This window comes from Acidocella facilis ATCC 35904, from assembly GCF_000687875.1.
Taxonomy (GTDB): domain Bacteria; phylum Pseudomonadota; class Alphaproteobacteria; order Acetobacterales; family Acetobacteraceae; genus Acidocella; species Acidocella facilis.
The window spans coordinates 1-57,671 of the sequence record NZ_JHYG01000011.1; the positions used below are offsets into that span (position 1 = coordinate 1).

Sequence of the window (57,671 nt, forward strand, 5' to 3'; positions counted from 1 at the left end):
AAAATCCGGCGTATCCGCCAGGGTTTTGAATAGCGCTTCCCAAACGCCCGCATGAGACCAACGCCGGAACCGCGCATGTACCGCCGTCCATTTGCCAAACATCTCCGGCAAATCTCGCCAACGCGCCGCATTGCCAGCCATCCATAAGATCGCATCAACAAAAAGTCGGTTGTCCACCCCGCTTCGGCCAGGGGTGCCAACACGGCCAGGCAAGTGACCCTCAATGCGGTTCCATTGTTCGTCCGTCAGTGTCCGTCTGCTCAAGGCAAGAACCCTCCTCAAGCCTTGAATCAGAAATCACAAACAAAGGGAATCTATGAATGCAGACACGACCTAGTACATCGCGTGGCGCGGCGGGCTGACGCGCCGGGGCGGCGGCGCGTCGCGCAGCAAGGCGGCGATGCGTGCCGCATCCATCGGCTTGTGGAACAGGTAGCCCTGCGCCTGGGTGCAGCCATAGCTGCGCAGGATTTCCGCCTGCTCGGCGGTTTCCACCCCTTCGGCGGTCACCGCCATGTTCATATTCTCCGCCAGCCCGATGATCGCCAGGATGATCGAGCTGTCGGCCTTCTCGGTCGCGGTTTCACCGGGCCGGCCGGGGCCAGGGTGCGGGTTGCCGAGATCGCGCACGAAGGAGCCGTCGATCTTCAGCTTGCTGAACGGAAAGCGGCGCAGATAGGAGAGTGAGGAATAGCCGGTGCCGAAATCGTCCAGCGCGATGCGCACGCCATGCTCATGCAGCTGGCAGAGCGCCTGCTCGGTCGGGCTACCAACTTCCAGGATCGTGCTTTCCACCACCTCCAGCTCCAGCCGTTCAGGGGGCAGCTCATGTTCGGCCAGCACGTCGAGAATGCTCTGGACGAGGCGCTGCGCCCCGCTGGGCGAGGGGGAGAGATTGACCGCGACACTGATATGGGCCGGCCAGGTGGCGACGGCGGCGCAGGCCTGGCGCAGCACGAAGTCGCCGATTTCCTCGATCAGCCCGAACTCTTCGGCAATCGGGATGAAACGCCCGGGCGGAATTTCGCCTTGCTCGGCATGCTGCCAGCGCACCAGCGCCTCGGCGCTGATGATCTGGCCGCTATTGAGATCCACGATCGGCTGATAGGCGACGCTCAGCTCCTGGCGCGCCAGCGCCTGGCGCAGCGCGATATGCAGCGCCCGCTTGGCGCGGATCATGTCGTCCATGCCCTGGTCGAAGATGCGCACGATGCCCCGCCCGTCGGACTTGGCGCGGTAGAGTGCCAGATCGGCGCTTTTCATCAGCGCGGTCGGGTTGTCGCCGTCGCGCGGGGCATTGGCGATGCCGATGGAGACGCCGATCTGCAGCGCCTGCCCGTCGAAATGGAACGGGCGCATGATCCGCTCGATGATGCGGTTGGCGATCGACTGCGCCTCGTTTTCGTCGCTGGTCATCACCAATATGGCGAATTCATCGCCGCCGAGCCGGGCCGCGATGTCGAAATCCCGGATGCAGCCGCGCAGCCGCTCGGCCACCGCCACCAGCACCGCATCGCCGGTGGCGTGGCCCAGCGAATCATTGATCATCTTGAAGTTATCGAGATCGAGGCAGAGCAGCGCGAAGCCGGAATTGGCGGCATTCTCGCAGCATTGGTGCAACACCTCGGAGAACAGCATGCGGTTGGCGAGCTTGGTCAGGCTGTCATGCCGGGCGAGGAAGGAGATATGCTCCTGCTGGCGGCGCTGGCCGGTAATGTCCGAGCCGACGCCATGATAGCCGCCAAAGCGCCCATGCTTATCCAGAATCGGCTTGCCGGTGAGCGACCAGTAGCGCAGCTCGTTCTCGATCATCACCGGGATCACCAGGTCGCGGAAGGGCGAGCGCTCGGCGATGGCGCGCCGCAGCCGCTCGACCGACGATCCGGGCGGGGCGTCGCGCAAGGCGCCCTCGCCCAGGATCGCCTCGGGGAACGGCCCGGTCAGAGCCTCGGCCGGCCGGCGCGCCACCTGAACCAGGCGGTGGCTCACCTGCTGCAGCTCCATCTGGGCGTTGGTCTCCCAGAGCCAGTCGGAGGCGCTTTCCTCGAAATCGCGCAGCAGCAGGCGGATGACCTCGGTATTCTCCTCCAGCCGGATGGCGCTGATGGCGCGTTCATTCGTGCGGCGATTGAGGAAAAAAATGCAGAAGCCGGTGAGGGCGACGAAGGCCAGCAGATCCACCACCGCGAATATATTGGCGTGGTGAGAGGCGATCATGGTGGCGGTGACGCCGATGGAGACCGGCAGCCAGTAAGCGAAGGCGCAGAGTGCCGGCGAGACCACCACCGGGGTGGCAAGGCAGCCGGTCATGATCGCGTAAAGCAGGCAAAGCTGCCAGGGCCCGGCCTCGCGCACCACCACCAGCAGCAGCGCCGACCAGAAACAGCCCAGCAGGAACAACAGGCGCGCCATCCGGCCGATATAGGCGTCGGCACTCATCTGGGTCGGCTGCTCGCGTTGCAGCCAGGCGCGGGCATTGAACAGAATGGCGATATAGCAAAAGCCCGCGCCGAGGATCGCGGCGCTGCGGCCCACGAGCCAAGGCGCATGCAGGAAATCGAAGAAAATCAGCGCGATGGTGTTGAGCCCCAGCACCGCGATGGCGCTGATCACATAGCTGAAATCCTTGGCCTGATCGAGCATGAGCCGCTCGCGCAGGTCCTCGGGGAGTTGCGTGCCCAGGATATAATTAACAGCCGCCATGCCATTGCGCGCGAACTGTCGAAAAAATGCGGGTGGCAAGAATGTTTTTGGAAAAACTTCGGTCGAGTCGCTCATCTCCGGAAAAACGCTCGCCTTTCATGCGACGCAAAAAACACGAATTGACACGTCGGACGCCCACAACTTTACGTACAGTCTTTTTTTAGAAAACGCTATCTTTAATTGATGGTTTGCAAAGGGCAGAATTTTTACGCCAGAGTAATTTATGGCTGCGCCGCGAGGTTGTAAATTGCCAATCTACCCGGCAATTCCTCACGTTTTCGTGGGTGTTCGCTGTCAGAAATACTAACGTCGCCTGTCCGGAATTTAAGATATCGGGTAGAAAGCGCACTCTGTTCATTCGTCGGGACATCGCATGGTCTGCGTGCAAAAGATGGCGTGCCAAAACGACGTCCAGGAGCGCGCGCGACGCCCCAATCATGCGGCGGCGAGGGGGCGGCACGATGTTGCCAACGAGATTGTGAACGCAGCTCCGCCGCGCGTTAACGGTTTTTTGTCGCCCCTGCGCCCAGCCTCGGGTCAAAGAGAAGGCTGGATGCCAGACTTGCCCCTGACCGACGCCGGATCCCGCCGATGATCGCGGCCCTGCTCACCTTCTTTGCCGGCACAGGCTGTTTCGCGGCTTTCGTCTGGGGGGTGCGGTGGCATTTCGAGTCGGCGGGCGGGATGCGGCGCGGCATGCGGGGCGTCAGCTTGTTGAGCCTGCTGGGGCTGGCGATCTTCTGGTGGCGGCTCTGGGCCTGCCCCTTATTCGCCTGGTCGGTCGCGCTGGGGCTGTTCGCCGCCGCGCTGGCGCTGTTCCGCGCCGCGGTGCGGGCCAGCCGCGGCGCCCGGCTGCATCTGGCATTCGATCCGCAGGCGCCGCATTGCCTGGTGCGGCACGGGCCATATCGCCGCGTCCGCCATCCGTTCTACCTGGCCTATATGCTGTTCTGGCTGGGCACGGCGCTGGCGGCGCGGGGGCTGGCGGGGTGGGTCGTGCCGGTTCTGCTCAGCGCGCTCTATGTCATCGCGGCGCGGCGCGAGGAGCGCCGGTTTGGCGACTCCGCGCTGGCGGACGCCTACGCCGCCTATCGCATGCGCGCCGGCATGTTCTGGCCGCTATGGCGAGGCTGAGCCGCGCGGCGCCCATGCAAAAAGCCCGGCAAGCTGCCGGGCTTTTTGCCGTCTCGAAAAGAACCGAGGGGGATTAGCCCTGGCGCGCCTTCATGCGCGGGTTCTTCTTGTTGATCACGTAAACCCGGCCATGGCGGCGGACAACGCGGCAGTTCTTGTCGCGAAGCTTCGCGGACTTGAGGGAATTGCGGATCTTCATCAGAGGTCTCGGCTAAAAAATTGAAACAAGTTGGGGGCGCCCTATGCCAAGCCAGCGCCGCTCTGTCAACCGCAAGACCGCCGCGCATCGCGGCCGCCGCCGGAGGCTCGACGAAAAATCTGGAAAATGCCGGCTATTCCTGGTTTCATCAAAAGGTCATTCGCCTTCCGGGCGCTCTCCCTGTTGATAGGGGGTTTAAGGGTGGTCCGCCCCGCCCCGAGTCTCAGGAGCTTATGCGCTATGAAGATCAGTTTCGTCGTTCCGGCCTATAATGAGCAAGCCCTGCTGGGCCGCTCGCTGCTGGCGATCCGCGAGGAAATCGCGCGCGCCGGCCTGAAATTGGGCGAGGAGGCGGAGATCATCGTCGTCAACAATGCCAGCACCGACGATACCCGCGCGGTGGCGCTGGCGGTGGAGGGGGTGCGGGTGGTGGACGAGCCGCGCAAGGGGCTGGTGCAGGCGCGCTGGAGCGGGTTCGAGAATTCCACCGGCGAACTGATCGCCAATATCGACGCCGATACCGTGATCCCGGAAGGCTGGCTCGCGGAAGTGCTGCGCCAGTTTGGCCGCTCCGCGGCGCTGGTCGGGCTCTCCGGCCCGTATGTGTATTACGGCGTGCCGCGCAAGGTGAATGTCGTCGTCGCCTGCTATTACCGGCTGGCCTGGCTGGCCTATGTGTTCAATCATTACGTGCTGAATATCGGCGCCATGCTCCAGGGTGGCAATTTCGTGGTCAAGCGCGAGGCGATGCTGAAGCTCGGCAACCCGGATCTGCGCTTCTCCTTCTATGGCGAGGATACCGACATGGCCAACCGCCTCTCCAAGGTCGGCACGGTGAAATTCACCTTCCGCCTGCCGGCGCAATCCTCCGGCCGCCGCCTGGTCGGGGAGGGGGTGTTCACCATCGGGCTGCGCTATACGATGAATTTCTTATGGGCGACCTTCCGCAAGAAGCCCTTCACCGAGGAGTGGCAGGATATCCGCGAGGCCTGAGACGAAAAACGCCCGCAAGGGCGTTTTTTTGGCCCCGGGCGGGTTCAGCGCGGGTTCAGCTCTCCTGAAAGGCCGGGGCGGCGCGTTTCGCCGGCACGGAATCGAGCAGCGGCTGCGGGGCGGCCAGGAAGCGGCGGCAGGTGAGGAACCAGACAGCGAAAAGCAGGTTTTCCAGCCTTGTACGCCGGCGCAGGCGCGGGCAGCGCAAGGCGCTGAGGCGCTGGGCCAGCCCGCCATGCAGCCCGGCGCGCAGCACCGCCAGATCCTGCCGGGCCATCGGCGTCAGCTTCGCCTCCTGCTTGGCCAGCGCATCGGCATGGCGCTGCATCATGGTCATGAACACAACCGGGCCGCGCCGCAGCGCCCCCAGCGCGCGCTGGGGCAGCGGCTGCGCCCGGCCGATCAGATTGCTCTTATGCAGCCGGTAGAGCACTTGCGGGCGCTCATCGAACAGAATCCGCCCGCCACAGGCGGAGACGACGATATAGCTCCACCAATCATGCACCGTGCCGTTCGGTTCGCTGGCGGTGGCGACCAGGGCGGCGGCGGCGGCGTTGAGCACCAGCGTGTTGCCGTTGGCGATATTCTGGGTCAGGCAGGCGGGAAAGCCCGGCGTGCCGGTATGTGAGGCGGAGAGGCTGGCGTTGCGCAGCGATTCATCCACCCGGTATTGGCGGGCGCAATAAAGTGCTGGGACATCCTCCGCCTGGGACAGGATTTCCAGCGCGCACTGCAGCTTCTCGGGCAGCCAGACATCATCCTGGTCGGCAAAGGCCAGCGCCATCGCGCCGAGATTTTCCCGCAGCAAGGTGAGGAAGCTGGAAAACGCCCCGAGATGCGGGCCGGAAGAGGGCGATTCCACACAGCGCTCGGCCCCCACCCGCGCCGCGAAGGCCCGCATGATGGCGACGGTCTCGTCGGTTGAGCCATCATCGCGCCAATGCAGCACCCAATGCTCATGGGTCTGCGAGAGGAAGCTGTTCAGCTGTGCGGGCAGATACGCCGCCCCGTTGAAGGTGGAGAGCAGAATGGCGACACCCGCATTGCGGAACGCGCTCGCCGGAGCATTAACCGAAGCAGGGGTCATGTCTCAAGCTTTCCTTCCATTCCCGCGAATGGGTGACGTGGCGGCGGCGGTCAACGAGAGTCAGACGCTGCGCCTGATTGTTAGTATACGTATTTATGCGCCGGCAACGCAACGCCTCTTTGCATACTCAGCGTGTGTTTCAAAATCGTTTCGATCCTAGCGTGTATTCAGCAGCGCCTCAAGCGGCCGGGGGTGAGGCCTTATGTTGAGTTTGGCAAGCCGTTTCATGGGTTTATCTGGACGCTGACGCGTCCGGATAAACCCATCTCGCTGTACTCATGTTTTGGCGAGCAATTTCATGCGTTTAGGGGGACGCTGCCGCGTCAACCTAAACGCATATTGCTCTAACCCTCCGGCGCCAGCAGGTCCGTGACCACACCGGGCAGGGTGGCGCGCCAGTCCGGCAGTCGGACCCCGAACACGGCCTCCAGCTTGGTGTTATCCAGCCGGGAATCGGGCGGGCGGCGGGTGGGTGTCGGCCAGTCGGCGGTGGCGATGGGCTGCACCTGCGGCGGCTGATAGCCCTGCTTGGCGGCTTCCCCGAAAATCGCGCTGGCGAAGCCGTGCCAGCTGGTCTCGCCATGGCCGGTGGCATGGTAGATGCCGCGATAGGCCGGCTGCCAGCCGGTGGCTTCGATCTTGTCGGCGATCGCCAGAATCGCATCCGCCAGATCGGCGGCGGCGGTCGGGGTGCCGCGCTGGTCGGCGACGACACGCAGCACCGGCATCTTGCGCCCGGCATTGATCATGGTACGGGCGAAATTCTTGCCATGGGCGGAATAGACCCAGGCGGTGCGCAGAATGATCGCCTTGGCGTCGGTGGCGAGGATCGCCTCCTCGCCGTCGCGCTTGGTGGCGCCATATACGCCGGTCGGGCCGGTCGGGTCGGTCTCGACATAGGGTGCGCCCTTGTCGCCATCGAAGACGTAATCGGTGGAGACATGGATGAAGGGGATATCGGCCTTGGCGCAGAGCTGCGCCAGCGCCAGCGGGCCGGTATGGTTGCCGGCGCGGGCCGCCTCCTGGTCGGTCTCGGCCTTGTCCACCGCGGTATAGGCGGCGGCGTTGATGACCAGGCTGGGCCTGGCCGCATCGAACGCCGCCGCGATGGTCGCGGGCTGCTCGAAATCGAATTCAGGCCGCTTCACCGCCATGAACGGGATGCCACGCGCGGCGAGGCGCCTGGCCAGCGCATCGCCCAACTGCCCGGAGGCGCCGGTGACCAGGATCATGCGTAGGTGAACCAGGTGTCGTTGGGATTGAAGGCGGGCGCGACCTTGTCCTTGTCGGAGAGCACGACGCCCTCGGCCGGCACCGGCCAGTCGATCGCCAGGGTCGGGTCATTCCAGATCACCGCGCGCTCGGAGGCTTTGTCGTAATCGCCGGTGACCTTGTAGATCACCTCGGTATTCTCAACCAGCGTGACGAAACCGTGCAGGAAGCCGCCGGGCACCCAGATCTGGGTCCAGTTCTCGGCCGAGATCTCCGCCCCCACCCATTTGCCATAGGTCGGCGAGCCCTGGCGGATATCCACCGCCACATCCCAGATGGCGCCGCGAATGACGCGCACCAGCTTGCCCTGCACGAAGGGCGAAGCCTGGCAATGCAGCCCGCGCAGCGTGCCCTTCTGGGCGGAGAAGCTCTGATTGTCCTGGACGAAATGTTCGTCGAAGCCCTGGGCCTTGAGTTTGGCCGAACTCCAGGTCTCAGAGAAAAAACCCCGATTATCGCCGAATTTCGGCGGGGTGATCAGCTTGACCTCGGGAATGGCGAGCGATTCGATCTTCATCAGTGATGCACCCCGTCGGCGATGTTCAGGAGAATGCGGCCAAGCTCGGTCTTGTGGATCTTCTTGGCCTGCACGCGCAGCTGCTCGGCATTGATGAAGCCCATGCGGAAAGCGACCTCCTCCGGGCTGCCGACCAGATTGCCCTGGCGGTCTTGGATGGTCTGCACGAAGGTGGCGGCCTGCAGCAGGCTGTCGGGCGTGCCGGCATCCAGCCAGGCGGTGCCACGGCCGAGCCGGTCCACCTTCAGCGTGCCTTCCTGCAGGTACATGTTGTTGAGATCGGTGATCTCCAGCTCGCCCCGGGCGGAGGGCTTCACCTTCTTGGCCAGCTCAGTGACGCGGTGATCGTAGAAATACAGCCCCGTCACCGCCCAGTTGGATTCAGGCTGGCTCGGTTTTTCGACGATATTGATCGCCTTGCCATCGGAATCGAAGCTGACGACGCCGTAGCGCTCCGGATCGCGGACCTGATAGGCGAACACCGTCGCCCCTTCCGGCCGGGCGCCGGCGGCGCGCAGCAAGGTGGAGAGATGGTCGCCATGGATGAGGTTGTCGCCCAGCGCCAGGGCGCAGGCCTCGCCATCGATCCATTTTTCGCCGATCAGGAAGGCCTGGGCCAGACCATCGGGGCTCGGCTGCTCGGCATAGGCGATGCGGATGCCAAGATGCGCGCCATCATGGAACAGGCGCTGGAATTGCGGCAGGTCCTGCGGGGTGGAGATGATCAGCACCTCCTGGATGCCCGCCAGCATCAGCGTGCAGAGCGGGTAATAGATCATCGGCTTGTCGAACACCGGCAGCAGCTGCTTGGAGCTGGCCTGGGTGATCGGATGCAGCCGCGTGCCGGAGCCGCCGGCGAGGATGATGCCCTTTTTGATCATGGGAAATGCCTAATGAGAGAGGAAAAGGGCAGGATCAGGCGGCGGCGCCGAGGCGCTTGCCGGAATATTTTTTGGCGCGGATGCCTTCCCACCAGGGGCGGTTATCCAGATACCAGCCGATGGTGGCTTCCAACCCGCGCTCGAAATCATGCGCGGCTTTCCAGTTCAGCGCCGTCTCGGCGCTGCTCGGGTCGATCTCGTAGCGGTTATCATGGCCGGGGCGGTCGGTGACATAGGTGATCAGCCGCTCGCGCGCCCCGTTCGGGCTCGGCAGCTTCTTGTCCAGCACCGCGCAGATCGCCTTCACCACGTCGAGATTCTTGCGCGGCTGGCGCGCGCCGATGCAGTAGGTCTCGCCCGGCGTGCCGGTGGTGACGACCTTCAGCAGCGCCTCGGCATGGTCATCCACGAACAGCCAGTCGCGGGTGTTCAAGCCAGCGCCGTATACCGGCAGCGGCTTCTCCTCGATGGCGTTCAGCGTGACCAGCGGGATCAGCTTCTCCGGGAACTGCCATTTGCCGTAATTATTGGTGGTGTTGGAGACGATCACCGGCAGGCCGTAAGTGTGCATCCAGGCGCGGGCCAGATGGTCCGAAGCGGCCTTGGAGGAGGAATAGGGGCTGCGCGGGTCGTAAGGGGTGTGCTCGTTGAAGGGCGGGTCGTTATCTTCCAGCGCGCCGAACACCTCGTCGGTGGAGATGTGATGGAAGCGGAAGCGCTCCTTCTTCTCGCCGGAAAGTGTGGCGAAATATTCACGCGCCGCTTCCAGCATCACGAAGGTGCCAGTGACATTGGTCTCCACGAAGGCGGCCGGGCCGTCGATGGAGCGGTCCACATGGCTCTCGGCGGCCAGATGCATCACCGCGTCCGGCTGGTGCGCGGCGAAGGCGGCGCGGATGCCGGCGGCGTCGCAGATATCCTGTCTCAGCAGCAGATGATTCGGATTGCTTCCCGCATCCTCCAGCGCATCTTCCGAGGCGGCGTAGGTCATCTTGTCGATATTGACGATCTCGTGCCCTTCCTGGCGGATCGCCCGGCGCACGACGGCGGAGCCGATGAAGCCACAACCGCCGGTCAACAGGATTTTCATACGCACTCCAATCGTTTCATGATCAACCGCAAGCAGTACAATCAGACCTTCTTGCGTCTGGCAACAGGCGCCGCCGGTTTCTTTTTCGCACGTGCGAACTGCCCGGCGAGCTGGGTGCGATAAGCCGCCTGCGCCGCCAGCACGCCCGGCGGCAGCTGCAGCCGGGCTGCCGCCAGCGCATGCAGCCGCTCGATTTCCGCCAGATGCGCGGCATGATCCAGCCTCGCGGTGACGCTGCTTTGGTGCCGGCGGTGGGTATTCAACGGCGTGGCGATGAAGGCGACGCGCCCGGCCTGGCCGGCCAGCAGCTCCAGATAGAGCCGCCAATCCCCGGCCAGGGTCCAGCCTTCCAGATCCGGCACCGCCTCCAGCGCCCGCAACAGCGCCTCACGCCGCCACAAAACCGCGCTGACATTGGGAATGAAGTTACGCAAGCTTAAGAATTTCGCCGCGAATTCTCCAGCTTTCCAGCTGCCCGATGCCGCCAGCCCGCGCTCGCCGGACTGGAAATAATAGCCCTGATAGCTGGACATGGTTTCCTGCCCGGCTTCATCCACGGCGCGGCTGTCGGTGAAGGCCAGCAGCGTGTCCTCATCGCGCGCCAGCGCCTCGGCCAGCTGCGCCAGGAAGCTTGGATGCGCGGCATCATCCGCCTCGCAGAGCCAGACATAATCGCCTTGCGCCGCCTGCGCCGCCTTGCGCCATTGCGCGAAGACCGAGCCGGAATTGGCTTCATTGGCGATCACCCGCATCTCCCGCCCGGCCGCCGTGGCGCAGTCGCGCGCCACCGCCAGGCTGTCATCGCGCGAGGCATCGTCCAGCAGCAGGATCTCCTGCACCGGGTAGGTCTGTTCGAAGATGCTGGTGAGACGCTCGGGCAGATGCCGGGCGTAATTATAGTTCAGCACCACGGCGCTGATGCGCTTGAGCCCCGGCGCGGCCAGGGCGAGCAGCCTGTCCACATAGGCCGGAAAATCGAACCGGCGCGCCGCCATTTGCGCCAGGCGCGGGCGCAGCGCGGCCAGCGCCTTATGGTCGAGCAGGCCCTCCAGCCCGGCCTGATAATCCTCCAGATCCCCGGCCGCGGCGACATAACCAGCCGCCTCCGCGCGCAGCAGCTCCGGAATGCCGCCGCTCTCATCGAAGGCGACACAGGGCACCCCGCAGGCCAGCGCCTCCATCACCACCGTCGGCAGCGGGTCCTCGCGCGAGGTCAGCGCCAGCACGTCGGCGGCGGCGAAATAGCCGGCCACCTTGTCGGTGAAGGGGATATGGGTGAAGCGGCCTTGCGCCTGCAGCGCCGCCATCTCGGGTTCGAGATAGGTCTTCAGCTTGAACTCGATATCGCCGACCCAGATGAAGCGGACATCCGCGCGCTTTGCCGCCAGCCTGCGGGCCAGCTGCAGGAACAGATCGAAGCCTTTGCGGATATGCGCGAAGCCGGCCCCCAGGATCAGGAAATCCCGCGCGCCCAGCCCCAGTGCGGCGCGCATCTCGGCGCGGGCCTGCGGGTCGGGGCGCAGGCTCTGGTAATTGCCTTGCGCCAGCACCGCCTCGTTGGTGCCATCCAGCCCGATCGCGGCGCGGACTTTATCCGCGACGAAGGTGGAGGAGAACACCAGATGCGCCGCCGCCGCGCCGCCGAGCCGCGCCTGGATTTCCAGATTATATTCCTTCAGCAGCTGCGGCAGTTCGTGGATCAGCAGCACGCTCTCGATATTGCGGGCCGCCGCCCAGGGCACCACCCGCGCCGCGGCGGCGGAATTGACGATGGCATGGCGCAGCCCCAAGCGCCGATACTGGTCCAGATGATGGCCGATAATGGTCTTGTCATAGGCGACCGTCACCTCCGCCACCTCGTAATAGCGCGCCAGCAGCGGGCCGACGCCCAGCAGCAGCAGATGCACCTTCAGCCCCCATTGGCGCTTCAGCTGGCCGGCGATGTGCAGCAGCAGCAATTGCGCGCCATGCGCCTGCGCATCATGCCCGACCAGCAGGATGCCGGCGGCAAGGTCGCCCGCCTCGCGCTCGACGATGGCGCGCGCCGTGGCGTTCAGAAAGGCCGCGCCGGCATGGATGTCCGGCTCCAGAAACGCGCCCTCTGCCCACTCATTCCAGGCATTCACGCAGATCAGCTTTTCGCCGTAGAAAGAATGATCGGCGGCGTAGGAGATCAGCTTCTCCAGCCAGTCCTGGTACAGAGCCGGGGTGGCGTTATGCAGCGCCAGCCCTTTGCCCTCGCGGCGCGGGTCATTATCCCAGCCGGGCACGATGGTCTTGATCAGCGGATAATCCGGCACCGGCAGCGCCAGCGAGGTGCGGGCCAGATCCGCGTAATCATGCACGGTGGCGATGAAATCCGGATCCAGCAGGTCGAGTTTTTCATTGATCCGGGCGGTGGCCTGGCTGAGCTTGTGCGGCGGAAACTCCACCGCCCCGTCCAGCCCGTACGGTGTGGGGTCGTAATCATCGCCCAGGCTCTGGGCCATGATCAGCAGCGGGCGCTCGCCGTGATGGGCCTCGAAAAGCCGGCGCCAACGGCGGATGCGCGCCACCGCATCCGGGATCAGATTGGCGCGGTAGATCATCAAAAGCGGCCGGCCCTCGATGCGGATATGGCGCGGATCGGCGAAGAGCCGCGCGAAGCTCGCCACCAGCGCCTCGTCATCCTCCTCCAGATATTCCTGCGCGATCAGCACCTCGCGCTCCATCCCGTCCCAGCGCCGGGTCCAGTTCTCGTTCGCCCACATCGCGCAGAAGGAAAAATCCAGCGACGGGTCTGAGAGAAACTGCTCCAGCGGCTTTTCCAGCAGCCGGTGGCGGTTGAACCAGTAATAATAGAACACGAAGCCCGACAGCCCGGCGGCCTTGGCCATCTCCACCTGGCGCTTCAGCGTCGCCGGGTCATCCAGCGAATAATGGCCGAGATCGCGCGGCACGCGCGGCTGCACATGGCCGACGAAACGCGGCATGGCGCGGCCGAGATTGGTCCAGTCGGTAAAGCCCTTACCCCACCAGCTGTCATTCTCCGCCACACGGTGGAATTGCGGCAGGTAGAAGGCCAGCAGCCTGGCTTTGCGCGCGGCATGGGCGGGGGCCGGGCTGAATTCCTCGAAAAACGGGGCAGGGCGGGTGGCGCGGCGGATGGCGGCGGGGATCAGCCCTTCCTGCTCCGGGCGCCGGGGCAGGAAAATGCCGCTTTCCTGGTTGGCCAGATAATGCAGCAGCGGGTTCTGCCCTTGCAGATATTTCCCATAGCGGCCGAGATAGAATTTGATGTCGAATTCCGGTGAGGGGTCGCGCTCCTCCGCCACGCCGAAGGCCAGGAAATGCTCGAACGGGTCGGCCCCGCCTTCCGCCACGTCGCGATTCTGGTCGAGATACCAGGCGCCGTCGAAGACCGGCAGCGGGTTGACCTGGCCCAGCGTGCGCCGGCGCAGGAAATGGTTGAGGCAGGAGGTCTCCAGCGTCAGCTCATAGGTGCGGCGATACCAGGCGGTGAAGAAATAGGGGCAGGGGTCGCGCCCCTCGGCCTCGCCGGCGGAGATGTAATGCAGCAGCGGGTTGCCGCCATTCGCGGCGACATCCGGGTAGCGCTCCAGATACCAGTGCGGATGAAAATACGGGTTGGGCCGCGCCCCGGCGCGCCAGCCTTGCGTGCAGAAATGCGCCAACCCATCGCCGCCCTGCGCCGCCACCTCGGGATGCGCCGCCAGATACCAGTCGGACAGGAACAGGCCACTCTGGCGGATGATGTCGATTTCAACCTGCGATGGTGCGTCCACGGTCTGCCCTCTGTCTGCGGCATATCATGCCCGGGGGGCAAAATCCTGTCGATGCCCGGGCCGGCCAGGGGTCAGCTATTCTCCCCGGCCAGCCAGCGCAACACCTCTGCTGGCGGGGCGGGGGTGCGGAAGAGATAGCCCTGCACCAGATCGCAGCCGATCTGCTTGAGCAGCGCATGGTCCTGCGGCGTTTCCACCCCTTCCGCCACCACCCGCAGCCCCAGCGTGCGGCCAAGCTGCAGGATGGAGGTGACCAGCACCTGGTTGTCGCGCGAGCTGGCGATATCCTTCACGAAGGAGCGGTCGATCTTGATCTTGTTCACATAAGGCTGGCGCAGCGTTGCCAGGGTGGAATAGCCGACACCGAAATCATCGATGCTGATCTGCACCCCCGCCTCCGCCAGCCGCAGCAGCTTGGTTTGCACAGAGGCGAGGTCCAGCAGGGATTCCTCGGTGATCTCGACCTCCAGCATGGCGGCCGGGCAGGTCATCCGGGCCAGTTCCGCCAGCAGGATCTCGTCCACCGGCAGCCGGGCGATCTCGCGCGGGGAAATATTCATCGCCACCCGCACATGGGCGAGGCCACGCGCGCGCAGCGCCGCGATCATCTGGCAGACATCATCGAGCACGAAGCGCAGCAGCTGCTCGGCCAGCCCGGTCTTGGCGGCGACGGCGATCAGCTCGTCCGGCGCGATGAAGCCGTGCTGGGGATGCTGCCAGCGCAGCAGCCCCTCGAAGCCGACCAGCGTGTAGCCATCCGCCCGGAATACCGGCTGATACCAGACCTCGGCCCATTTCTCGCTCAAGGCCCGGCGCAGATCTCGCTCAATGTCGCGGCGCATCGCCAGGCGTTGGCGCAGCCGCTCATCGAAGGCCTGCAGCTGGTTGCGCCCCTTCGCCTTGGCCGCGCGCAGCGCCTCGTCAGCGCCGGAGAGCAGGGCGGTGACGCTTTCCTCCCGGCCGGCATGGAACCCGACGCAGGCGCCGAGCAGGCCCGCATCGAAGCTGAAAAAGGGCGGCGCCAGCGCCTCGATCAATTCCCGGCCGAGCTGCTCGGGGGGCGGGGTGGTCGAGCAGATGGGGTAGAACAGCGCGAACTCATCGCCACCCATGCGGCCGAGGATGCAATCCGGCCCCAGCGGCAGCGCCAGCCGGCGCGCGGCTTCCACCAGCACCCGGTCGCCGGCATGGTGGCCGAAGGCCTCATTGATCGGCTTGAACCCGTCCAGATCGATGAACATCAGGCAGCACGGGCCGTCAGCCTCGCCCAGCGCGGCCTCCGCCTGGCGCATGAAGCCCGGCCGGTTGAGCAGGCCGGTCAGATCGTCATGGGTGGCGCGGTAGCTCATCTGCTCGGCCACCACCATCGAGGCGCTGTTGGTCTCCTCCATCGAGCTGGCCAGCTGGACCGCCTGGTTTTTCAGGAAGCTGGTCTCCTGGAACTCCGCCTGTGCCCGGCGGGCAGAGCGCAGCAGCGCCGCCAGATAGAGCAGCACCGTCGCGGCCAGGCAGGCCGAGCCGAAATTATCCAGCCAGATCAGGCAGGCGGAGACCGAGAGCAGCGGCGGTACGACGAAGCAGATCGGCACCCGCGCATAAGGGCCGCCATGGGTGACGGCGCCCGCGGTGATGCCGCAGGTGATGGTGAGATAAAACACTGTTTGCGGATTGGTGCAGTAATCGCTGAGCACCGGCAGGGTGGCCCAGACCAGGCCAGACAGCAGCGCGGTGAGGCTCAGCCAGCGAAAGCTGCTCCGGCGCACCGGCAGCGGCGGCGCGGTGTCGGGCAACCAGCTCTGCACGAAGCGGATGATGTTGATTGCCAGCGCGGCGATGAACCAGACCAGCCCGGCGCGGCCATGCGCATAATAGACCGCCATAAGTAACGCGACGGCGGAGACGCCGCTATTGATCGGCATGATCTCCATGATGTTGCGGCGGATGGACACCAGCTGGTCGCGCAAAATCAATTGATCGAGCACTGAATCGTCACCGGTCGCGGGGGTGTTAGGCGATCTATACATCAGCCTGAGTTAAAATCTTTCAGTATAAGCGATTTGAGGATTTTTGTTAGTTAGAATGAAAATGAGCCGGCCTGTCAATGAAGAGCGCTACGCCCTTTAGCGCCTGTCAGGTCGCTGGACTCCGCGTCAGATTTTTTTGGTTCGACACCGAGGATGTCGGTGTCAGCGCTGGCGGGAACGTAAAAAAAGCGCCCGGAGGCGCCTTTTTTTTCGTTTTGGGTCTTATGCCGCGTCGTCGCTGCGGCGCTCGGCTTTCTTGCGGTCATGCGGGTTGAGGTAGCGCTTGCGGATGCGCACCGCCGACGGCGTCACTTCCACCAGCTCATCGTCCTGAATGTAGGCGATCGCCTGTTCCAGGCTCATGCGGCGCGGCGGGGTGAGCAGCAGCGCCTCATCCTTGCCAGCGGCGCGGATGTTGGTGAGCTTCTTTTCCTTGATCGGGTTCACGTCCAGATCATTCTCGCGCGAATGCTCGCCGAGGATCATGCCGACATAAACCTTGTCGCCCGGGTTCACGAACAGCACGCCGCGATCCTGCAAGGAGAACAGCGAATACTGCACGGCCTCGCCATCCTCGGAGGAGATCAGCGCGCCATTGCGGCGGCCTTCGATCTTGCCTTTCCAGGGGCCGTAGCCGGCGAACAGGCGGTTCATCACGCCGGTGCCGCGCGTGTCGGTCAGGAACTCGCCATGATAGCCGATCAGGCCGCGCGACGGGATCTTGAAGGTCAAACGCTGCTTGTCGCCGCCGGAGGGGCGCAGGTCGGTCATCTCACCCTTGCGGCGGGACATCTTCTCGACCACCGCGCCGGAATAGGGCTCATCGACGTCGATCAGCACTTCCTCATACGGCTCCTCGCGCTCGCCGGTCTCCTCGTTGATGCGGGTCAGCACGCGCGGGCGGCCGATGGTCAGCTCGAAGCCTTCGCGGCGCATGGTCTCGATCAGCACGCCCAGCTGAAGCTCGCCACGGCCGGAAACCTCGAACGCGTCGGTCTCGGTGGAGATGGCGACCTGAATGGCGACATTGCCTTCGGTCTCGGCCATCAACCGGTCACGGATCTGGCGGGAGGTGACCTTCTTGCCCTCGCGGCCACCCAGCGGGCCGTCATTGATGCGGAAGGTCATGGACAAAGTCGGCGGGTCGATCGGGGTGGCGGGCAGCGGGGCCGAAACCTCAGGCGCGCAGATCGTGTACGGGATGGTGGTGTCGGAGAGACCCGCAACGGCGACGATGTCACCCGCGCCAACCTCATCCACCGGCACGCGCTCCAGCCCACGGAAGGAGAGCAGCTTGGTCAGACGGCCGGTCTCGACCACCTTGCCGTCCAGATCCAGCACCTTCACCGGCATGTTGATGGAGGCCTTGCCCTGCTCGACGCGCCCGGTCAGCACGCGGCCGAGGAAGGTGTCGGATTCCAGAATGGTGGCGACCATCGCGAACGGCGCCTCGGTGTCCAGCGCCGGGGCCGGGACGTGGCTCAGGATCAGGTCGAAGAGCGGCGTCAGGCTCTCGCGCGGGTCGTTCAGATCCTTCACCGCCCAGCCCTGACGGCCGGAGGCGAACAGCATCGGGAAGTCCAGCTGCTCCTCATTCGCGTCCAAAGAGGCGAACAGGTCGAACATCTCGTTATGCACATCGTCCGGGCGGGCATCGCCACGGTCGATCTTGTTGACGACGACGATCGGCTTCAGGCCGCGCTTCAGAGCCTTGCCGAGCACGAACTTGGTCTGCGGCAGCACGCCCTCGGCGGCGTCCACCAGGATCACGGCGCCATCCACCATGGACAGGATGCGCTCCACCTCGCCGCCGAAATCGGCGTGGCCAGGGGTGTCGACGATGTTGATGCGCACATCGTTCCAGACCACCGAGGCAACCTTGGCCAGAATGGTGATGCCGCGCTCTTTTTCGAGGTCGTTGCGGTCGAGCGCGCGCTCGGCCACGGCCTGGTGGGCGGCGAAGGCGCCGGACTGCTTCAGCAGCTGGTCGGTAAGGGTGGTCTTGCCATGGTCAACGTGTGCGATGATGGCAATATTGCGAATTTTCGGCGCGGACATCGAGACTACCTTCGAAATGAGCAAACCGGCCGGGCCGGGGCGCGTGATGTCGCCTCGGTCTGGCCGGGATGCTCGGACTGATTTGTGCCCCGCATAGCGATATTGCGCCGCAAAAGCGAGGGCTAAAACGTCCCGCCTGCAACATGGGCGCCTTGCGGCAGGCCGGAGGCCCGGAAAAAGGAGCAAAAGTTTTTAAGGGTTTGGGAACTTTTTTCAAAAAGTTCCCAAGAACGTTGGGGTGGTGGCAACGTCGCTGCCGCCACCCCGAAGGTTTTCGCCGCCTTTTTTGAAAAAAAGCAGCACCCAAAAAACTTTATAAGTTTTTCAGAGCCTTGTCCCTTTAGTTGGTCACCATCGGCTTCTGGTTCGGCGCGGTGGGGGCCATCTGCGGGTTGGCCGTGGTCGGCGCGGTCACCGCGTTCTGCGGCGCCTGGCCGTTGATCAGCTGATGCGACGCGCCATCGGTCTGCGGCACGGAGGGCGCGTTGGCGTCGCTCGGCTGCGAGCTGGTCGGGGTCTGCACCGCATGCTGCGCGCCCTGATTATAATTGAAATTCTGGCTTTCATCGCGGTTGGGCACCAGCGTGTTGCTGGAGGCCCCGCCCGGCGCCATCCCGGCCTGCGGGCTCATCTGGCCGTGATGCTTATGGGCCGCGTGCATGGCGGCATCCGTGGCGCTCATCGCACCCTGCGTGTCATGCGCGCGCAGCGCCTTGCGGGCCTGTTCGATGGAATGGACCGCCGGGGACTGATCCGGCGACATGTCGCTTCCCTGATCGACCGAGCGGGTCAGCAGCAGCGTCTCGGCATGGGACAGATCGGTCTGCGCGCGGGCATAATCGTGATGCTCCATGGCCATCTTGGCGGATTTCAGCGAGGCCTCGGGGCCACCATGAGGCGGCTTCATCTTGCCGTCTTCATCGTGTTTCCAGTGATGCTTCATCTTGTGCTGCGGCATGGGCGCCGGGGCGGTCTTGCCCGGGGCGGCGCCGGGTGGGGTTTCCATCGGCGCGTTGATGGCGCCTTGCGGGGCCGGGGCGGCGTTGCCCGGCGCCATGGTGGTGGTGCCAGAATTCGGCGCCGTCTTGCCGGCCGCGGCGCCATTCGGCACCTCGTTCGGGGCGTTGGTCGCGCCCTGCGGCGTGGTCTGGGCGCAGGCGATGCCGGCGGTCATCAACAAAGCGGCGGATGCCATCCAAAGGGAACGCATATGGCTCTCTCCTCACGTTGGGAAAATGGGTTTGACCCTTTCGGGCCGTCCTCAAACAAGCTGGGGCCAGGGCCGCGGATACCAAGCCGAAAGGGCTGGAGGTGTTATTAAAGCCTCGTCATAAGCCGTTGTTTCGGCTAGAGACGGCAAAGGGGCGATGCCACCGCGACCCGTTGGCCAAGGACGAGATGTGACACGCTGGCTGCTGATATCTGCCGCCTTCCTGGCCGCTGCGCCCGCCTTCGCGGAGGTGCCGGATGGCGCTTCCTGCGCAGCCGCCGGGCGGGCGGTGGAGCTGGCGGATACGCTGCCGACCAATCTGCTGCTCTCCATCGGTCTGGTGGAAAGCGGACGGTCCGACCCGTTGAGCGGCCGTTCCGCGCCCTGGCCCTGGACGGTGAATGCCGACGGCACCGGGCGTTACTTTGCCAATAAGCAGGATGCCGAGGCCTTCGTGCGCCTGGCCCAGGCCTCGGGCGCGCGGGATATCGATGTCGGCTGCTTCCAGGTCAGCCTGACCTACCACCCCACCGCCTTCGCTTCGTTGGACGATGCCTTCGACCCCGCGAAGAACGCCGCCTATGCCGGGCTCTACCTCACCCAGCTGAAGGCGCGCACCGGCTCCTGGAACGCCGCCATCGCGGATTATCACTCGGCCTTGCCGGATCTCGGGCTGCCTTATCAGCGCCTGGTGCTGGCGGCCTGGAAGCGTGTGGGGGATCTGCCGCCGGATCTGGGTGCGGCTATAAATGCCGCCGCGATCGACGCGCCGGACCCTGTCGCGATCATCCAGACCGCGGCGGCCAAACGCATCCATGTCTATTCCATGAACAGCCCGGATAACGCCAGCTGGCGCCCCGGCCTGCCGCGGGTGATCGACGATCCGTAACGTTTGCGCGGCGCTGGTGATTGAAAATGCGCCGCTGCGGCTCTAGAGCAGGCGGTACCATGAACGATACTCCCACCTCTCCCCAGCCGAGCTGGCCCTTCCGTGAAGCCGAACGCATCGCCGAGCGGCTGAAACAGAAAGGCAAGAGCGAGGCGCTGTTCGAGACCGGCTACGGCCCGTCCGGCCTGCCGCATATCGGCACGTTCGGCGAGGTGGCGCGCACCAGCTGGGTGCGCAAGGCGTTTACCGACCTCACCGGTCTGCCCTCGCGCCTGCTCGCCTTCTCGGACGATATGGATGGCTTGCGCAAGGTGCCGGAGAATGTGCCGAACAAGGAGATGCTGCGCGCGCATCTCGGCAAGCCGCTGACCCGCATCCCCGACCCGTTCGGCAAGTTCGACAGTTTCGGCGCCCATAACAACAATATGCTGCAGGAATTCCTGCGCGCTTTCGGGTTTGAATTCGAGTTCGCCTCCGCCTCCGATTATTACGCCTCCGGCCGCTTCGACGACGCGCTGCTGCATGTGCTGCGCCATCATCAGCAGATCGTCGACATCATCCTGCCCACTTTGGGGAAGGAGCGTCAGGCCACCTATTCGCCGATCCTGCCGATCCATCCGCGTACCGGCGTGGTGATGCAGGTGCCCATCGACCAGGTGGATGCCGCGCACGGCACCGTGTTCTGGACCGACCCGGAGAGCGGCATCAAATTCGAGACCTCCGTGCTTGGCGGCAATGCCAAGCTGCAATGGAAGGCCGACTGGGCGATGCGCTGGTACGCGCTGGACGTGGATTACGAGATGTCCGGCAAGGATCTGATCGACAGCGTCAAGCTCTCCTCCGCCATCTGCCGGGCTTTGGGCAAGGAGCCGCCGCTGAACCTGACCTATGAGCTGTTCCTGGATGAGAAGGGGCAGAAAATCTCGAAATCCAAGGGCAATGGCCTCTCCATCGAGCAATGGCTGACCTACGCGCCGAAGGAGAGCCTGGCGCAGTTCATGTATCACGCCCCGCAGCGCGCCAAGAAGCTGTTCTTCGACGTGATCCCGCGCTCGACCGATGATTACATCGCCGCCGTGCAGGCGCTGCCGGAGTCGCAGGACAAGCACAACAACCCGGCCTGGCACATCCATGGCGGGGTGCTCCCCAACCATGCCGGGGCGCCGTTCAGCTTCACCATGCTGCTCAACCTCGCCTCGGTGAGCAATGCCGACAGTGCCGAGATGCTCTGGGGCTTCATCCGCGCCTACATGCCGGAGGTGAATGCCGAGAGCTATCCGTTCCTGGCCGAGCTGGTGCATTACGCCGTTGCCTATAACCGCGATTTCGTCGCCCCGCAGCGCCGCTACCGCGCCCCCAGCGCGGCCGAGCGCGCGGCGCTGGAGGACCTGAAGACCCGTCTGGCCGCGGGCCGGCAGGCCGAGTATCCCGGCGAGAGCGAGGCGGAGCGGCTGCAGAATCTGGTCTATGCCGTCGGCAAGGAGCAGGAGTTCAAGCCGCTGAAGGCCTGGTTTGACTGCCTGTATCAGGTGCTGCTCGGCACCCAGGAAGGGCCGCGCTTTGGCGGGTTCATCGCGCTTTACAGCGTCGAGCGGACCATCCGGCTGATCGAAACAGCACTCGCCCGCGAGGCGGAAGCGGCCTGAGCCCTTGCGCCGGCTGCTGAGATTTCTGCCGCCGGTTCTAGGGCTCGTCCTGCTCGGCGCCATCGGCTTCGGGCTGCATGGCGTGCTGCGCAAGGTGGGGGTGGGGGCGGTGTTGGCCGCCTTTGCCGCCACGCCCTGGCCGGATATCACCCGGGCGCTGGGGCTGCTTGGCGTCTCGTTCTGTATCATGGCCGCCTATGACCTGCCCGGCGTGGCTTTCGCCCGCCGTGCCGGGGCGTGCGGGAGGCTGGCGCTGCGCCATGTCGGGCTGGCCTCCTTCTGCGCCTATGCGCTGAGCCATATGCTGGGCGCCACCGCGCTCACCGCCGCCGCCATCCGTCTGCGCTTTTATGCCCATTGGGAGATGCCGCCGGCGGCGCTGGCGCGCATCGTCGCGGTGTCGGCCAGCAATTTCTCGCTGGGTGTGCTCAGCCTGCTGGGGGGGCTGCTGCTCTGGGACCCGCATGCCGTGCCGCTGCCGGGGCATCTGGCCGGGCTGCTGGCGCGCCTGCTCGGGCTGGCCTTGCTGGCGCTGCCGGTGGCTTATGTGGTTGGTTCACGCGGGCGCGAGGCGGTGACGATTTTCGGCAAGCGCATCGCGCTGCCGGGCGGGCGCATCGCGCTGGCGCAGATCATCCTCTCTTGTGTCGATATCGCCTGCGCCTGCGCCATACTGGACATGGTGCTGCCGGCCGCCCCTGGCCTATCCTACGCGCGCGTGCTCAGCCTTTATGTCGGCGCCTTCGTGGCCGGCTCGGCCTCGGGCCTGCCGGGCGGGGTGGGGGTGTTCGATTCGGTGCTGCTGCTGGGGTTCTCGGCCTTTCTGCCGGCGGCGGATGCGCTCGGCGCCATCCTGCTGTTCCGGGTGCTGTATTTCCTGGCCCCCGCCAGCCTCGCCGGGCTGTGCTATGCCGTGCATGAGCTATGGGTTTATGTCGCGGGGCGGCGGGCGAAACATCGCTCCTAGAGCGATATGTGTTTAGCGCCTCAAGCTAGGAGCTTGAGGCGCTAAGAGCCAGGTGCCGGTCAGCCGGTCCGCTCCGCGCGGGCCGCCGCCCAGACCTCACCGGCCGCATCCAGATTCATCGCCCCGATCGCGATCCCCGCGATCAGATCCGGCCAGAGACTATGCCAGAGATAGGCGCTGACCGCCCCGGCCAGGATGATCGCGGCATTGGCCAGCACATCATTGCGGGCGGAGAGAAAGGCGGCGCGGGCGATGCTGCCGCCGCTATGGCGGTGCCGGGCCAGAACCAGCGCCGCCGTCGCATTCACCGCCATCGCCGCCAGCCCGGTGAGGGAAAGCCAGGCCGGATTGGGGACGCTGGGATGCCAGAATTTCGCGACGGCCTGCGCCAGCGTGGCGAGGCTGGGCAGCAGGATCAGCCCCGCCATCACCATGCCTGCCCGTGCCCGCGCCGCCATCCCCCAGCGCAACGCCAGCACCAGCAGCAGATTGACCCCGCAATCCTCAAGAAAATCCACGCTGTCGGCAAACAGCGCGACCGAGCCGATCGCCCGGGCCACGCCGAATTCAACAAAGAAGAAGCCGAGATTGAGCAGCAGCGCCACCAGGGCGGCATTGCGCAGGTCGTTTTGCTTCATCATTCCCCCAAACAAAAACGGCGCCCGAAGGCGCCGTGGCTTTGTGACCAGGTGACCAGCCGGTCAGGCGATCAGCGGCGCAGATTGAGGCGCGCGATCAGATCCTGGTAGCGCTTGACGTTCTTGCGCTTCAGATAATCCAGCAGCGAACGGCGCTGGCCGACCAGAACCAGCAGACCGCGGCGGGAATGGTAATCCTTCGCGTGGGTCTTCAGATGCTCGGTCAGGTTGGTGATGCGCTCGGAGAGCAGGGCCACCTGGACTTCCGGGGAGCCGGTGTCATTGGCGGCGGTGGCGTATTCGGCGATCAGCGCGGTGCGGCGCTCAGGAGTGATCGACATCGTGATATCCTCTTGAAAAGAAGTTAGAACAAGCGCTCCGGCTGCAGCCACCCGTCACCGAGTCGGGCCATCGCCTTCACGCGTCCCGCCGCCGTCACCCGCACCAGCCCGTTATCGGGATTGGCGGCCTCCGGAATGCGCCCCATCAGGTCCACCAGGCTGATCGCCTGGCCCTGGGAGAGGGCGAAAAACTCTGCTTGGTTCAGGGCCAGGGCCGGGATGTCGTCCAGCGCGGTCTCGAGCGGCAGCAAAGTTTCAGCAAGAGTGGCGGGGTTCTGCGCCGGATCGAGGAAAAAGTCCAGAGGAACCGCCATGCGCTCCAGGAACGGCCCCACGCGCAGCCGGCGCAGCACCGCGATATGCCCCACCGAGCCGCAGGCCCGCGCCAGATCCCGCGCCAGGGCGCGCATATAGACGCCCTTGCCGGACTGCACCTCGAACTGCGCATGGTCCGCATCCGGCCGGCCGATCAGCTCGAAACGATCCACCTGGGCGGGGCGGGGCGGCAGCTCCGGCGGGCGGCCATCGCGGGAGAGGTCATAAGCGCGCTCGCCCTCCACCTTGATCGCGGAGAAGATCGGCGGCACCTGCATGATGGTGCCGATGAACGCGGGAAGGGCGGCGCGGATCTCGTCGTCGCTCGGGCGATGGGCGGAGGTCTCGATCACCTGGCCCTCGGCATCGTCAGTATCCCGCGCCTCGCCGAATTTCAGCGTGAAATGATAGATTTTGGTACTGTCCATCACATAAGGGACAGTCTTGGTCGCCGCCCCGAAGGCCAGCGGCAGGATGCCGGTGGCCAGCGGGTCCAGCGTGCCGCCATGCCCGGCTTTCTGCGCGTCCATCGCCCGCTTCACCTTGTTCAGCGCCTGGGTGCTGGTGATGCCTTGCGGTTTGTCGAGAATGATCCAGCCGTCGAGTTTCCGGCCTTTTTTCTGGCGCGCCATCGTGTCCTGTGAAAATCCAAAATGAAGCGGCGCTGATAGAGCGCCGCGCGACTCACCGCAACCGCATGGCTGGGCTGCGGGGCGGGAAAATGAATCTGCCGTAACCCATTCCCGATATTAATCTCCCGGCAACGAAGTCCTGCAAAAAACTTCTGAGTCTTGAGGAGATGTGCCATGCAGGATGTTTCGCCCGCCCGTGTGAAGTTGCCGGCCTTTTTGGAAAGCCAGTCCGGGTTTTACAGCAACAGCCTGATCCCGGCGCCCCCGCGGCGGACGGTGAAGCGCGAGGCCTTCATCGGCTTTGTCCGGGACGAACCGAGTGCCGCCGTGCTGCACAGCGCCCTGGCCGGGCACATCCCCAACAGCAATCAGGTGCATCTGGCGGATTTCAACCAGGCCCTCACCATCCTCGCCGGCATTGTCACGCCCGAGATCGTGCTGGTCGATCTCTCCGGCGAGGACCAGCCGATGAACGCCTTGATGAATCTCGCGGATGTGGTCGATCCCGGCACCATCGTGCTGGCGGTGGGCGAGGTGCAGAATGTGAATTTCTACCGCACCGTCGTGCGCACGATGGGGGTGAGCGAATATCTCGCCAAGCCGCTGAACGAGGAGGTGGTGACGCGCTATTTCCTGCCGTTGATCGATAAGCGCAACGGCGCGGTGAGCCAGCCGCGCGGCGGCGAGATGATCGCGCTGTGCGCGGCCCGCGGCGGGGTGGGGTGCAGCACGGTGGCGGCCAATCTCGGCTGGTACATGTCCGAGATCCTGCGCCGGCACACGGTGCTGATGGATGGCGATGTCAATTGCGGCACGTTGGCGTTGAATTTGGATATTCCGGCCAGTCGCGGCCTGGCGGCGGTGCTGGAATCGCCGGAACGGTTGGACCAGCTGCTGGTCGAACGCTGCGTGTTCCGCGCCGGGGACCGGCTGGACGTGATCGCCGGCCAGGAAGCCCTGGATTGGGCGGCGCCGCCCACGCCGGAGGCGGTGGCGCAGCTGCTGGAGGCGATTCGCCCGCGCTATAACTATATGGTGGCGGATATCGGTGCCCGGCTCTCGCCCTTGTCGCGGGCCTTGCTGTTCAATGCCCAGCGCCGCGTTATCGTGCTGGACCCGACGGAGATTTCGCTGCGCCACGCCCAGGCCTGGATGAGTCTGCCCGGCGGCTCCGCGCAGGCCCCCCGCCCGCTGCTGCTGCTCAACAAGGCCGGCATGCCAGGCGGGTTGCCGGTGGCATATATCGAGGACCGGCTGAGTCAGAACCTGTCCGTGGTGATCCCGGACCTGCCGCGCGAGGTGGGGGGCAGGACCACCGCCGGCACGCTGGCGGCGCGGCCGCGCGGGCCGTATCGCGCCGGCATCGCGGCGCTGGCGAAGGCGCTGGAGATCGCTCTGCCCTCCACCCTCGCTCCGGCACAGGCGGCCTGAGAGCGCTTGCCGCCGGGCGGGCTGAAAGGCGCCGGCGGCATTAGGCTTTCGCGGCGAAATCCTGTATAAAACCGGCTCCCATCCCGAGTCCGGAGCCTGACCCAGATTATGTCCGATACGCCGCAGCCGACCCCGCAAGACGATGCCTATGACGCCGCGTCGATCAGTGTTCTGAAGGGGCTGGATGCCGTCCGCAAGCGGCCGGGCATGTATATCGGCGACACGGATGATGGCTCGGGCCTGCACCATATGGGCTTCGAGATCATCGATAACGCGGTGGACGAGGCCCAGGCCGGCTTCGCCAGCCGGGTCGAGGCGGTGCTCAACGGCGATGGCTCGATGACCATTCGCGACGATGGCCGTGGCATCCCCACCGATATCCACCACGAAGAAGGCGTCTCCGCCGCCGAAGTGGTGCTGACCAAGCTGCATGCCGGCGGCAAGTTCAACCAGAACAGCTACAAGGTCTCCGGCGGCCTGCACGGCGTCGGCGCGGCGGTGGTCAACGCGCTGTCGGACTGGATGGAGGTGCGGATCTGGCGCAACGGCCAGGAGCATTTCATCCGCTTCGAGAACGGCAACACGGTGCAGCCTTTGAAAGTGGTTGGGCCGTCAGACCATCCCAACGGCACCGAGGTCAGCTTCAAGCCCTCCGCCGCCACCTTCACCCATACCGAGTTCGATTACGCGATTTTCGAGCGCCGGCTGCGCGAGCTGGCCTTCCTGAATTCGGGCCTGGCCATCGTGCTGCGCGATGAGCGCCACCAGCCCTTCCAGGAAAACCAGTTCCATTACGATGGCGGGGTGAAGGAATTCTGCCTCTGGCTGGACCGCGCCAAGACCCCGCTGCTGCCCGCCCCGATCACCGCCGCCAGCGAGGCGAAGGAGAACGGCATCAAGGTGGAGTTCGCCTGCATCTGGAACGATTCCTACCACGAGACCACGCTCTGCTTCACCAACAACATCCCGCAACGCGATGGCGGCACCCATCTCGCCGGCTTCCGTGGCGCGCTCACCCGCGTCGTCAGCAACTATGCCAAGAGCATGGCCGGCAAGAAGGATAATGCCGACATCTCCGGCGAGGATATGCGCGAAGGCCTGACCGCCGTGCTCTCGGTGAAGGTGCCGGACCCGAAATTCTCCTCCCAGACCAAGGACAAGCTGATCTCTTCCGAGGTGCAGCCGGTGGTGCAGGCGGCGGTGGCCGATGCGCTGAGCCACTGGTTCGAGACGCATCCGAAGGAAGCGAAGAACATCGTCCAGAAGGTGATGGACGCCGCCGCCGCCCGCGAGGCCGCGCGCAAGGCCCGCGAGCTGACCCGCCGCAAGGGCGTGCTGGACATCTCCTCGCTGCCCGGCAAGCTGGCGGATTGCCAGGAGCGCGACCCGGCGAAATCCGAGCTGTTCCTGGTCGAGGGTGACAGCGCCGGCGGCTCAGCGAAACAGGGGCGGGACCGCAAATATCAGGCGATTTTGCCGCTGAAGGGCAAGATCCTCAATGTCGAGCGCGCCCGCTTCGACAAGATGCTGAGCAGCGCGGAAGTCGGCACGCTGATCACCGCACTCGGGGCCGGCATCGGCCGGGGCGAGAGCGACCAGGGCGGGTTCGATGCCGCCAAGCTGCGCTATCACCGCATCGTCATCATGACCGACGCCGACGTGGACGGTTCGCATATCCGCACGCTGCTGCTCACCTTCTTCTACCGGCAGATGCCGCAGCTGATCGAGCAGGGCTATCTCTATATCGCGCAGCCGCCGCTCTATCGGGCCAAGCGCGGCAATGATCAGCGTTATCTGAAGGATGACGCGGCGCTGGAGGCCTTCCTGCTTGAACGCGCTCTGGGCGATTCGGTGCTGCATAGCGGCGGGCGGGATATTTCCGGCGATGAGCTGCGCGAGGCGGCGGTGTGGATCGGCCAGCTCGTGCACCGGCTGCGCGGCATGGAGAACACGCTGCCGCAGACCTATCTGGAGCAGGTTGCGATTGCCGGGCTGATGTCGCTCTCGGCGCTGAACGATGCCGGCAAGGATGCAGCTTTGGCCGCCCGGCTGAACGCGATTTCCCTGCCCAATGAGCGCGGCTGGGTCGCCACCTCGGACGAATATGGTCTGAAGATTGGCCGCACCGTGCGCGGTGTCGCCGAGCATTACACGCTGGATGCGGCGGTGCTGCGCACGGCCGAGGCGCGCTATCTGGCCGAGCGGGCCGAGCGCATGGCGGAATTGTTCAATGTCGACGCCACCCTGTCCATCGATGGCGGCACCGCGAAGCCGGTGTACGGCCCGGCGGCGATGTGGGATTCGCTGCTGGCGCATGGCCGCAAGGGGCTGGTGATCAGCCGCTTCAAAGGCCTGGGCGAGATGAACCCGGAAGAGCTGTGGGCGACCACTTTGGACCCGCAGGCGCGCCGCCTGCTGCAGGTGAAGATTGCGGACGCCGAGGGCACGGACCTGATCTTCTCGACGCTGATGGGCGACGTGGTGGAGCCGCGCCGCGAATTCATCGTCAACAACGCCCTCAAGGTCGCCAATCTCGATACCTGAGTTGTAAAAGTTTTTCGGGGTCTGGGGTGTTTTTTCAAAAACACCCCAGAAACGTTTGGGGCGTTGGCAACGACATTGCCAACGCCCCAAACGTTTTGCAGCCCTTTTTGAAAAAAGGGCTGCACCCCAAAAACTTTTAATACATATGCTGCCCGCCATTGATGGAGAGTGTCGAGCCGGTGACGAAATCCGCATCGTCGGCGGTCAGGAAGCACACCCCCCGCGCGATATCATCCGCCTTGCCCAGCCGCCCGCGCGGGATCTTGGCGATGATCTTCTCCAGCACATCCGGCGGCACCGCGCGCACCATGTCCGTATCCACATAGCCCGGCGCGATCGCGTTCACGGTCACCCCGTAGCGCGCGCCCTCCTGGGCCAGCGCCTTGGTGAAACCATGGATGCCGGATTTCGCGGCGGCATAGTTCACCTGGCCATATTGCCCGGCCTGGCCGTTGATCGAGCCGATATTGACGATCCGCCCGAACTTCGCCGCCTTCATGCCATCGAAGGTCGCCTTGCAGAGATTGAAGCAGGAGCCGAGATTGGTGTCGATCACCGCATCCCACATCTCGCGGCTCTGCTTGCTTAGCACCGCATCGCGGGTGATGCCGGCATTATTCACCAGAATTTCGATGGCGCCATGCTTGGCGGCAATCTCATTCACCGCGGCGACGCTCTGATCGTAATTCCCGGCATCGAACTTGATTACCTCGATCCCGGTTTCCTTGTGAAAGGCCTCGGCGGCTTCCGTGTTGCCGGCATAGCTCGCCACCACCAGCCGCCCCGCCTTCTGCAGCGCGATGCTGATCGCAGCACCGATGCCGCGCGTTCCACCCGTTACCAATGCAACTCGAGCCATTTGGACCTCCTCTTCTTTTTACGAATCCTAATCGATTATCGAGAAGACGCAAATGCCCGGCCTGACACCACCCTGCATTGAGCTTTGTCATGAAACGCCGCTCCAAGGCGGCGCATAATTTTTGAAATCTTTTGCTGCAATGCAGCAAAAACCGGATTCGGCTCAGTGCCCGCCCGGGGCCGCCGGTCCGCTTGGCCGGCGGATGAAGAAGGAGGCCAGCAGCGCCACCAGCATGCCGATGGCCAGCAGCCCGAAGGCATCGCCATAGGCGAAATAATTGGCTTGCTGCTTCAGCGTCTCGCCCAGCAGAATGATCGCCTGATGCCGCGCCGCCGCCGGATCTGACATGCCATGCGCCTCGAAATAATGCTGCATGGCGGCGATGGTCTGGCGCGTCGCTGGCTGCAGCAGGCTGACATGCTGGTTGATGATGAAAGAATGAAATTTTTCCCGGTTGGTGACGAAGGTCTCCACCACCGCCACGCCGATGGCCCCGCCCAGATTGCGCAGCATGTTGAACAAAGCCGAGGCCGAGCCCGCATCCTGCGCCGCGATGCCGGCGGTGGCGATCATGGTGATCGGCGGGAACACCATCGCCTGGCCGACGGCGCGGATCAAATTCGGGATCAAAAGCTGCGGGCCGCTATCATTGGGCCCGAGATTGAGGTTCCAGAGCAGGCTGACGAAGAAGAGCAGAAACCCCAAACTCAGCAGCCGGCGCGGGTCCACCCGCTTCATCAGAAAGGGCATGCAGGGGATGATCAGCAGCTGCGGCAGGCCGATCCAGGCCATCACCGCGCCGGACTGGGCGGCGCTGTAGCCATGCGCCACGGCCAGATAAAGCGGGATCAGATACACCGCCGAATAGAGCACGAAGCCCAGCATGAAATTGGCGATCGAGGAGAAGCCGAAATTCCAGCGCGCGAACAGGCGCAGATTGACCAGCGGCGTCTCGTTGCCCGGCCGCAGCTCCTGGACCAGGAACCAGACCAGCGCCACGGCGGAGATCACCGACAGCTTGGTGATGAAGCCGGAGCTGAACCAGTCATCCTTGTTGCCTTCCTCCAGCACGGTCTGCAGGCAGCCCAGCCCGATCGCCATGGTGAACACGCCGACCCAGTCGCCCTTCCAGAGCCGGTCCAGATGCATCGGCGCCGGCGAGAGCCCCCACATCAGCGCCGGCAGCATGATCGCGCCCGGCACCAGATTGAGGTAGAAGATATAGCGCCAGCCATAGGCATCGGTGATCCAGCCGCCGATGCTCGGGCCGATCGCCGGCGCGAAGGTCGCGGTCAGCGCGAACATCGAAAACCCGAGCGGCCGGGCGTGCGGGGGCAGCAATGTCAGCACGCAGACCAGCGCCAGCGGGATCAGCACCCCGCCGGAAAACCCCTGCAGCGCGCGCAGCGCCACCATCTCGGGGAAATTGGAGGTCAGCCCGCAGGCGGCCGAGAAAAACAGGAACAGCACCGCGTTGGCGATGAGATAGCGCTTCAGCGAGAAGACCCCGGCGAGCCAGCCGGAGAGCGGGATCACGATAATCTCGCCGATCAGATAGGCGGTGGAGATCCAGCCGCCATTATCCAGCCCGGTGCCGATGCCGCCCTGAATATCCGGCAGCGAGGTGTTGGTGACCTGAATATTGAGCACCGCCATGAAGGCGCCCAGCAGCGCCCCCATCACCGCGATCTTCGCCCGCAGCGGGACTGTCTCGGCGGCGGCGGCGTTCATGAGCCGCTGCGCGTATCGATATCCGTCTCCACCGACATGCCCGGCCGCAATTTGCCGATTTCCTGCGGGGTCAGATCGATCAGGATCTTCACCGGCACGCGCTGGACGATCTTGGTGAAATTGCCGGTGGCGTTATCAGGCGGCAGCAGCGCGAATTCCTGGCCGGAGGCCGGGTTGATGCTGTTGACATGGCCGCGCACCTTCAGCCCGGGGAAGCCATCGACATGGATGGTCACATCCTGCCCCGGATGCACATGGGTGATCTGGGTTTCCTTGTAATTCGCGGTCACATAGACCTGATCCAGCGGCACCACCGCCATGATCTGCGTGCCAGGCTGCAGATAATCCCCCACCGCCACGGTCTTGTTGCCGATCACCCCGTCGAAGGGGGCGCGGATATCGGTATGTTCGAGATTGAGCTGGGCCTGGGCCAGCTGCGCCTGGGCCTGCGTCACCGCCGCCTGCGCGCGCTTGAGCTGGGCGTTCAGCACATCCACCTGGCGCTGCGCGCCCTGCAGGCCGGCATTGTCGGCGGCAAGCTCCGCCCGGGCGGTCTGCACCGAGGTGTCGGCCTGGTCGATCGTCTGCACCGGCGCCGCGCCGGAGCTGGAGAGGCGGCTATAGCGGCGCTGATTCTGGGTGGCGAAGGCGAGGCGGGCCTGATCGCCCTGCAGGGCGGCCTGGGCAGCGGCGATCTTGGATTGCTGCAGGGCCAGCAGGGCCTGGTCATTGGCCACATCCGCCTCGGCGGCGGCCAGCGCGCCTTGCGCCCCCTGCATCGCATTGCTGTAATCGCGCGGGTCGATGCGCGCCAGCAGCTGGCCCTTGGTCACCTCCTGGTTCTCATTCACCGCCACGTCCGCGACATAGCCGCTGACCTTGGCGGCGATCAGGCTGGAATCCGCGGCGAGATAGGCGTCATCGGTGCTGACGATATATTGCCCGACCAACAGGTAATTGACGATCCAGAGGCCCAAGGCAACCAGCACGACAACAATACCGGCGCCAACCAGAAGGCGGCGCCGGGAAGAGGAAGAAGATGTATCCGGCACGTCATCCGACTCACAAAATGTGCAGCCAGAGATAGAGCCTTAAACCGCAATTACAAGATGGTGAGAAATTCTGACAGACTTGCCGAATCAGAGCTTCTCAACCTGCCCATATTCGAGATCGACAGGGGTGGAGCGGCCGAAAATCGAGACAGAGACCTTAACGCGCCCCTTTTCCTCGTCCACTTCCTCGACGACGCCGTTGAAGCTGGTGAAGGGACCATCGGCCACGCGTACCTGCTCGCCCACCTCGAAGATGACAGCCGGACGGCGCTGGTCGGTGCCTTCCTCCTGCTGCTTCATGATGCGCTCGGCTTCGGCATTGGTGATCGGGCTCGGCTTGTTCTTGCTGCCCAAAAAGCCGGTGACGCGCGGGATATCCTTGACCAGATGCCAGGTGTCATCGGTCATATCCATGTTGATCAGGATATAGCCGGGGAAGAATTTGCGCTCGGTATTCACCTTCTGGGCGCGCCGAACCTCGGTCACTTCCTCGGTCGGCACCACGATGTCGCCGATATGATCCGCAAAGCCCTTCAGCTCCGCCTGCTCTTTAACCTGCTGGGCGATCTTTTTCTCGAACCCGGAATAGACGTGCAGGACGTACCAGCGCTTGGCCATCGAATCTTCCTTAATCTCAGGCGCCGAAGAGGGAGCGCATGCCAAAGCCGATCAGCGAATCGACGCCGAGCAGCAGCAGGGCCATGATCACCACCATCGCCAGGACGAGGCCGGTGAGCTGCACCGTTTCCTTGCCGGAGGGCCAGGTGACACGATTCGCCTCGGTGCGAACCTCGCGCGCGAATTTCAACACGTTGAACGCCAAGACGGACCACTCTCCAAAAACTGCAAAATGCTGGGATAGGGATGGCAGGGGCGGAGGGTCTCGAACTCTCAACCTCCGGTTTTGGAGACCGGCGCTCTAGCCAATTGAGCTACGCCCCTATCCGTACCAGCATGGAAGCGCCTTCCACACTTTGCAGCGCCGGATGTCAAGTCCCCGGCCTGTCCGTCGCGCATTTTAAACCGGTTCCGGTCTCCCGGAGGGCTAAAATCCGCGCTTTGGAGCGGGTGACGGGAATCGAACCCGCACAGCCAGCTTGGAAGGCTGGGACTCTACCATTGAGCTACACCCGCTTGCGCGCCCCATGGTTAAGCCAAAGCGGGGCTGGGAGGCAAGGGCGGGGGGCTCAATGCGGCTGTCCGGCCAGAATCCGCCGGGCGGCGCGTTTCAGCTCCAGAAATTCCGGGCTGGCCGTCATGTCCCAGCCGCGCGGGCGCCCCAGCTTCACCGGCGCATCCAGGCAGACCCGGCCTGGCCGCGCCCCCATCACCACCAGCCGGGTGCCGAGCATGATCGCCTCGTCGATATCATGGGTGACGAAGATCACGGTGGCGCGAATCCGCTCCCACAGCTCGGTGAGGAATGCCTGCATGGTCTCGCGGGTCTGCGCGTCCAGCGCGCCGAAGGGCTCGTCCATCAGCAGCACCCGCGGATGCATCACCAGCGCCCGGGCGATGGCGACGCGCTGCTGCATGCCCCCGGAGAGCTCATAGGGGCGATGATTTTCAAACCCCTTCAGCCCGATCAGCTCGATCACCCGGTCCACCTCCCGCCAGGGGATGTTGGAGCGCCCGCGCAGCCTTAAGCCGAAGGCGATATTGTCGCGCAGGCTCAGCCACGGATAGAGCCCGGCCTTCTGGAACACCACCACGCGCTCCGGGCCGGGGCCGGTGATCTCCTGGCCATCGAGCGTGATCCGCCCGGTGCTCGGCGCCTCCAGCCCCGCCAGCATGTTCAGCAGGGTGGATTTGCCGCAGCCCGAGCCGCCGAGGATGGTGACGAAGCTGCCATCCTCGACGGTGAGCGAGATCTCATCCAGCGCGCGTACATCCTTGAAGCTTTTGGTGACGCGCGCGATCTCGATCGGCATGGACTATTGCGCCGCTTTCGCCGCGAAGCTGGCATCCACCGCCGCGCCGGGGTCTTTCAGCGGCGTCATGATGCGGCCGATCTTCATCAGCACGTCGGAGGTGGCCGACAGCGTCTTGCCGGTGGCGGAGGACGCGCCACCGCCCATCACATCCGCGCTGCCCTGGTCCTTGGCCGAGAAGATCTCATAGCCTTTCAGCTCGGTGGCGGCGGTCTTCTCATCGATGCCGGCCTGCTGGGCCATGATCGCCAGCGCCTGTTGCGGGTTCTGTTTGGTGTAGGTCACCCCCTCATCCAGCGCCTTGATGAACTGCACGGTCAGGTCCGGATGCGCCTTCACCCAGTTGGTGTTGGCGATGCAGATATTGTAGGAGGAGGCGCCGCGCGGCAGGTCCGCATCGGTCTTCAGCACTTTCGCGCCCTGAGCCTGCAACGCATCGAACACCGGATCCCAGACGATGGCCGCGTCGATCGCCTTGGTGGTGTAGGCGACCCGCATTTCCGGCGGCGACATGTTGATCTGATGCACGGCGTTGAAGGGAATGCCGGCCTGCGCCAGGAAGGTCGCCAGCTCAAAATTCGCCTGCGAGCCTTGCACGATGGCGATCTTCTTGCCCTTCAGGTCGGCGATGGAATTGATCCCCGCTCCCGGCCGCACGGCGATACCGGCCGCCGAAGTATAGCGTTCCTGGTTATAGATGATCGCCAGCGGCAAGCCTTGCGTCAGCGCCGCGACGAAAGGCGGCATACCCAGCCCGCACATGAATTGCAGCGAGTTGGAGGCCAGCGCGCTCATCGCCGCCGGTCCGGAATCGAAATATTTCAGCGTCACGTTGGCATCGAGGTCTTTCTGGAAAAGCCCCTGGCCCTGGCTGACCATATAGGGATCAGCGCCGTTATTCTCATAGCCGATGACCACATCCGGCTTCGCGGCCAGCGCCGCTCCGGCGCCCAGGCCAAGGCCCGCCGCGCCCAGAAGTGCCGCCCGTAAGATTCCTAACACCATGATGCCCCCTTGCTTGTTTGAAATTTCACTCACGCCCGCGCCAGGGCACGATGCGCGCCTCGACGAGCCGGATCACCAGCTCCATCGCATAGCCGAGACTGCCGATGACGATGATGCCGGCGATGACAACCGCAACCTGCAAGGCCTGGCCTGCATATTGCACGAGCCAGCCGAGCCCCTGATCCGCCGCGATCAGCTCCGCCGCGACCAGGCAGGACCAGGCGACGCCAATGCCCACCCGCATCGCGGTGAAGATTTCCGGCAAGGCCGAGGGCAGCACGACGAGATTGAAAATCTGCCGCGGCGTGGCGCCCAGCGTGCGCGCCACCGCCAGGCGCAAGGGCGGTGTCGCCTTCACCCCGGAGATGGTGCCGATGATGATCACCGGGATGGTGCCGACCAGAATCAGCAGCACCTTCGGCAGTTCGCCAATGCCAAACCACACCACCAGCAGCGGGATATAGGCCAAAGGCGGCACCGGGCGGATGAATTGCAGAAACGGATCGATGATGCGGAAAACCAGATCCACCCGCGCCATCATCAGCCCCAGCGGCACGCCGATGGCGACCGCGCCGAGAAAGCCGATGGCCACACGCAGCGCGCTGGCGCCGATATCCAGCCAGATCGTGTGGCCGCCATAGCCGATGGTGAAGAGAATGACGAAAGCCTGCCAGACCGCGCCAGGCGAGGGCAGGGCGACAGGCGGGAAAAGCCGCAGCAACGAGGCCGCCTCCCACAGCGCGAGCGCCACCGCCAGTACGATGATCGTGGTCAGCCCGCTCGCATGCGGCAACCGCGCGCCCAGGGCGAACACCGATTCCCGCTCAGTCTTGGCCATAGGAAGCTTTCACGGAGGCTTGTTTAAACATTGTGCAAAGACCTCCGAGTGTCACGCTCATGCCGTCAGCATTGCCTGAATTTTCGGCTGATACAAGGCGAAATGGCGGCTGAACGGGGTGTGGTGCGCGCGCTCATGGTGCCAGTTATAAGGTTTTTATGATGCCAGCGATGCAATGAAGGCGCCTCTGCCAGGCAGGGGCGCCTTCGCGTGGCTCAGTGGCGCATCGTGCCGGTCTCGATGAAGCGCTGATGCCAGGACAGCGCCTCCCCCGGCAGGCAAGGCGATTGCTGGCCATAGGAAAACCGGCGGGCGCGCTGGTAATAATCCTGCAGCAGCGGCCGGTAATCCGGATGCGCGCAATTCTCCATCACCAGCTTCGCCCGCTGCTTCGGCGACAGCCCGCGCAGATCCGCCAGCCCCTGCTCGGTGACGATCACCGCCACATCCTGGGTGATATGGTCCACATGCGCCGCCAGCGGCACGATCGAGGAAATCGCCCCGTCCTTCGCGGTGGAGGGGGTCATGAAGATGGAGATGTAGGCATTGCGGGCAAAATCCCCGGAGCCGCCGATGCCGGTCTGGATCCGGCTGCCCATGATCTGGGTGGAATTCACATTGCCGTAAATATCCGCCTCGATCAGCCCGTTCATCGCGATGCAGCCAAGCCGGCGCACCAGCTCCGGATGGTTGGAAATCTCTTGCGGGCGCAGGATCATATGTTTGCGGTACTCGGCCATGTTATCATTCATCCGCTCCGCGGCCGTCGGCGAGAGCGAGAAGGCGGTGGCCGAGGCCAGGCGCAGCTTGCCGCTATCGAGCATGTCCAGCATCCCGTCCTGGATCACTTCCGTGTAGGCGGTGAGGTTCTCGAAGCGCGATTCATTCAGCCCGGCCAGCACCGCATTGGCGATATTGCCCACCCCCGATTGCAGCGGCAGCAGATGCTCCGGCAGCCGGCCCATCTTCACCTCATGCTCCAGGAACTCGATGAGATGCCCGGCAATCGCGTTGGCGGTGGCATCGGGCTTGGCGAAGGGCAGGTTGCGGTCCGGCGCATTGGTCTCAACCACCGCGATGACCTTCGAAGGGTCGCATTTCAAGGTCGTCTGGCCGATCCGGTCATCCGGGCGGATCAGCGGAATCGGCACCCGGTTCGGCGGCAGCGCGGTGCCGTAATAAATGTCATGCACCCCTTCCAGCGCCTCATTCTGCCAGTGATTGACCTCCAGAATGATTTTCTCCGCGCGGTCGACCCAGGTTTTGGAATTGCCGACGGAGGAGGAGGGGATCAGCGACCCATCCTCGGTAATGCCGACCACCTCGATCAGCGCCACATCCAGCTTGCCCAGAAACCCCTGCCAGGCCATCGGCGCCACCTGGCTCAGATGCATGTCGAGATATTCCATCTCGCCCTTATTGATCTTCTCACGCGCGATCGGGTCGGAATTGAAGGGCAGCCGGAATTCGATGCCATCGGCCTTGGCCAGGGCGCCATCCAGCTCCGGCCCGGTGGAGGCGCCGGTCCAGATCTTCACCCGGAAGGGGTTGCCCCCAGCCCGCGCCGTCTCGATCCGCCTGGCCAGCGCCTGCGGGACCGCCTTGGGATAGCCCGACCCGGTAAAACCGCTCATCCCCACCGTACAGCCGGGCGGAATCAAAGCCGCCGCCTCGTCGACGGACATGAGTTTCTGGCGCAGTTGCAAGGATCTGATACGGGTCGTCAATTTATTTCCTCCTGGATTGATCGCCGCCTTTGCCGGGGCGATCATGCCGCAGGCGGCACCTTCGCGCGCCCGGTCGGCATCCGGCGGTCATGGGCTGATCGGCTCGGCCCTGTCCATTTCCCGGGGGCGGTGAAGGACAAGCTGTCTCGGAACGGGACGAAATAGGTCAAAAATCGTAGGCCAGACGACTTAACCTTCTGAAACTTATTGTGATTGACAGCAAAGAACCCTGGATTACCTGCGTAAACTCGGATAATAATTCCTAAATTTGTGTAATTTATAGCTCAGCTTGGGGCGGGGCGTGTCTTTTTTGGAGTGCGGCTGTGGTGTGGCTTGCGTGCAAAAGCCTGAAATCGCTAGCCCGGGACCGGTCCGCCGGCCCCGCGACGGAATTCGCCCTGATCGGCAGCGTGTTTTTTTTGATTCTCGCCGCCATTTTCACCCTGGGGCTCGACATGTACTGGCAGATGACCCTCGACACAGCCTTGCAAGGCGCGGTCCGGCAAGTACAAATTGGCAAAATTACGTCTGGCGCGGGGTTCGCCAGCGCGGTTTGCCAACCCATGGCACTGATCTCCGGAGGATATTGCGCGAATAATCTGCAATATTCGGTGCAGGGCGGCACCTATTTCGGCAGCACGAGCGATAGCGGGTCGATCTTGGGCCAAGCCGGGAGCCTGACGACAACTGGGCTTTCGAGCAAGACGAATTTCGCCGGTGTTTCCTCCTCCTCGGCTACCGCCACCAGCCCCACCGCGTCGCAATTCTTTTTCGCTCAAGTAGCGCTGCCTGTCCCTTTCAGCTTTGACGCGGCGCTAAGCCGGGTAGTGACGCAAAACGGCACCTCTTATATTTACTCGGCCGCCTCAACGGATAGCGAGCCATGAGGCGCCGCGGTTTTTTCAACGACCGGCGCGGCGTAGCCGCAGTCGAGTTCGCGTTGATTTTTGCCTTTTTCCTGCTGCCGCTGTTCATCGGCCTTATCGAGATCGTGACCCTGTACCGGGCTCAAGAGAAGCTCAATGCCTTCGTCATCAACCTGGCTATGATGGTCTCGGTGGAAACCCCTTTGCCGGCCTCGAATAATATTTTCACCCTGCCCGCCACCGGCACCAGCGCCACTTCGCTGCAGGATGCCTGTAACGGCGCCGTGGCGGGGTTTGCCCCCTATCCCGCGAATGGGCTGACGGTACAGATCGCCAGCGTGACTTTGGAAGCAGGCCCGGGCGGCTTGCCCAAGCCCAATACGTCTACCTCCTTCGTGTATTACAGCGGGGGCAAAGTGTATGACCAATGGGAGCAGGATTTTACCGTCTCCGCCGGCAGCTGTGCCAGCAGTACGACCAATGCCATCGGCACAACCAGCAATACAAGCTATACAGGTGGTCCGGCGATCAACCTCGCAACCAGCAACCCGCCCAGCACCGCCGGCGGCGGTTCTGGCGGGCTGGTGCAAAGCCCGTGCGACAATGCGCTTATCGTAAAGGCGCAGATCCCTTATCCCGGCCTGCTCGGGTTGATTTTGACCAACCGAATCACCCTCACCCAATCTGCTTATATGCGCTGGCGCTACGCCAGTACCGAAACCGAGCTGCAATGCCCGACTTGCACGGTGAGTATCAATAATACCGCCAATCTGGCTGCCTCGGGGGCGGCCAGATATCAATCCTGTAACGCCAACAACACCAGCGCCACGAACTGAGGAGATGCGCGCCATGCTGAGCCGGCTGTTCAGACGTTTATTTGCAGATCGTAAAGGCGCCACCGCGCTCGTCGTGGCGATCACGCTGGTGCCGATGCTGCTGGCCTCCATCACCGCCGTCGACATGGCACGTATCAGCGCCGCGCGCACGGTATTGCAGGCAGCGGTGGATTCCGCCGCCATTGCCGGCGGCGGCGTGTATGGCACCTCGGGGTCCAACACCTCGGCAATCAGTGCCGCCCAGGCCAGCTATGCCGGTTCGACCGCGACGCTCGGCGCGATGACCTCGAGCCTGACAACCAGCAGCGACAGCTCCCTGGTCAGCACCTATTGTATCGCCAGCGCCAATGTTAGCTGCTCAGGTGTTGCCGCTGACAGCTCCGGCAGCTGCCCCACCGCCTATCAATATTGCGTGGTGGTGGCCGCGAAGCTGTCGCTCAACAATATTCTGCTCAACTGGCTGGTGCCAACCACGTGGCTGACGGCCAAAGGGGTAGATAGTGTTGGGACCGTCAGCTACCAGGTCACGAATTCCAGTTTCTCGGGCACCATGGTCGGTTCGGCCTTTGATAAAAGTGATATTCTGACTTACATCGTGCCAACCAACAGCAGCGGCTCAGCAGATTTCGGCACGGTGCCGCAGGCCAACAGCGCTTGCACCACAGGCGTGATCGCCTCCACCGCATCTTCGGTGGCCGTGCCTTCCGGGACGGGCTGCAACTACGCGCTGGTTGGCTCCTCCTATGGCTCCTCGGCCACCGGCTCTCTCACCCTCTCTGGTGGCCAATATGTTGCCTTTGCCTTTGCCAACCTCACCGGCGGCACCACCAGTTTCGGCAATGATGGCGGGGTGCAGTATTACGACAACATCACCGTAAACGGCACCACTTACTCCAATGGCGCGTGCTATAATTACAATGACGGCCGAATCTACAACCAGTCAGTCTCGGACTGTCAGGACAACAACAATTACTCGTTTTCCGGCGAATGCCCGGTGCACAACCTGTTCATGAGCTTCACCCAGGGAACCGGCGCGCCGAAGGCTGATTCGCTTAATATTTATTCCTCCGCCTATGAGATGCTGGGCTACCCTCCCACCTATGGCACCAACCACGCCTTAACCAGCTTCTCGAATACGATTTATCCATATGGCTACGCCGTGACCGTCCAGTGTCCACGCTGGCCGACCAGTGCTGGCGCAGCTGCAACTGACGGCGACGGCAGCCAGGTTCCGGCTGATACCAACATCACTGCTTACGCAACTGATTATCCCGGCAAGGGGGTCACTGACAGCACGGGTTTGTTGACCTATCCGCCGCCGTTGCAGAGCAGTTGCTCCCCGGCCGCTTCCTATCCGGCTTCGGGAAATCAAAGCGTCTCCAGCGATTGGTGGGGGTGGAACCCGCCCAACCCGAACTCAACCACGACGCTATATCCGTTGAGTGGGAATTCCTATAACGCGTCCTTCTGCACCAACCAGCCGACAATCACGTCGAACAACGTGACCAGCTACGATCCAAGCTATAATGATTGCGCCCTCGCGATCCAGCCGCTTGGGCTATATTATCCGCCGGCCAGCGGTAGCACCACCAACCAGAATTCCAGCACCAACGTGCCGGAGGTCACCACCACTTATAACGGCGTGACCACCACCGGCGCGGCGCTTCCGGACTACTATATCGTCATACGGAAGACCAATGACCCTTCCGCAGCAATCATAGGTCTCGATCCGGTCTACGATAATCAAAATGGCGTTTCCGGCGGCCTGGTGTATCAGGATTCCAATCCGGGGGTGATCACCAATACGCTGAATGGCTATGACGGAAACATAAAAGTCACGTACACGAAAGACGCCAACGGCAAGGTTACCGGCGCCACGGTCACCGACAAGGATAGGGCCGGCTTCTACCCGCCTTATGACAATTCCAGAAATCATGCTTACAAGAGTTACCAAATCACCGATGGCAGCTATGCCGGTGACTATGCTTTCCTGGAACGGCCTTCACCGCACGATTCCGGCTCCACGGCCTATGATCAAACACTGCCGCCAGAAGCGTCCCTGCGCTGTTTCAACCCGCAGCAAAACGGTTACACGTCGTCGACATTCACAGTCAGCAACAATAATAATGGCTCGCCGGTTGATCCACTGTCCAATCCTGAGCTGGGTGCCATCGAGTGCAGCGCCAATCAGAACCAGTCCTTCGCGATCTACTGGAACGATATGGGCGGGTATGAGAGCGATAATATCATCTACTGGAATGCCGCCACTGTGTTTACCTGTCCGGCCGCCACATCCAGCTACGGAGCCGGCTCGCCCTCCATCCTCAGCGGGTGAGGCGGCGCGGGAGAGCTCCGAAGGGCGGGTCTTCAGCGATGTCTCTCAGCTGGTACGGACGGCCGGAATCGAACCGGCACGGGATTGCTCCCAACGGATTTTAAGTCCGTTGCGTCTACCAGTTTCGCCACGCCCGCACGCCGCCTGTTTACTCGTTCTGGCGGCGCGGTCAAACCGGTGGTTGACGTCGCCCCCTTCCTCTTGGCAGCAGGGGAGGGATGCCCAGCCCGCCCAAGCCCCCGCCAAAGCCGTCGCCCAAGCCGGGTCCTAAGCCGGGCCCCAAGCCGCCCGCGAAGCCCGCGCTGCGGCCCTCGCCGCAGCTGGTCCGGCGCGCCCGGCATGGCTGGGCGGCCACCCGCCTCCTGGTGATTTTGGCCATATGGGGGGCGCTGGCCTGCTTTCTGGTCGGGCTCTGGTTCACCTGGGATTTGCCGAATCCGGCCATCGCGGTCACCCAGACCCGCCGCCCCGCCATCCGCCTGCTCGACCCGCAAGGCCATCTGCTCGCCCGGTTCGGCGATGTCTCCGGCCAGGTCGTGCTCCCCGCCGCTCTCCCGCCTTACGTCCCCGCCGCCTTCATCGCCATTGAGGACCGGCGCTTCGCCAAGCACGGCCCGTTCGATTTCATGGGTATTTTCCGCGCTTTGGTCTCGGACGTCCTCCACCGCCGGGTGGTGCAGGGCGGCTCGACCCTGACCCAGCAGGTGGCGAAAACCCTGTTCCTCGGCAACCAGCGCACGCTGCGCCGCAAAGTGCAGGAGGCGGTGCTGGCGCTGTGGCTCTGGCACCATTACAGCCGCCAGGAGATCCTCGGCATCTATCTCAACCGCGTCTATCTCGGCGAAGGCGCCTACGGGATTGACGCCGCCGCTAGGCTCTATTTCAACGAGCCGGCCAGCCGGCTCAGCATCGCCCAGGCCGCCATCCTGGCCGGGCTGCCGAAGGCGCCCTCCAGCCTCAACCCGCTGGTCAATTCCCAGGCCGCCGCCAACCGCGCCACCCAGGTGCTGGATGCGATGGTCTCAACCGGCGCGATCTCGCCCGAGCAGGATAACGCGGCCGCCGCCCAGCTGGCGGACGCCGCCTCGCCGATCTCGCGCACCTCCTGGTTCGCGCTCTGGACCATGCAGCACGAGGCCGATCTGATCCCCGAAGGCGAGGACATCGCCTTCACCACCACCATGTCGACGGGCCTGCAGACCGCCGCGCAGGCGGCCCTGGATTCCACCATCGCCGAACAGGGGGCCAAATATCGCGTCTCCCAGGGCGCCATCGTCGTGCTCGATGCGCGCAGCGGCGCGGTGCGGGCGCTTGTCGGCGGGGTGGGGGACCTGGAGGGCTATAACCGCGCCGTGCTCGCCCGCCGCCAGACCGGCTCGGCGATCAAGCCGGTTGTCTGGCTGGCCGGGCTGCTGGCCGGCATGTCGCCGAACGACACGGTTTTGGATGGCCCGCTCAACATCCATGGCTACCGCCCGCATGACGATGAAGCCTATCACGGCGAGGTCAGCCTGACTGAGGCCCTGGCGGATTCGATGAACACCGCCGCCATCCGCATCTTGATGCGCGCCGGCGGCCCGCGCCGGGTCATCGCGGTGGCGCGGTTGCTCGGGCTGGATGATCATTTTCCCAAGGACGCGACGATGGCGCTGGGCACCGGGGCGGTCGGGGTGCTGCAACTCGCCAGCGCCTATGCGGTGTTTTTCAATGGGGGCGAGCGTGTCACGCCTTATGGTGTCACCGCCATCAATGGCGCGCCGGCCCATATCGAGGCGCCGGTGCCGGTGGTGCCAGCGGGCGATGCGCAGGCGGTGGCGGGGATGATGCGCCAGGTCGTGCTCTCCGGCACCGGCCGCGTGGCCTTTATTCCGGGCGTTTATACGGCGGGCAAAACCGGCACCACCCAGGATTATCGCGATGGCTGGTTCGTCGGCTACGCCAAGGGGGACATCATCGCCGTCTGGCTTGGCAATGATGATAACAGCCCGGCGGAGAAGCTGTATGGCGGCACGCTGCCGGCGGAGATTTTCAAGGAAATTGCGGGAGCTTTATAAAAGTTTTTTGGTGCCGCTTTTTTCCAAAAAAGCGGCGAAAACGTCTGGGGTGGTGGCAATGCTGTTGTCACCACCCCAGGCGTCCTTGGGAACTTTTTGAAAAAAGTTCCCAAACCCTCAAAAACTTTTGCAACCTTAAGCCGGCTTGGCGTCGTCCTCGTCCATGTCGCTCTGGTCGGTCTCGAACAGATCCTGCAACTCCTTCGCCGCCTCCTGCGCCGTCTGGATCAGCCTTCCCTCGTCATTCCCGTAAGCGTAGGTCTCGTGCAGAATCTGGTCGTCATGCCGGCGGAACAGCTCAATCGCGCGTTTCGCCTGCGCCTCCGGCACATCCAGCGCCTCCAGCACAATCTCCGTCAGCCGCAGCGAGGAAAAGAACGTCTCACGCACGAAATGGTCCACCCCGGCGCCCATCAGCGCATGCACATGGTTGCGGTTGCGCGCCCGGGCGATGACACGCAGCTGCGGGAATTTCCGCCGCACCATCTCCGCCACCCGCACGCTGGCCTCCATATCGTCCAGAGCGATCACCAGAACTTTCGCGCTCTCCGCCCCGGCGGCGCGCATCAATTCCTCACGCGTCGGGTCGCCATAGAACACCCGCACCCCGAAGCGCCGCACGAAATCCACCTGGGTCGAGCTGCGATCCAAAGCGGTGTAGCGGATCTTCTGCATCGCCAGCACGCGTCCGATAATCTGCCCCACCCGCCCGAACCCGCAAATGATCACCGGCGAGGCCTGCATGTCCTCCAGCTTGTCGTAAGGCCGCGCCTTCTTGGCTTCCAGCTTCGGCTGCACGAAGCGCTCGGAGAGGGTGAACAAAATCGGCGCCGCCAGCATCGAGAGCGCGATGACGAGATTGGCCTCCGCCGCCAGCTCCTTCGCCAGCGTCCCCTGCGCCACCGCGGCGGCGAACAGCACGAAGCCGAACTCACTGCCCTCCGGCAGCACGGTGGCAAAGCGCAAGGCCGCGCCCTTGATGCCCCGGCGCAGATAGGACACCCCGTAACCGATGCCGGTTTTCACCGCGACCAGGCCGATCACCAGCCCGGCAATCTCCAGCGGCTTATGCAGCAGCAGCCCAAGATCCGCCGACATGCCGACGGACATGAAGAAGAATCCCAGCAGCAGCCCCTCGAACGGTTCCACATCCGCCTGCAGCTCATGCCGGTAATCTGAATCAGAGACCACGACCCCGGCCAGAAACGCGCCCAGCGAGGCCGAAAGCCCGGCCCATTCCGCCAGTGCCGCGGTGCCCACCACCAGCAGCAAGGCGGTGGCGGTGAACACTTCCGGCACCTTGGCGGACGCGACCATCCTGAACAGATAGGGCACCAGCAGATAGCCGCCGGCGAGAATCCCCGCCACCACCGCCGCCCCGCGCGCCACCGCGATCCAGGAGAAATGCGCCGAGCCGCCGCCGGCCAGGATCGGCAGCAAGGCCAGCACCGGAATCGCCGCCATATCCTGGAACAGCAGCACGGCGAAGGCGTCGCGGCCGGGAATGGTGGGCAGCAGATTGCGCTCGGAGAGCAAAGGCAGGGCGATGGCGGTGGAGGAGAGGGCGAGGCCGATGCCGAGCACCAGCGCATCCAGCGCCGGCACGCCAAAGGCCATCGCCGCCCCGGCCAGCACGGCGGAGGTCGGCAGCATCTGCGCTGCCCCCAGCCCGAACACCGCCTTGCGCAGCACCCAGAGACGATGCGGGCGCAGCTCCAGCCCGATCAGGAACAGCAGCATGGTCACGCCGAGTTCGGAGACATTGCTGATCTGATCGACATTATAGACGAGCCCCAGCACCGAGGGGCCGATGATGACACCGGCGGCCAGATAGCCGAGAATGCTGCCCAGCCCCGCATAGCGCGAGAGCGGCACGGCGAGGACGATGGCGGCGAGCAGGATCAGCAGGGTCGTGAACATGCTGAATATCTTACCGGAACTCGCCGGATAAAGCCTTGAACAAATTTGTAAAAGTTTTTTGGTGCCGCTTTTTTTCAAAAAAGCGGCGAAAACGTTTGGGGTGGTGGCATTGTCGTTGCCACCACCCCAAACGTTTGTGGGGACTTTTTTCAAAAAGTCCCCACACCCCCAAAAACTTTTAAAAACTAATTCAGCGCCCCATCGCCGCCAGCATGAAGCGCTGCTTCAGCCGGGGCAGGCGTTCCACCGCCGCCAGGCCGAGGTCGCGCGCCAGCCGCACCGGCGGGAAATTGGTCGAGAACAGCCGGTCCAGCGCATCCATGCCCAGCAGCATCGCCATGTTCACCGGCCGCTGCTTCGCCTGATAGGCGCGCAGCACCGATGAAGCCCCCGGATCCTGCGCTGGCGCCGCCAGCTCCAGCAGCGCCGCCGCATCCCGCAGGCCGAGATTGAGCCCCTGGCCGGCGATCGGGTGCACGCCATGCGCCGCATCCCCCACCAAAGCCAGCCTTGTATCGTAATAACGCGACGCGTACATCGCATAGAGCGGATAGAGCCAGCGCCGCCCGGCCGGGCGCAGCGCCCCCAGCCGGTTGCCCAGCCGTGCATGCACCTGCGCCAGCAGCGCCGCATCCTCCATGCCATAGAGCAACTTGGCGTTTGCGTCGCTCTCGGTGAAGACGATGGCGGAGACGTTGGGGTGCTCATCCGTGCCGGTCATCGGCAGCACCGCCAGCGGCCCCGCCGGCAGGAAATGCTCCAGCGCCACATTGTCATGCGGCTTTTCATGCGCCACCGCGAACACGACGGCGGTCTGATGATAAGGCAGCCGGGTCACGCTGATCCCTGCCTGCTGGCGCAACGGCGATTGCCGCCCCTCCGCCGCCACCACCAGCCGCGCGGTGAAATGCTCCTCGCCGACGCTGATCTCCACCCCCTCCTCATGCCGGGTCACCCGCGCCTGCGCCGGGGCGCGGACGATCACCTCGGACTCCGCCAGCGCCGCATTCAGCGCCACCCGCACCGAGCGCGCCTCGACGATCCAGCCAAATGGCTCGTCGCCGACAGCGCGATGGTCGAAATGCAGCTTCAAAGGGGAGGGGGCGCGGCCGGGCTTGCCGTCCGTCACGTCGATATCCTTGATCGGGCAGGGCGCGAAGGGCAGGCGGTCCCACAGCCCGGCCTCCTGCAGCAAGGGCCGGCAGCCCTGGGCGATGGCATAGGCCCGGCCATCGAAATCCGGGTGCTCCATCGGTTTCAGATCGGCCGTATCGACCAGTAACACCTTGCGGCCCCGTGCCGCCAAGGCCAGGGCCAGCGTGCCGCCCACCGGGCCGGCGCCAATGACCGCGATCTCGCATGTTTGCGTCATGAGCCGATCTTGCCAGAAAATCCGGCGGCGGGAAACCGGCCCCTCCAGCGGAAACATTTCGGCATCAACATAACGCGCCGTTCATCCATTTCGTGCAGTGAAGAAAAATTGAACAGGTTTGTGCCGTTAAATTAGGCAGGCTCATTTCGTTCACCTGCCTCGCCGCCGCCCGGCGCCGCGTGCAGAGCCATGAATTGCCCGGCCCCCTGGTCCGGTATCCGCGCCGCCTGCTCTGGCACGCTCCTTGCTCAGCAGTGATTTGCCTATCGCACTGAGCTGTCATGATCACGCGCTACCGGCCTGTTGGGCTCCAGGCCACAAGGTAGCGCCATGAGGAACGAGGACTTGATGACGAAAAGATCTCTTTTGGGCGTGCCCGCGGGCCTTGGCCTGGCAGCGTTTGGCTGCGCCCCCGCCCTGGCGCAGACGGCCGCTCCGACCCCGACCCTGAATTCGGGCGACACCGCCTGGATGCTGACCTCTTCGGCCATCGTGCTGATGATGACCATCCCGGGCCTGGCGCTGTATTATGCCGGCCTGCTGCGCAAGAAGAACATGCTGGCGATGCTGATGCAGATGTTCTTCACCACCGCTCTGGTCACCGTTCTGTGGTGCATCGTCGGCTACAGCCTGGCCTTCACCGCCGGCTCCGGCCCGCTCGCCGGCGTGTTTGGCGGCTTCTCCCGCGTGATGCTGCAGGGCACCGGCCTCAACGGCCTCTCCGGCACCATTCCTGAGACCGTGTTCGCGTTCTTCCAGTGCACCTTCGCCATCATCACCCCGGCGCTGATGCTGGGTGGCCCGGCTGACCGTCTGAAATTCTCCTCCTCCATGGTCTTCGTCGGCGTCTGGCTGCTGCTGGTCTATTGCCCGATCGCCCACATGGTCTGGGGCCCCGGCGGCTTCCTCGGCAATCTCGGCGTGCTCGACTTCGCCGGCGGTACCGTCGTGCATATCGACAGCGCCGTCCCCGGCCTGATCGCCGCCATCATGGTCGGCAAGCGCTCCGGCTATGGCCGCGACAACATGGCCCCGGCGAATCTGGGCTATGCGATGGTCGGCGCCGCGCTGCTGTGGGTGGGCTGGTTCGGCTTCAATGCCGGCTCCGCGCTCACCGCTGGCGGTCAGGCTGGCATGGCCGCGATCAACACCCAGCTCGCCACCGCCGCCGCCGTGCTCTCCTGGGTCATCGTGGAATGGATGGTCAAGGGCAAGCCGAGCCTGCTGGGCGCCATCTCCGGCGCGGTCGCCGGCCTCGTCGCCATCACCCCGGCCTGCGGCTTCGTGCCGGTCGGCGGCGCGCTGGTCATCGGCCTGGCGGCTGGCGTGGTCTGCTTCTGGGGCGTCACCGGCTTCAAGAACATGTTCGGCTATGATGACGCGCTGGATGTCTGGGGCGTGCATGGCCTCGGCGGCATCCTGGGCGCGCTGCTCACCGGCGTCTTCGCGGTGGCGGCTGTCGGCGGCACCGGCCATTCCGGCCTGATCGACGGCAACCCGAAGCAGATCCTGATCCAGGCCGAGGGCATCATCGTCACCATCGTCTACGATGCCGTCATCTCCTACATCATCCTGAAGCTGATCGACCTGACCATGGGTCTGCGCGTCTCCAAGGAGGACGAGATCGAGGGTCTGGACATCACCCAGCATGGCGAGGTCATCCAGCACGGCTGAACCGCCTCGGATCACCGCCCGAAACAGCCCTCCCGGCGCGAGCCGGGAGGGTTTTTCTTTGCCCGCGATGATCTGGATCAAGGGAGAGGCGGATTTTATTTGCTCTCACAGTGCTTTTTGGGTGGGCAGGGCATGAGCGAGGCAACACAGCTTGATTATTACGAACGCGCCGGGGGCGCTGACGGGGTGCGCGCCCTGGTCGAGCATTTCTATGCGGTGATGGAGAGCAACCCCGCTTACAAGAAACTGCGCGACATGCACGCGCCGGATCTGGGGCCGGTCTGCGAGGATTTCATCGGCTTTCTCACCCTCTGGCTCGGCGGCCCGCGCGACTGGCTGGCCCAGCGCGGCGGCTTCTGCGTGATGAGCCGGCATGCGCCGATGGGCATCACCCCGGAGACCGCGCGGCAATGGCTGGCGGCGATGGATGAGGCGCTGGCGGCGCGGTTGACCGACACCGCCCTGCGCGCGAAAATGGCCGAGGCGTTCGCCCGTCTGGCCGATGGCATGCTCCGCATGACGCAGGCCCGGCGCGCGTGACCGCCATGCCGCGTTGATCAGCCCTCTGCCGGGGGCGAAAGCAGGCGGTTTGGGAACAGGCGCGTTATTCTTCCCGTCCCTCGCCGGGTTGCTGCCGGGGACGTGAAGTATTATGCACGCGCCGATCATCGAGGATTGGCAGAGTATGGCGAGCATTGCGGGTAATTCGGGCAACGAGGCGGCGCTGGCCCGCCAGGCGGCGCTGCTGGCGCAGGAGCCGGGCGAGGACCGGGCGATGGCCAACGCCATCCGCGCTCTGGCGATCGACGCCGTGGAAGCCGCCAAATCCGGCCATCCCGGCATGCCGATGGGCATGGCCGACGCCGCCACCGCGCTCTACCGCAAATTCCTGAAATTTGACGCCGCCGCGCCGGACTGGTTCGACCGCGACCGTTTCGTGCTCTCCGCCGGCCACGGCTCCATGCTGCTCTACGCGCTGCTGCACCTCACCGGCCATGAGGGCATGGGCATCGAGCAGCTCAAATCCTTCCGCCAGCTGCATTCCCCCGCCGCTGGCCATCCCGAATATGGCGAGCATCCTGGCATCGAGATGACGACCGGCCCGCTCGGCCAGGGCTTCGCCACCTCGGTCGGCATGGCGCTGGCGGAGCGCATGCTTGCCGCGAAATTCGGCAAATCCCTGGTCGATCACCGCACCTGGGTGATCGCTGGCGATGGCTGCCTGCAGGAAGGCGTCTCGCACGAGGCGGCGGCGCTCGCCGGGCATCTGAAGCTGAACAAGCTGACCGTGCTGTGGGACGATAATTCCATCTCCATCGACGGCGCCACCAGCATGTCCACCTCCGAGGACACGCTGAAGCGCTTTGCCGCCTATGGCTGGGCGACCAAGCGCATCGACGGCCATAATGTCGAGGAGCTGACGGCGGCCCTGGCCTTCGCGCAGAAATCCTCGAAGCCGACCATCATCGCCTGCAAGACCATCATCGGCTTCGGCGCCCCGACCAAGGCCGGCACCGCCGGCGTGCATGGTTCCGCCCTGGGCGGCGCCGAGGCGGAAGGGGCGAAGAAGGCGCTGGGCTGGAACCATCTGCCCTTCGTGGTGCCCGAGGAGATCTACACACCCTGGCGCGAGGCCGGCGCGCGCGGCGGTGCCGCCCGCCGCGCCTGGCTGAAGCGCCTGGCCAAGCATCCGATGCGCGCCGAGTTCGAGCGGGTGATGGCCGGCAAGCTGCCCGAGGGCTGGGCCGAAGCCATGTCCGCCTACAAGGCCAGCCTGGCCGAGAGCAAGCCCAAGCTCGCCACCCGCCAATCCAGCCAGAAGGCGCTGGAAGTGCTGGTGAACGCGCTGCCGGAGTTGGTCGGCGGCTCCGCCGATCTCACCGGCTCCAACCTGACTCTGATCAAGGGCATGGGCGATGTGCTGCCCGGCGAATATGGCGGCCGCTATATCTATTACGGCATCCGCGAATTCGGCATGGCGGCGGCGATGAACGGCATCGCGCTGCATGGCGGGCTGATCCCTTATGGCGGCACTTTCTTCGTCTTCTCCGACTATATGCGCCCGGCCATCCGCCTCGCCGCTTTGATGCACACCCGCGCCATCCATGTGCTCACGCATGATTCCATCGGGCTGGGCGAGGACGGCCCGACTCACCAGCCGATCGAGCATCTGGCTTCCTTGCGCGCCATGCCGAACGTGCTGGTGCTGCGCCCGGCCGATGCGATGGAAACCGCCGAGGCCTGGGAAATCGCCATCAAGAACGCCAAGGGGCCGAGCCTGCTGGTGCTCTCCCGCCAGGCCGTGCCCGCCTTGCGCGACGCCGCCAACGGCAACAAGACCGCCCGCGGCGCCTATGTGATCGCCGAGGCCAATGGCAAGCGCGCCGCCACCATCATCGCCACCGGCACCGAAGTCTCGCTGGCCATCGCGGCGAAGAAGACGCTGGCGGCGCAAGGCATCGAGGTCGCGGTGGTCTCCGCTCCCTGCTTCGAGCTGTTTGCCCAGCAAAGCGCCGAGTACCAGAAAGAGGTGCTGGGCGATGCCCCGCGCATCGGCGTGGAAGCGGCAAGCGGCTTCGGCTGGGAGCGCTGGCTCGGCGCTGACGGAATTTTCATCGGCATGACCGGCTTCGGCGCTAGCGCCCCGGCGGAAATCCTGTACGAGCATTTCGGCATAACGGAAGCGGCAATCGTGGCCGCCGTTAAGAAAGAAGGAAACTGAACGTGGCTGTAAAAATCGCGATTAACGGCTTCGGCCGCATTGGCCGTCTGGTTCTGCGCGCGCTCATCGAGAGCGGGCGTACCGATGTGGAGCCGGTGCTGATCAACGATCTCGGCTCCGTTGCCGACAACGCCCACATGTTCCGTTACGATTCCGTGCATGGCCGCTTCCCCGGCACCGTCGAGGTGCAGGGCGACAGCCTGGTCATCACCCATAACGGCCGCACCTATGCGCCGATCAAGGTGACCGCCGAGCGCGACCCGTCCAAGGTGCCCTTGCAGGGCGTGGATGTGGCGATGGAGTGCACCGGCCTGTTCACCAAGCGCGAAGCCGCCGCCCAGCTGCTGGCCGCCGGGGCCCGCAAGGTGGTCGTCTCCGCCCCGGCGGATGGCGTGGATGCCACCATCGTCTTCGGTGTGAACCACAAGTCGCTCACCAAGGAGATGCAGGTCATCTCCAACGCCTCCTGCACCACCAACTGCCTGGCGCCGGTCGCCAAGGTGCTGCACGAGACTTTCGGCATCGAGCGCGGCTATATGGTCACCATCCACTCCTACACCGGCGACCAGAAGACCGTGGATACGCTGCACAAGGATCTGCACCGCGCCCGCGCCGCTGCTTTGTCCATGATCCCGACCTCCACCGGTGCCGCCAAGGCCGTCGGGCTGGTGCTGCCGGAGCTGAAGGGCAAGCTGGACGGCACCGCCATCCGCGTTCCGACCCCGAACGTGTCGCTGATCTCGCTGGATGTCGTGCTCAAGAAGCAAGGCTCGGTGGAAGAGATCAACGCCGCGATGAAGAAGGCCTCCGAGGGCGAGCTGAAGGGCATTCTCGGCTATTCCACCGACAAGCTGGTGAGTGCCGACTTCAACCATGTCCCGGCCTCCTCCACCTTCGATGCGCCGCAGACCACTGTCGTCGATGGCGGCCTCACCCGCGTGCTCTCCTGGTACGATAATGAGTGGGGCTTCTCCAACCGCATGTCCGACACCGCCGCCTATTTCGGCGCGCTGTGAGCCAGACGTTGGATAACGCCAAAGTCGCGGGGCAGCGTGTGCTGCTCCGCGCCGACCTGAACGTGCCGATGCAGAACGGCAAGGTCTCCGACGCGACGCGGCTTGAGCGTCTCGTGCCCACCATCAAGGAACTCGCCGAGAAGGGCGCGAAGGTCATCGTGCTCAGCCATTTCGACCGGCCGAAAGGCAAGGTGGTGCCGGAAATGTCGCTGAAGCCGATCGCCGAGGCGCTGGGCCGGGTGCTGGATAAGCCCGTCGCCTTCGCCGAGGATTGCATCGGCCCGGTGGCCGAGGCGGCGGTGGCCAAGCTCAAGAATGGCGATGTGCTGGTGCTTGAAAACACCCGCTTCCATGAGGGCGAGGAGAAGAACGACGCGGCCTTCTCCGAGGCCCTGGCGAAGCTGGGCGATATCTATGTGAACGACGCCTTCTCCGCCGCCCACCGCGCCCATGCCTCCACCGAGGGTGTGGCCCGGCATCTGCCCGCTTTCGCGGGGCGGCTGATGCAGGCGGAGCTGCACGCGCTGGAAGCCGCTCTCGGCAACCCGCAGCGCCCGGTCGCCGCCATCGTTGCCGGGTCCAAGGTCTCCACCAAGCTCGATCTTTTGAATAATCTGGTCGCCAAGGTGGATATTCTGGTGATTGGCGGCGCCATGGCCAACACTTTCCTAGCGGCGCAGGGCCATGATGTCGGCAAATCGCTGCAGGAGAAGGATCTGCACGGCACCGCGCTGGAGATCATGAAGACCGCCGCCGCCAAGGGCTGCGAGATCTTCCTGCCGAAGGATGTGGTGGTGGCGCAGAACTTCGCCGCCAACGCGCCGACCCAGGTGGTGAGCATCGACGCGATTCCGGCCGATATGATGGCGCTGGATGTCGGCCCCGCCACGGTGGAGGCTTTCATTGAACGCCTGCCGCACATCAGGACCATCATCTGGAACGGCCCGCTCGGCGCCTTCGAGACCAAGCCGTTCGACCACGGCACCAACACTTTGGCCGCCGCCATCGCGCAGGCGACCAAGGAGGGCAAGGTGATCTCGGTCGGCGGTGGGGGGGATACCGTCTCCGCGCTGAAGCTGGCGGGGGTGCATCATGACCTCACCTATCTGTCCTCGGCGGGCGGTGCCTTCCTGGAATGGATGGAGGGGAAGATCCTGCCGGGTGTGGAAGCGTTGAGCAAAGGGTTTTCGAACCTAGGCTGAGGATTTTAAAAAACCATTGTGAATTTGCAAAAGTTTTTGAGGGTGTGGGAACTTTTTCCAAAAAGTTCCCACAAACGTTTGGGGTGGTGGCGACGCTGTTGCCACCACCCCAAACGTTTTTTTACGGTCAAGCATTTGTGCATGATTGACCGGCGCGGCGCGCTTATGGACAGCGCGGCGCGATCTTCCTACCCAAGCTGCGTCCGCCACGTTGGACAAACCCTCTGTCACCCTTGTCCATTCAGGCGTCTCGCATGAGCCAGTCGGCCCTCTCCCCGTCGCTTCAGGCCCCGCGCGCGCGGGGCTTTCTGCTGCTGCTCGCCTCCGTGTCGCTGTGGGGCTTCGCGCCCATCGGCAATCGTTATTTCATCGGGCCGACCCATCTCGGCTTCCCCGCCGCCTCCTATATGGCGCTGCGCTACGCCATCGCCGCGTTCTGCTTCACCCCGGGTGTTATCGTAGCGCTGCGATCCTGGAGCAAGCGGGACTGGCTGCGCGGGGCGGTGTGCGGCTTCGCCGGGGTCTCGGTTTATAATCTGCTGGCCGGTCAGGCGGCGCGCAGCGTCTCCGCCGGTCTGGCCGGGCTGCTGAACTCCACCGAAACGCTGATGATCCTGCTGCTCGGCTGCCTGATCGCCAGGCGCGCCCCTGGCCTGCGGACGATCTTCGCGGCGCTGCTGGGGGCGGCTGGTATCGCCCTGCTGGCGGCCTCCTCCGGCCCGGCCGAGGGCTCGCTCAGCGGTATTCTGCTGCTGCTGGGCTCCGCCAGCGGCTGGGCGGTCTATTGCGTGGTGATCCCGCCGCTGATCAAGAAACACGGCGCCCTGCAATGCTCGGCGGTGACGATGTTTCTCGGCACCATGCCGCTGCTGCTGCTCGGCGGCGCCGGGCTGCCGGCGATGGTCCATGCGCTCACCGGCTGGGACTGGACCTTTGCCCTGGGGCTGGCGATTGGCGGCTCGGTGGTGGCGCTGATCGCCTGGAACAAGGGCGTGGCCGAGCTGGGGGCGCAGACGGCGAGCTGGTTTCTCTATCTGCTGCCGGTGTTCAGCGCCCTGGGCGGGCGGCTGCTGCTGGCCGAACCGCTGACCCTGGCGGAGCTGGCCGGCGGGGTGATGATTTTAAGCTCGGTCTATATCGCGCAGAGGCGCCGCTAGATGCAGGATGGCTGGTCGCGCTGGCTGGCCACGGGACGCGATGGCGGCGATGCGGTGGCGCGCGCCCGGATCGACGCGCAGACCCAGGCCTTCGCCGACAGGCTGCTGGCGGCGCTGACGCTGCGGCCGGGCATGAAGCTGCTGGATATCGGCAGCGGCGAAGGGTTGGTCGGCTTCACCGCTCTGGCCCGTGAGCCGGGGCTGGAGGTCTGCTTCACGGATGTCTCGGCCGCTTTGCTGCGCCTCTGCGAGACCCGCGCGGCGGCGCAGGGCTCCACAGGCTGCCAGTTTCTGCAGACGCCGGCGGCCAGCCTGGCGGGCGTGGCGGATGCAAGCCAGGATGCCGTCACCGCCCGCTCCGCCCTGGCCTATGAGGCGGACAAGTCGGCCGCCTTCGCCTCGATCTTCCGGGTGCTGAAGCCCGGCGGCTGGTTTTCCATCGCCGAGCCGCTGTTTCGCGAGGAGGCGCTGGCCGCCGCCGCCATGCGCGCCCGGCTGGAGGCGGCGCCCGAACCGTCCCTGGCGCTGCTACATCGCTGGAAGGCGGCGCAATTTCCGGATCATGCCGAGGCCATCGCCGCTAACCCGCTGACCAATTACGATGAGCGCGATCTGCTGCGGATTGCCCGGCTGGCCGGCTTCTCGCCGCTGCATCTGGAATTGCATATCGATATCGAGCCAGCCCCGCCGCGGGACTGGGCGGCCTTTCTGCAAAGCTCGCCGCATCCGCTCGCGCCTTGCCTGGCGGAAATCCTCAAGCGCGATTACAGCGCCGAGGAGGCAGCAACGCTGGAAGCGGGCCTGCGCCCGGTGATCGAAGCCGGCGGCGGCGCGCAGCCACGGCGGATGATCTATCTCTCCGGCCAGAAGCCGTTCCTGGCGGCGAGATGAGGAAGGCGTCACCTGGGTTGGATTTCCAGGCAGGCGTCCCAGCTAGCGTAGTCCACCCCACAGGCGGCATCGCCACCCAGACAGGAGGACTTTATGAGCAATCTGAAACATCTGAAAATCGCGGTGCTGGCCACTGACGGTTTCGAGCAATCCGAGCTGACCGAGCCGGTGCGCGCCTTGCACGAGGCCGGCGCCAGGCCGGTGGTGATCGCCCCGCATGAGGGGCAGATCCAGGGCATGAAACATGACAAGCCCGGCGACAAGGTGAAGGTCGAGCAGGTTCTGGACCATGCCAATGCCAAGGATTTCGACGCGCTGGTGCTGCCGGGCGGCGTGGCCAACCCGGATAGCCTGCGCATTAACAAGGAGGCGGTCGCCTTCATTCGGCAATTCGTGCAGGCCGGCAAGCCGGTGGCGGCGATCTGCCATGGGCCGTGGACGCTGATCGAAGCCGGGGCGGTGAAGGGGCGCAAGCTGACCTCCTGGCCCTCCTTGCGCACGGATCTCAAGAATGCCGGGGCGGAGTGGGTGGATCAGGAGGTGGTGGTGGACGGCATGCTCGTCACCTCGCGCAACCCTGACGATCTTCCCGCCTTCAACAAGGCCCTGCTGAAGCTGCTGGAAACCCACCAGGGTGCCCGGGCGGCGTAAGCAGGCGCGACAATGACGGGGGCTGGCGCCCCCGTCATTTCCTAGAGCAATATGTGTTTAGATTGACGCGCCAGCGTCAAGATAAACACATGAAATTGCTCGCTAAAACAAAACTTAGAGCATCAAGCTAAAGGCTTGATGCTCTACTCCTGCTCCTCATCCTCTTGCTCCGGCGGGGCGGGGAGGGCGTAGCTGTCATTCAGCCAGCGGCCGAGATCGATCTCGGCACAGCGGCGGGAGCAAAAGGGCTTGTGCTCCGGCGTGGCGGGTTTGCCGCAGATCGGGCATTTCATCGGGGCAGGATCTCATGCAATGGCGGGCGGATGCGCGGGCGCGACAGCTCGGCGAAGCCCAGATGCGACAGGCCAAGCAGATGGGGGCGCAGAGGGTCGGCCCGCAGCGCCAATCGTAGCGGTTCGATCAGCCGCTCGCGCTGGGCTGGCTTCAGCCCGGCGAAATCGATCAAAATGCCGCCGCAGAGATTGCGCAGCACGATCTGCCGGGCGATTTCCGGGATGATCGCCTCATTCAAAGCCAAAGGCGGCATCTGGCTGGCGGTGCTGGCGTCGATATCCAGCAAGGTCGCGGCCGGGGCGGGGGTGATGTGCAGCTTGGCACCGTGGGGCAATGCCGCCACCGGTTCATGGAGCGCTGCGATTTCGTCTTCCAGAACCGCATCAAATGCCTTTGAATCATGACGCATGCGGCCTTCGAGCGCGGGTCGTAGCGCTGCGATCAAAGCGTAATCGTCGAGCACGACCGCCGCATCCGGGCAGCGCGCGGCGAGGTCCAGGAGCGGGCCGGGGCCGCGTTCGACGAGGCCGATTATCTCGCCGGGCGGGCGGGGCAGGGCTTTCAGCCTGGGACCTTTGCCGCCTTGTGGGGCACGGGTGACGGCGACGCTGACATGGTCACCGATATTGAGGCTTTTGGCCCCGGCGCTGTCGGGCATGAAGCCGCTCAGCTCGCCGCCAAGGGCCAGGAAACAGCCGGCCAGCGCCTTCTCCTTGGCATCGACCCGGGCTGTATAAATGTCACCGACGCCATCGGGGGCGTCGCGGTTCCAGAGGTAGAACTCCACCAGCTCATCCCCGCGCAGCCGGGCGATGCGCACCAGCGCGCCGCGCACCGAGGCCGCGATCACCGCCAGCCCAGCCCGCGCAGCAGCTTGGCGGTTTCGTGCAACGGCAGCCCGACCACGCCGGAATAGGAGCCGGAGAGGAAATCGATGAAGCTGGCCGCCAGCCCCTGGATGGCATAGCCGCCGGCCTTGCCGCGCCATTCCTCGCTGGCGAGATAATCCTGCATCTGCGGCGCATCGAGCCGGGCGAAACCGACCACCGACTCGACCACCCGGCAGGCGATTCGCCCATCCGGCGCCCGCACGGCCACCGCGCTATGCACTTTGTGCCGGCGCCCGGAGAGCAGGGCCAGATAGGCAGCGGCGTCTTCACGCGACTCGGTTTTATGCAGAAT

General features: G+C 64.5%; 48 protein-coding genes and 3 tRNA genes (1 of these 51 running past the window's edge). 19 read left to right on the top strand and 32 right to left on the bottom strand.

Annotation, left to right across the window (positions count from 1 at the left end; all coding sequences use genetic code 11):
- Positions 1-264 (bottom strand): IS5 family transposase (locus tag T331_RS0113275; protein ID WP_026440419.1); only part of this gene is annotated, 264 nt, incomplete at its 3' end.
- 69 nt (positions 265-333) lie between these two features.
- Positions 334-2,703: a putative bifunctional diguanylate cyclase/phosphodiesterase gene (locus tag T331_RS18380; RefSeq protein WP_051622373.1), complete on the bottom strand. Its 2,370-nt coding sequence runs from the start codon at positions 2,701-2,703 to the stop codon at positions 334-336.
- 591 nt (positions 2,704-3,294) lie between these two features.
- Between T331_RS18380 and T331_RS0113285 the strand changes: the two genes are divergently transcribed.
- Positions 3,295-3,837, top strand: coding sequence for a methyltransferase family protein (locus T331_RS0113285; protein WP_008492156.1), 543 nt, complete (start codon positions 3,295-3,297; stop codon positions 3,835-3,837).
- A 73-nt stretch (positions 3,838-3,910) separates the two neighbouring features.
- On the opposite strand, the gene ykgO is transcribed toward T331_RS0113285, so the two are convergent.
- Complete coding sequence (ykgO, locus tag T331_RS0113290; protein ID WP_008492157.1) at positions 3,911-4,036, bottom strand: type B 50S ribosomal protein L36; 126 nt, start codon at positions 4,034-4,036, stop codon at positions 3,911-3,913.
- 240 nt (positions 4,037-4,276) lie between these two features.
- Between ykgO and T331_RS0113295 the strand changes: the two genes are divergently transcribed.
- Positions 4,277-5,029, top strand: coding sequence for a glycosyltransferase family 2 protein (locus tag T331_RS0113295; RefSeq protein WP_008492158.1), 753 nt, complete (start codon positions 4,277-4,279; stop codon positions 5,027-5,029).
- A gap of 55 nt (positions 5,030-5,084) precedes the next feature.
- Here T331_RS0113295 and T331_RS0113300 read toward each other — a convergent pair whose 3' ends face one another.
- The 9 genes from T331_RS0113300 to T331_RS19240 form a co-directional block, all read right to left on the bottom strand.
- Complete coding sequence (locus T331_RS0113300) at positions 5,085-6,116, bottom strand: glycosyltransferase (protein WP_026440372.1); 1,032 nt, start codon at positions 6,114-6,116, stop codon at positions 5,085-5,087.
- A 344-nt stretch (positions 6,117-6,460) separates the two neighbouring features.
- Positions 6,461-7,348: a dTDP-4-dehydrorhamnose reductase gene (gene rfbD, locus T331_RS0113305; RefSeq protein ID WP_026440373.1), complete on the bottom strand. Its 888-nt coding sequence runs from the start codon at positions 7,346-7,348 to the stop codon at positions 6,461-6,463.
- Complete coding sequence (gene rfbC / locus T331_RS0113310; protein WP_026440374.1) at positions 7,345-7,905, bottom strand: dTDP-4-dehydrorhamnose 3,5-epimerase; 561 nt, start codon at positions 7,903-7,905, stop codon at positions 7,345-7,347. Before rfbC ends, rfbD begins: the two co-directional genes overlap by 4 nt.
- Positions 7,905-8,786 (bottom strand): glucose-1-phosphate thymidylyltransferase RfbA, encoded by an 882-nt coding sequence (rfbA, locus tag T331_RS0113315; RefSeq protein WP_026440375.1) that lies wholly within the window; start codon positions 8,784-8,786, stop codon positions 7,905-7,907. The genes rfbC and rfbA overlap by 1 nt, the downstream gene beginning before the upstream one ends.
- A 34-nt stretch (positions 8,787-8,820) precedes the next feature.
- Positions 8,821-9,876, bottom strand: coding sequence for a dTDP-glucose 4,6-dehydratase (gene rfbB, locus T331_RS0113320; protein ID WP_026440376.1), 1,056 nt, complete (start codon positions 9,874-9,876; stop codon positions 8,821-8,823).
- A 41-nt stretch (positions 9,877-9,917) separates the two neighbouring features.
- The gene (locus tag T331_RS0113325; RefSeq protein WP_026440377.1) at positions 9,918-13,661 is read right to left on the bottom strand and encodes a glycoside hydrolase family 99-like domain-containing protein; all 3,744 of its coding nucleotides are present in this window, start codon (positions 13,659-13,661) and stop codon (positions 9,918-9,920) included.
- A 71-nt stretch (positions 13,662-13,732) separates the two neighbouring features.
- Positions 13,733-15,685 (bottom strand): putative bifunctional diguanylate cyclase/phosphodiesterase, encoded by a 1,953-nt coding sequence (locus T331_RS0113330; RefSeq protein ID WP_026440378.1) that lies wholly within the window; start codon positions 15,683-15,685, stop codon positions 13,733-13,735.
- A 222-nt stretch (positions 15,686-15,907) separates the two neighbouring features.
- Entirely contained in the window at positions 15,908-17,743 is a 1,836-nt protein-coding gene (typA, locus tag T331_RS0113335; protein ID WP_008492166.1) for a translational GTPase TypA, read from the bottom strand.
- 340 nt (positions 17,744-18,083) lie between these two features.
- A complete protein-coding gene (locus T331_RS19240; protein WP_155992718.1) occupies positions 18,084-18,953 on the bottom strand; it encodes a hypothetical protein in 870 nt (289 codons plus the stop codon).
- A gap of 190 nt (positions 18,954-19,143) precedes the next feature.
- Here T331_RS19240 and T331_RS18390 point away from each other — a divergent pair, with 190 nt between their 5' ends.
- Genes T331_RS18390 through T331_RS0113355 form a run of 3 tightly spaced genes read left to right on the top strand, consistent with a single transcriptional unit; the run spans position 19,144 to position 22,455 of the window.
- Complete coding sequence (locus T331_RS18390) at positions 19,144-19,842, top strand: lysozyme family protein (RefSeq protein ID WP_051622374.1); 699 nt, start codon at positions 19,144-19,146, stop codon at positions 19,840-19,842.
- Between the two features lie 59 nt (positions 19,843-19,901).
- Positions 19,902-21,488, top strand: a complete 1,587-nt coding sequence (locus tag T331_RS0113350) for a lysine--tRNA ligase (protein ID WP_026440380.1) — start codon at positions 19,902-19,904, stop codon at positions 21,486-21,488.
- A gap of 4 nt (positions 21,489-21,492) precedes the next feature.
- Positions 21,493-22,455 (top strand): putative bifunctional lysylphosphatidylglycerol flippase/synthetase, encoded by a 963-nt coding sequence (locus T331_RS0113355; protein WP_026440381.1) that lies wholly within the window; start codon positions 21,493-21,495, stop codon positions 22,453-22,455.
- Positions 22,456-22,514: 59 nt separating this feature from the next.
- On the opposite strand, the gene T331_RS0113360 is transcribed toward T331_RS0113355, so the two are convergent.
- The 3 genes from T331_RS0113360 to truB all read right to left on the bottom strand — a co-directional run bounded on the left by T331_RS0113360 (position 22,515) and on the right by truB (position 24,381).
- Positions 22,515-23,093 carry a cation transporter gene (locus T331_RS0113360; RefSeq protein ID WP_026440382.1) on the bottom strand — a complete coding sequence of 193 codons (579 nt, stop codon included), beginning with the start codon at positions 23,091-23,093 and terminating at the stop codon, positions 22,515-22,517.
- A 71-nt stretch (positions 23,094-23,164) separates the two neighbouring features.
- Positions 23,165-23,434 (bottom strand): 30S ribosomal protein S15, encoded by a 270-nt coding sequence (gene rpsO / locus T331_RS0113365; protein ID WP_026440383.1) that lies wholly within the window; start codon positions 23,432-23,434, stop codon positions 23,165-23,167.
- 23 nt (positions 23,435-23,457) lie between these two features.
- Positions 23,458-24,381 carry a tRNA pseudouridine(55) synthase TruB gene (gene truB / locus T331_RS0113370; RefSeq protein ID WP_026440384.1) on the bottom strand — a complete coding sequence of 308 codons (924 nt, stop codon included), beginning with the start codon at positions 24,379-24,381 and terminating at the stop codon, positions 23,458-23,460.
- Between the two features lie 174 nt (positions 24,382-24,555).
- Here truB and T331_RS18395 point away from each other — a divergent pair, with 174 nt between their 5' ends.
- Together T331_RS18395 and gyrB are read left to right on the top strand one after the other, a co-directional pair.
- Entirely contained in the window at positions 24,556-25,812 is a 1,257-nt protein-coding gene (locus tag T331_RS18395; RefSeq protein ID WP_051622375.1) for an AAA family ATPase, read from the top strand.
- 108 nt (positions 25,813-25,920) lie between these two features.
- Complete coding sequence (gene gyrB, locus T331_RS0113385; protein WP_026440385.1) at positions 25,921-28,356, top strand: DNA topoisomerase (ATP-hydrolyzing) subunit B; 2,436 nt, start codon at positions 25,921-25,923, stop codon at positions 28,354-28,356.
- A gap of 136 nt (positions 28,357-28,492) precedes the next feature.
- Here the strand turns inward: gyrB and phbB are convergent, their stop codons facing one another.
- The 11 genes from phbB to T331_RS0113440 all read right to left on the bottom strand — a co-directional run bounded on the left by phbB (position 28,493) and on the right by T331_RS0113440 (position 37,499).
- Positions 28,493-29,215 carry an acetoacetyl-CoA reductase gene (phbB, locus tag T331_RS0113390; RefSeq protein WP_008492177.1) on the bottom strand — a complete coding sequence of 241 codons (723 nt, stop codon included), beginning with the start codon at positions 29,213-29,215 and terminating at the stop codon, positions 28,493-28,495.
- A 162-nt stretch (positions 29,216-29,377) separates the two neighbouring features.
- Positions 29,378-30,946: an MDR family MFS transporter gene (locus T331_RS0113395; RefSeq protein WP_008492179.1), complete on the bottom strand. Its 1,569-nt coding sequence runs from the start codon at positions 30,944-30,946 to the stop codon at positions 29,378-29,380.
- Positions 30,943-31,935 carry an HlyD family secretion protein gene (locus tag T331_RS18400; RefSeq protein WP_035180180.1) on the bottom strand — a complete coding sequence of 331 codons (993 nt, stop codon included), beginning with the start codon at positions 31,933-31,935 and terminating at the stop codon, positions 30,943-30,945. Before T331_RS18400 ends, T331_RS0113395 begins: the two co-directional genes overlap by 4 nt.
- A 150-nt stretch (positions 31,936-32,085) precedes the next feature.
- The gene (gene nusG, locus T331_RS0113405; protein ID WP_008492181.1) at positions 32,086-32,616 is read right to left on the bottom strand and encodes a transcription termination/antitermination protein NusG; all 531 of its coding nucleotides are present in this window, start codon (positions 32,614-32,616) and stop codon (positions 32,086-32,088) included.
- 16 nt (positions 32,617-32,632) lie between these two features.
- Positions 32,633-32,821 carry a preprotein translocase subunit SecE gene (secE, locus tag T331_RS0113410; protein ID WP_008492182.1) on the bottom strand — a complete coding sequence of 63 codons (189 nt, stop codon included), beginning with the start codon at positions 32,819-32,821 and terminating at the stop codon, positions 32,633-32,635.
- Between the two features lie 42 nt (positions 32,822-32,863).
- Positions 32,864-32,940, bottom strand: a tRNA-Trp gene (locus T331_RS0113415).
- Between the two features lie 118 nt (positions 32,941-33,058).
- Positions 33,059-33,132 (bottom strand) — tRNA-Gly (locus T331_RS0113420).
- Between the two features lie 53 nt (positions 33,133-33,185).
- Positions 33,186-33,929 carry an ABC transporter ATP-binding protein gene (locus T331_RS0113425; RefSeq protein ID WP_026440387.1) on the bottom strand — a complete coding sequence of 248 codons (744 nt, stop codon included), beginning with the start codon at positions 33,927-33,929 and terminating at the stop codon, positions 33,186-33,188.
- 3 nt (positions 33,930-33,932) lie between these two features.
- The gene (locus T331_RS0113430; protein WP_026440388.1) at positions 33,933-34,934 is read right to left on the bottom strand and encodes a taurine ABC transporter substrate-binding protein; all 1,002 of its coding nucleotides are present in this window, start codon (positions 34,932-34,934) and stop codon (positions 33,933-33,935) included.
- 25 nt (positions 34,935-34,959) lie between these two features.
- The gene (locus T331_RS0113435) at positions 34,960-35,772 is read right to left on the bottom strand and encodes an ABC transporter permease (RefSeq protein WP_051622376.1); all 813 of its coding nucleotides are present in this window, start codon (positions 35,770-35,772) and stop codon (positions 34,960-34,962) included.
- A 215-nt stretch (positions 35,773-35,987) separates the two neighbouring features.
- Positions 35,988-37,499: an acetyl-CoA hydrolase/transferase family protein gene (locus tag T331_RS0113440; protein WP_026440390.1), complete on the bottom strand. Its 1,512-nt coding sequence runs from the start codon at positions 37,497-37,499 to the stop codon at positions 35,988-35,990.
- A gap of 323 nt (positions 37,500-37,822) precedes the next feature.
- Between T331_RS0113440 and T331_RS0113445 the strand changes: the two genes are divergently transcribed.
- Genes T331_RS0113445 through T331_RS0113455 form a run of 3 tightly spaced genes read left to right on the top strand, consistent with a single transcriptional unit; the run spans position 37,823 to position 41,536 of the window.
- The gene (locus T331_RS0113445) at positions 37,823-38,386 is read left to right on the top strand and encodes a TadE/TadG family type IV pilus assembly protein (RefSeq protein WP_026440391.1); all 564 of its coding nucleotides are present in this window, start codon (positions 37,823-37,825) and stop codon (positions 38,384-38,386) included.
- Entirely contained in the window at positions 38,383-39,201 is an 819-nt protein-coding gene (locus T331_RS0113450; RefSeq protein ID WP_026440392.1) for a TadE/TadG family type IV pilus assembly protein, read from the top strand. Before T331_RS0113445 ends, T331_RS0113450 begins: the two co-directional genes overlap by 4 nt.
- Positions 39,202-39,214: 13 nt before the next feature.
- On the top strand, positions 39,215-41,536 hold the full coding sequence (locus T331_RS0113455; RefSeq protein ID WP_162173908.1) for a TadE/TadG family type IV pilus assembly protein: 2,322 nt from the start codon (positions 39,215-39,217) through the stop codon (positions 41,534-41,536).
- Between the two features lie 50 nt (positions 41,537-41,586).
- Here T331_RS0113455 and T331_RS0113460 read toward each other — a convergent pair.
- Positions 41,587-41,673: transfer RNA gene (locus T331_RS0113460), tRNA-Leu, on the bottom strand.
- 81 nt (positions 41,674-41,754) lie between these two features.
- On the opposite strand from T331_RS0113460, the gene T331_RS18405 reads away from it, so the two are divergent.
- Positions 41,755-43,590: a transglycosylase domain-containing protein gene (locus tag T331_RS18405; RefSeq protein WP_051622378.1), complete on the top strand. Its 1,836-nt coding sequence runs from the start codon at positions 41,755-41,757 to the stop codon at positions 43,588-43,590.
- A 135-nt stretch (positions 43,591-43,725) separates the two neighbouring features.
- Here T331_RS18405 and T331_RS0113470 read toward each other — a convergent pair whose 3' ends face one another.
- The gene (locus tag T331_RS0113470) at positions 43,726-45,510 is read right to left on the bottom strand and encodes a monovalent cation:proton antiporter-2 (CPA2) family protein (protein ID WP_026440394.1); all 1,785 of its coding nucleotides are present in this window, start codon (positions 45,508-45,510) and stop codon (positions 43,726-43,728) included.
- 190 nt (positions 45,511-45,700) lie between these two features.
- The gene (locus tag T331_RS0113475) at positions 45,701-46,882 is read right to left on the bottom strand and encodes a UbiH/UbiF/VisC/COQ6 family ubiquinone biosynthesis hydroxylase (RefSeq protein ID WP_026440395.1); all 1,182 of its coding nucleotides are present in this window, start codon (positions 46,880-46,882) and stop codon (positions 45,701-45,703) included.
- Between the two features lie 348 nt (positions 46,883-47,230).
- Here T331_RS0113475 and T331_RS0113480 point away from each other — a divergent pair, with 348 nt between their 5' ends.
- The 8 genes from T331_RS0113480 to T331_RS0113515 all read left to right on the top strand — a co-directional run bounded on the left by T331_RS0113480 (position 47,231) and on the right by T331_RS0113515 (position 56,195).
- The gene (locus T331_RS0113480) at positions 47,231-48,556 is read left to right on the top strand and encodes an ammonium transporter (RefSeq protein ID WP_051060135.1); all 1,326 of its coding nucleotides are present in this window, start codon (positions 47,231-47,233) and stop codon (positions 48,554-48,556) included.
- 132 nt (positions 48,557-48,688) lie between these two features.
- Positions 48,689-49,096, top strand: a complete 408-nt coding sequence (locus tag T331_RS0113485) for a group II truncated hemoglobin (protein ID WP_026440397.1) — start codon at positions 48,689-48,691, stop codon at positions 49,094-49,096.
- Between the two features lie 145 nt (positions 49,097-49,241).
- Positions 49,242-51,278, top strand: coding sequence for a transketolase (gene tkt / locus T331_RS0113490; protein ID WP_026440398.1), 2,037 nt, complete (start codon positions 49,242-49,244; stop codon positions 51,276-51,278).
- Between the two features lie 2 nt (positions 51,279-51,280).
- On the top strand, positions 51,281-52,294 hold the full coding sequence (gap, locus tag T331_RS0113495) for a type I glyceraldehyde-3-phosphate dehydrogenase (RefSeq protein ID WP_008492199.1): 1,014 nt from the start codon (positions 51,281-51,283) through the stop codon (positions 52,292-52,294).
- Positions 52,291-53,496: a phosphoglycerate kinase gene (locus tag T331_RS0113500; protein WP_035180181.1), complete on the top strand. Its 1,206-nt coding sequence runs from the start codon at positions 52,291-52,293 to the stop codon at positions 53,494-53,496. Before gap ends, T331_RS0113500 begins: the two co-directional genes overlap by 4 nt.
- Before the next feature lie 254 nt (positions 53,497-53,750).
- Positions 53,751-54,653, top strand: a complete 903-nt coding sequence (locus tag T331_RS0113505; RefSeq protein ID WP_026440400.1) for a DMT family transporter — start codon at positions 53,751-53,753, stop codon at positions 54,651-54,653.
- Positions 54,654-55,544 (top strand): class I SAM-dependent methyltransferase, encoded by an 891-nt coding sequence (locus T331_RS0113510; RefSeq protein WP_026440401.1) that lies wholly within the window; start codon positions 54,654-54,656, stop codon positions 55,542-55,544.
- 93 nt (positions 55,545-55,637) lie between these two features.
- Positions 55,638-56,195 carry a type 1 glutamine amidotransferase domain-containing protein gene (locus T331_RS0113515; RefSeq protein WP_008492204.1) on the top strand — a complete coding sequence of 186 codons (558 nt, stop codon included), beginning with the start codon at positions 55,638-55,640 and terminating at the stop codon, positions 56,193-56,195.
- A 143-nt stretch (positions 56,196-56,338) separates the two neighbouring features.
- Here T331_RS0113515 and yacG read toward each other — a convergent pair whose 3' ends face one another.
- The 3 genes in view from yacG to T331_RS0113530 are tightly spaced (each overlapping or abutting the next) and all read right to left on the bottom strand, a layout consistent with a single transcriptional unit that may run on beyond the window.
- Positions 56,339-56,488, bottom strand: coding sequence for a DNA gyrase inhibitor YacG (gene yacG / locus T331_RS0113520; RefSeq protein ID WP_008492205.1), 150 nt, complete (start codon positions 56,486-56,488; stop codon positions 56,339-56,341).
- On the bottom strand, positions 56,485-57,339 hold the full coding sequence (locus T331_RS0113525; RefSeq protein ID WP_244876962.1) for a ribonuclease E/G: 855 nt from the start codon (positions 57,337-57,339) through the stop codon (positions 56,485-56,487). Before T331_RS0113525 ends, yacG begins: the two co-directional genes overlap by 4 nt.
- Positions 57,336-57,671, bottom strand: the 3' portion of a protein-coding gene (locus T331_RS0113530; protein ID WP_026440403.1) for a Maf family protein. It continues 225 nt past the right edge of the window; the window shows 336 of its 561 coding nt (coding positions 226-561); its start codon lies off the right edge, out of view; it ends in the stop codon at positions 57,336-57,338. Before T331_RS0113530 ends, T331_RS0113525 begins: the two co-directional genes overlap by 4 nt.

Bases quoted from the DNA above. Each gene is read 5' to 3' on its own strand.
- T331_RS0113505 (WP_026440400.1), top strand. From the start codon at position 53,751: ATGAGCCAGTCGGCCCTCTCCCCGTCGCTTCAGGCCCCGCGCGCGCGG.
- T331_RS0113475 (WP_026440395.1), bottom strand. From the start codon at position 46,882: ATGACGCAAACATGCGAGATCGCGGTCATTGGCGCCGGCCCGGTGGGC.
- yacG (WP_008492205.1), bottom strand. From the start codon at position 56,488: ATGAAATGCCCGATCTGCGGCAAACCCGCCACGCCGGAGCACAAGCCC.
- T331_RS0113455 (WP_162173908.1), top strand. From the start codon at position 39,215: ATGCTGAGCCGGCTGTTCAGACGTTTATTTGCAGATCGTAAAGGCGCC.
- rfbB (WP_026440376.1), bottom strand. From the start codon at position 9,876: ATGAAAATCCTGTTGACCGGCGGTTGTGGCTTCATCGGCTCCGCCGTC.
- truB (WP_026440384.1), bottom strand. From the start codon at position 24,381: ATGGCGCGCCAGAAAAAAGGCCGGAAACTCGACGGCTGGATCATTCTC.
- T331_RS0113360 (WP_026440382.1), bottom strand. From the start codon at position 23,093: ATGAAGCAAAACGACCTGCGCAATGCCGCCCTGGTGGCGCTGCTGCTC.
- T331_RS0113425 (WP_026440387.1), bottom strand. From the start codon at position 33,929: ATGCCGATCGAGATCGCGCGCGTCACCAAAAGCTTCAAGGATGTACGC.
- T331_RS0113480 (WP_051060135.1), top strand. From the start codon at position 47,231: ATGACGAAAAGATCTCTTTTGGGCGTGCCCGCGGGCCTTGGCCTGGCA.
- T331_RS0113300 (WP_026440372.1), bottom strand. From the start codon at position 6,116: ATGACCCCTGCTTCGGTTAATGCTCCGGCGAGCGCGTTCCGCAATGCG.
- T331_RS0113350 (WP_026440380.1), top strand. From the start codon at position 19,902: ATGAACGATACTCCCACCTCTCCCCAGCCGAGCTGGCCCTTCCGTGAA.
- gyrB (WP_026440385.1), top strand. From the start codon at position 25,921: ATGTCCGATACGCCGCAGCCGACCCCGCAAGACGATGCCTATGACGCC.
- rpsO (WP_026440383.1), bottom strand. From the start codon at position 23,434: ATGTCGATCACTCCTGAGCGCCGCACCGCGCTGATCGCCGAATACGCC.
- T331_RS0113285 (WP_008492156.1), top strand. From the start codon at position 3,295: ATGATCGCGGCCCTGCTCACCTTCTTTGCCGGCACAGGCTGTTTCGCG.
- rfbC (WP_026440374.1), bottom strand. From the start codon at position 7,905: ATGAAGATCGAATCGCTCGCCATTCCCGAGGTCAAGCTGATCACCCCG.
- ykgO (WP_008492157.1), bottom strand. From the start codon at position 4,036: ATGAAGATCCGCAATTCCCTCAAGTCCGCGAAGCTTCGCGACAAGAAC.
- T331_RS0113515 (WP_008492204.1), top strand. From the start codon at position 55,638: ATGAGCAATCTGAAACATCTGAAAATCGCGGTGCTGGCCACTGACGGT.
- T331_RS18380 (WP_051622373.1), bottom strand. From the start codon at position 2,703: ATGGCGGCTGTTAATTATATCCTGGGCACGCAACTCCCCGAGGACCTG.
- T331_RS19240 (WP_155992718.1), bottom strand. From the start codon at position 18,953: ATGCGTTCCCTTTGGATGGCATCCGCCGCTTTGTTGATGACCGCCGGC.
- tkt (WP_026440398.1), top strand. From the start codon at position 49,242: ATGGCGAGCATTGCGGGTAATTCGGGCAACGAGGCGGCGCTGGCCCGC.
- T331_RS0113330 (WP_026440378.1), bottom strand. From the start codon at position 15,685: ATGTATAGATCGCCTAACACCCCCGCGACCGGTGACGATTCAGTGCTC.
- T331_RS0113470 (WP_026440394.1), bottom strand. From the start codon at position 45,510: ATGTTCACGACCCTGCTGATCCTGCTCGCCGCCATCGTCCTCGCCGTG.
- typA (WP_008492166.1), bottom strand. From the start codon at position 17,743: ATGTCCGCGCCGAAAATTCGCAATATTGCCATCATCGCACACGTTGAC.
- rfbD (WP_026440373.1), bottom strand. From the start codon at position 7,348: ATGATCCTGGTCACCGGCGCCTCCGGGCAGTTGGGCGATGCGCTGGCC.
- T331_RS0113485 (WP_026440397.1), top strand. From the start codon at position 48,689: ATGAGCGAGGCAACACAGCTTGATTATTACGAACGCGCCGGGGGCGCT.
- T331_RS0113450 (WP_026440392.1), top strand. From the start codon at position 38,383: ATGAGGCGCCGCGGTTTTTTCAACGACCGGCGCGGCGTAGCCGCAGTC.
- T331_RS0113395 (WP_008492179.1), bottom strand. From the start codon at position 30,946: ATGAACGCCGCCGCCGCCGAGACAGTCCCGCTGCGGGCGAAGATCGCG.
- T331_RS0113435 (WP_051622376.1), bottom strand. From the start codon at position 35,772: ATGGCCAAGACTGAGCGGGAATCGGTGTTCGCCCTGGGCGCGCGGTTG.
- T331_RS18405 (WP_051622378.1), top strand. From the start codon at position 41,755: ATGCCCAGCCCGCCCAAGCCCCCGCCAAAGCCGTCGCCCAAGCCGGGT.
- rfbA (WP_026440375.1), bottom strand. From the start codon at position 8,786: ATGATCAAAAAGGGCATCATCCTCGCCGGCGGCTCCGGCACGCGGCTG.
- T331_RS0113295 (WP_008492158.1), top strand. From the start codon at position 4,277: ATGAAGATCAGTTTCGTCGTTCCGGCCTATAATGAGCAAGCCCTGCTG.
- nusG (WP_008492181.1), bottom strand. From the start codon at position 32,616: ATGGCCAAGCGCTGGTACGTCCTGCACGTCTATTCCGGGTTCGAGAAA.
- T331_RS0113430 (WP_026440388.1), bottom strand. From the start codon at position 34,934: ATGGTGTTAGGAATCTTACGGGCGGCACTTCTGGGCGCGGCGGGCCTT.
- T331_RS18395 (WP_051622375.1), top strand. From the start codon at position 24,556: ATGCAGGATGTTTCGCCCGCCCGTGTGAAGTTGCCGGCCTTTTTGGAA.
- T331_RS0113510 (WP_026440401.1), top strand. From the start codon at position 54,654: ATGCAGGATGGCTGGTCGCGCTGGCTGGCCACGGGACGCGATGGCGGC.
- phbB (WP_008492177.1), bottom strand. From the start codon at position 29,215: ATGGCTCGAGTTGCATTGGTAACGGGTGGAACGCGCGGCATCGGTGCT.